42 protein-coding genes (1 of these 42 only partly in view) are annotated in these 54708 nt (G+C 28.8%); 40 read left to right on the top strand and 2 right to left on the bottom strand.

Going from position 1 to position 54708, the window contains the following annotated elements; all coding sequences use genetic code 11:
• Positions 1 to 27: 27 nt before the first annotated feature.
• Genes OC535_RS07080 through OC535_RS07045 form a run of 8 tightly spaced genes read left to right on the top strand, consistent with a single transcriptional unit; the run spans position 28 to position 7343 of the window.
• Positions 28 to 573, top strand: a complete 546-nt coding sequence (locus OC535_RS07080) for a Gp15 family bacteriophage protein (RefSeq protein ID WP_498823485.1) — start codon at positions 28 to 30, stop codon at positions 571 to 573.
• Complete coding sequence (locus tag OC535_RS07075; RefSeq protein ID WP_155855643.1) at positions 567 to 743, top strand: hypothetical protein; 177 nt, start codon at positions 567 to 569, stop codon at positions 741 to 743. Before OC535_RS07080 ends, OC535_RS07075 begins: the two co-directional genes overlap by 7 nt.
• A gap of 46 nt (positions 744 to 789) precedes the next feature.
• Positions 790 to 2637 carry a phage tail protein gene (locus tag OC535_RS07070; protein ID WP_498823484.1) on the top strand — a complete coding sequence of 616 codons (1848 nt, stop codon included), beginning with the start codon at positions 790 to 792 and terminating at the stop codon, positions 2635 to 2637.
• On the top strand, positions 2634 to 3080 hold the full coding sequence (locus OC535_RS07065; RefSeq protein WP_498823483.1) for a hypothetical protein: 447 nt from the start codon (positions 2634 to 2636) through the stop codon (positions 3078 to 3080). The genes OC535_RS07070 and OC535_RS07065 overlap by 4 nt, the downstream gene beginning before the upstream one ends.
• Positions 3077 to 4975 (top strand): phage tail protein, encoded by a 1899-nt coding sequence (locus OC535_RS07060; protein WP_498823482.1) that lies wholly within the window; start codon positions 3077 to 3079, stop codon positions 4973 to 4975. Before OC535_RS07065 ends, OC535_RS07060 begins: the two co-directional genes overlap by 4 nt.
• Complete coding sequence (locus tag OC535_RS07055) at positions 4972 to 6231, top strand: phage baseplate protein (RefSeq protein ID WP_024722462.1); 1260 nt, start codon at positions 4972 to 4974, stop codon at positions 6229 to 6231. The genes OC535_RS07060 and OC535_RS07055 overlap by 4 nt, the downstream gene beginning before the upstream one ends.
• A 16-nt stretch (positions 6232 to 6247) precedes the next feature.
• Positions 6248 to 6520 (top strand): phage holin, encoded by a 273-nt coding sequence (locus tag OC535_RS07050; protein WP_498823481.1) that lies wholly within the window; start codon positions 6248 to 6250, stop codon positions 6518 to 6520.
• Positions 6504 to 7343, top strand: a complete 840-nt coding sequence (locus OC535_RS07045; protein WP_498823480.1) for an N-acetylmuramoyl-L-alanine amidase — start codon at positions 6504 to 6506, stop codon at positions 7341 to 7343. The genes OC535_RS07050 and OC535_RS07045 overlap by 17 nt, the downstream gene beginning before the upstream one ends.
• A 330-nt stretch (positions 7344 to 7673) precedes the next feature.
• Here the strand turns inward: OC535_RS07045 and OC535_RS07040 are convergent, their stop codons facing one another.
• Complete coding sequence (locus OC535_RS07040; protein WP_024722465.1) at positions 7674 to 8150, bottom strand: phosphatase PAP2 family protein; 477 nt, start codon at positions 8148 to 8150, stop codon at positions 7674 to 7676.
• A gap of 165 nt (positions 8151 to 8315) precedes the next feature.
• Between OC535_RS07040 and OC535_RS07035 the strand changes: the two genes are divergently transcribed.
• From OC535_RS07035 to tnpA, 23 genes are all read left to right on the top strand, one after another.
• A complete protein-coding gene (locus OC535_RS07035; RefSeq protein ID WP_498823479.1) occupies positions 8316 to 11192 on the top strand; it encodes an Ig-like domain-containing protein in 2877 nt (958 codons plus the stop codon).
• Between the two features lie 130 nt (positions 11193 to 11322).
• Positions 11323 to 14955 (top strand): glucosaminidase domain-containing protein, encoded by a 3633-nt coding sequence (locus tag OC535_RS07030; RefSeq protein WP_498823478.1) that lies wholly within the window; start codon positions 11323 to 11325, stop codon positions 14953 to 14955.
• Positions 14956 to 15521: 566 nt separating this feature from the next.
• Complete coding sequence (locus OC535_RS07025; protein ID WP_498823477.1) at positions 15522 to 17642, top strand: L,D-transpeptidase family protein; 2121 nt, start codon at positions 15522 to 15524, stop codon at positions 17640 to 17642.
• A 331-nt stretch (positions 17643 to 17973) separates the two neighbouring features.
• Positions 17974 to 19338, top strand: a complete 1365-nt coding sequence (locus OC535_RS07020; protein WP_024721964.1) for an exopolysaccharide biosynthesis polyprenyl glycosylphosphotransferase — start codon at positions 17974 to 17976, stop codon at positions 19336 to 19338.
• A gap of 19 nt (positions 19339 to 19357) precedes the next feature.
• A complete protein-coding gene (locus OC535_RS07015; RefSeq protein WP_498823476.1) occupies positions 19358 to 22048 on the top strand; it encodes a glycosyltransferase in 2691 nt (896 codons plus the stop codon).
• 1248 nt (positions 22049 to 23296) lie between these two features.
• Positions 23297 to 24427: an ABC transporter ATP-binding protein gene (locus tag OC535_RS07010; RefSeq protein ID WP_024721967.1), complete on the top strand. Its 1131-nt coding sequence runs from the start codon at positions 23297 to 23299 to the stop codon at positions 24425 to 24427.
• A gap of 14 nt (positions 24428 to 24441) precedes the next feature.
• The gene (locus OC535_RS07005; RefSeq protein ID WP_227053220.1) at positions 24442 to 25215 is read left to right on the top strand and encodes an ABC transporter permease; all 774 of its coding nucleotides are present in this window, start codon (positions 24442 to 24444) and stop codon (positions 25213 to 25215) included.
• A 17-nt stretch (positions 25216 to 25232) separates the two neighbouring features.
• Positions 25233 to 27431, top strand: a complete 2199-nt coding sequence (locus OC535_RS07000; RefSeq protein WP_024721968.1) for a glycosyltransferase — start codon at positions 25233 to 25235, stop codon at positions 27429 to 27431.
• A gap of 11 nt (positions 27432 to 27442) precedes the next feature.
• Positions 27443 to 28324, top strand: a complete 882-nt coding sequence (locus OC535_RS06995) for a glycosyltransferase (RefSeq protein WP_024721969.1) — start codon at positions 27443 to 27445, stop codon at positions 28322 to 28324.
• Positions 28325 to 28442: 118 nt separating this feature from the next.
• The gene (locus OC535_RS06990; RefSeq protein ID WP_227053218.1) at positions 28443 to 30392 is read left to right on the top strand and encodes a DUF2142 domain-containing protein; all 1950 of its coding nucleotides are present in this window, start codon (positions 28443 to 28445) and stop codon (positions 30390 to 30392) included.
• Between the two features lie 512 nt (positions 30393 to 30904).
• Positions 30905 to 31633 (top strand): glycosyltransferase family 2 protein, encoded by a 729-nt coding sequence (locus OC535_RS06985; protein ID WP_024721973.1) that lies wholly within the window; start codon positions 30905 to 30907, stop codon positions 31631 to 31633.
• Positions 31623 to 31970, top strand: a complete 348-nt coding sequence (locus tag OC535_RS06980) for a DUF2304 domain-containing protein (protein WP_024721974.1) — start codon at positions 31623 to 31625, stop codon at positions 31968 to 31970. Before OC535_RS06985 ends, OC535_RS06980 begins: the two co-directional genes overlap by 11 nt.
• A complete protein-coding gene (locus OC535_RS06975; RefSeq protein ID WP_227053217.1) occupies positions 31960 to 33183 on the top strand; it encodes a lipopolysaccharide biosynthesis protein in 1224 nt (407 codons plus the stop codon). The genes OC535_RS06980 and OC535_RS06975 overlap by 11 nt, the downstream gene beginning before the upstream one ends.
• An 82-nt stretch (positions 33184 to 33265) precedes the next feature.
• Positions 33266 to 34246 (top strand): glycosyltransferase family 2 protein, encoded by a 981-nt coding sequence (locus OC535_RS06970; protein WP_024721975.1) that lies wholly within the window; start codon positions 33266 to 33268, stop codon positions 34244 to 34246.
• 16 nt (positions 34247 to 34262) lie between these two features.
• Complete coding sequence (locus tag OC535_RS06965; protein WP_034595668.1) at positions 34263 to 35045, top strand: glycosyltransferase; 783 nt, start codon at positions 34263 to 34265, stop codon at positions 35043 to 35045.
• A 65-nt stretch (positions 35046 to 35110) separates the two neighbouring features.
• Complete coding sequence (rfbD, locus tag OC535_RS06960; RefSeq protein ID WP_024721976.1) at positions 35111 to 35953, top strand: dTDP-4-dehydrorhamnose reductase; 843 nt, start codon at positions 35111 to 35113, stop codon at positions 35951 to 35953.
• 53 nt (positions 35954 to 36006) lie between these two features.
• Positions 36007 to 37638 (top strand): DUF2142 domain-containing protein, encoded by a 1632-nt coding sequence (locus OC535_RS06955; protein ID WP_498823475.1) that lies wholly within the window; start codon positions 36007 to 36009, stop codon positions 37636 to 37638.
• 88 nt (positions 37639 to 37726) lie between these two features.
• On the top strand, positions 37727 to 39223 hold the full coding sequence (locus OC535_RS06950) for an LTA synthase family protein (protein WP_498823474.1): 1497 nt from the start codon (positions 37727 to 37729) through the stop codon (positions 39221 to 39223).
• Positions 39224 to 39236: 13 nt separating this feature from the next.
• The gene (pssD, locus tag OC535_RS06945) at positions 39237 to 41699 is read left to right on the top strand and encodes a PssD/Cps14F family polysaccharide biosynthesis glycosyltransferase (RefSeq protein ID WP_498823473.1); all 2463 of its coding nucleotides are present in this window, start codon (positions 39237 to 39239) and stop codon (positions 41697 to 41699) included.
• Positions 41699 to 42175 carry a PssE/Cps14G family polysaccharide biosynthesis glycosyltransferase gene (pssE, locus tag OC535_RS06940; RefSeq protein WP_498823472.1) on the top strand — a complete coding sequence of 159 codons (477 nt, stop codon included), beginning with the start codon at positions 41699 to 41701 and terminating at the stop codon, positions 42173 to 42175. Before pssD ends, pssE begins: the two co-directional genes overlap by 1 nt.
• Before the next feature lie 10 nt (positions 42176 to 42185).
• Complete coding sequence (locus OC535_RS06935; RefSeq protein WP_024721979.1) at positions 42186 to 42968, top strand: glycosyltransferase family 2 protein; 783 nt, start codon at positions 42186 to 42188, stop codon at positions 42966 to 42968.
• 93 nt (positions 42969 to 43061) lie between these two features.
• A complete protein-coding gene (locus OC535_RS06930) occupies positions 43062 to 43772 on the top strand; it encodes a hypothetical protein (protein ID WP_227053211.1) in 711 nt (236 codons plus the stop codon).
• A gap of 221 nt (positions 43773 to 43993) precedes the next feature.
• A complete protein-coding gene (gene tnpA, locus OC535_RS06925) occupies positions 43994 to 44506 on the top strand; it encodes an IS200/IS605 family transposase (RefSeq protein WP_024722880.1) in 513 nt (170 codons plus the stop codon).
• 135 nt (positions 44507 to 44641) lie between these two features.
• Here the strand turns inward: tnpA and OC535_RS06920 are convergent, their stop codons facing one another.
• On the bottom strand, positions 44642 to 45076 hold the full coding sequence (locus OC535_RS06920) for a hypothetical protein (RefSeq protein WP_024721981.1): 435 nt from the start codon (positions 45074 to 45076) through the stop codon (positions 44642 to 44644).
• Positions 45077 to 45416: 340 nt separating this feature from the next.
• Here OC535_RS06920 and OC535_RS06915 point away from each other — a divergent pair, with 340 nt between their 5' ends.
• The 9 genes from OC535_RS06915 to rpiB all read left to right on the top strand — a co-directional run.
• Positions 45417 to 46769, top strand: a complete 1353-nt coding sequence (locus OC535_RS06915; RefSeq protein WP_498823471.1) for a PTS mannitol transporter subunit IIBC — start codon at positions 45417 to 45419, stop codon at positions 46767 to 46769.
• A gap of 12 nt (positions 46770 to 46781) precedes the next feature.
• Complete coding sequence (locus tag OC535_RS06910; RefSeq protein ID WP_227053210.1) at positions 46782 to 48815, top strand: BglG family transcription antiterminator; 2034 nt, start codon at positions 46782 to 46784, stop codon at positions 48813 to 48815.
• Positions 48816 to 48818: 3 nt separating this feature from the next.
• Positions 48819 to 49526: a PTS mannitol transporter subunit IIA gene (locus OC535_RS06905; protein ID WP_051409487.1), complete on the top strand. Its 708-nt coding sequence runs from the start codon at positions 48819 to 48821 to the stop codon at positions 49524 to 49526.
• Between the two features lie 2 nt (positions 49527 to 49528).
• Positions 49529 to 50458 carry a 1-phosphofructokinase gene (gene pfkB / locus OC535_RS06900; RefSeq protein ID WP_498823470.1) on the top strand — a complete coding sequence of 310 codons (930 nt, stop codon included), beginning with the start codon at positions 49529 to 49531 and terminating at the stop codon, positions 50456 to 50458.
• Positions 50459 to 50472: 14 nt separating this feature from the next.
• Positions 50473 to 51723 carry a zinc-binding dehydrogenase gene (locus OC535_RS06895; protein WP_024721985.1) on the top strand — a complete coding sequence of 417 codons (1251 nt, stop codon included), beginning with the start codon at positions 50473 to 50475 and terminating at the stop codon, positions 51721 to 51723.
• Between the two features lie 55 nt (positions 51724 to 51778).
• Positions 51779 to 53521, top strand: coding sequence for a fructose-bisphosphatase class III (locus OC535_RS06890; protein WP_024721986.1), 1743 nt, complete (start codon positions 51779 to 51781; stop codon positions 53519 to 53521).
• Positions 53522 to 53637: 116 nt separating this feature from the next.
• Positions 53638 to 53937, top strand: coding sequence for an MGMT family protein (locus OC535_RS06885; RefSeq protein ID WP_024721987.1), 300 nt, complete (start codon positions 53638 to 53640; stop codon positions 53935 to 53937).
• A gap of 88 nt (positions 53938 to 54025) precedes the next feature.
• Positions 54026 to 54631: an L-threonylcarbamoyladenylate synthase gene (locus tag OC535_RS06880; RefSeq protein WP_024721988.1), complete on the top strand. Its 606-nt coding sequence runs from the start codon at positions 54026 to 54028 to the stop codon at positions 54629 to 54631.
• A protein-coding gene (rpiB, locus tag OC535_RS06875) for a ribose 5-phosphate isomerase B (RefSeq protein ID WP_024721989.1) crosses the window boundary here: on the top strand, positions 54628 to 54708 show its 5' portion. Its footprint extends 363 nt past the window's final position; 81 of the gene's 444 nt are visible here — the first part of the coding sequence; the start codon lies at positions 54628 to 54630; the stop codon falls past the right edge of the window. The genes OC535_RS06880 and rpiB overlap by 4 nt, the downstream gene beginning before the upstream one ends.

Here is a 54708-nt window from a genome sequence, read left to right as displayed (position 1 = left end):
TACCAAAAAGGATGAAAGGCATTTAAAATGCACTATCACCCAGGTGGACAAAATTTATTTTGTCCCTTTTTTATTAATACTGATTTTAAATATTGGATAGAGTTGAGCGATGCTTTAAATAATCAAAATTGTGATAAAGAATATTTAACAAATGTAATTTTAAATCTTTTTGTTGATGAAATTCCTAAGCCGCTAGACACGGAAACCTTCTTAGCAATCAGACAATTTTTTGAAGGTAATGTTGAACAAAAAGATAGTAAAGAAAATAATATTGAATTAGATAAACAAGTAAGGATATATGATTTTAAAATAGATGGAGATTACTTTATTGCTGCATTTTTACAATATTATCAGATTGATTTATTAAAAAGTGATATGCACTGGTTTAAATTTTTAGCTTTATTTCATGGTTTAGGAGATTGTGAATTGAAACAAAGAATGTATTATCGAGGTATAAATATTTCAAGTATAGCTGATAAAAAAGAAAGATCTAGGATCAGAAAAATTCAAAATAAATTAAGACTTGAAAAAACTGCAATTAGTGATGAAATTATAGGACAAGCTTTATGGTAAAACGAATAATAAAAATACCAGCAATGCGAAAAGATTGGTTTACATGTAAAAAATGTCATAAAAAATTACTGTTATTTAATGATATTGCTAATTCTACTGGAATCTTTATTAAATGTAAAAAATGTGGATATGAAAATGAAATAAAAATAAAAGATGGAAAAGTAATTTAATAGAGCCAATGAGCCATTACATTTCCTTATTAAAGGAGATGGTTATATGGGTGATAAAAATGAATTAAAAGAAGTAGAAAACAGCTTAGAAAAAAGTGAAAAAAAAGCAAATAAACTTGATGAGATATTGACTAAAATGGTTTATCAAGTTGCAAAACTTATAAATAATGTAGCTAAAGGAATAGATATAGTAAGTCAAAAAGTTTCAAATGGTTTAAGTAAATCAATGCAAGGTATTGAATCAATAACCAGAAGTGTATTTTCAAAAGTTACAAGCTTTATTAAAAATTCAATTGATAATGCAGTACTAGATTCGAATAAATCAGTAGATCAACTAAGCACTAATGTAAATAAAGTAACATCTTCAATAGCTAAAAAAGATACTTTAAAAACAAAATTAAAATCAATTGGTGAAGGGGCATTAAGTGCTGGCAAAGCAATTGCTAGCCTGTCAAGTTCATTATTTGCAATGACAAAAAATGGAGTTGAGGCAGTTTTAAAAATGGGTGGCCCATTTGAACAGTTACCAGGTAAACTAACAACTATTGAAACAGGTGTAAAAACTTTGGGAGTAACAATGCTTTCTGGTTTACAGGAACCACTTAATGGAATTGCTGATTTTGGAATTCAGGCAGTAAATGAATTACAAGAATCCTTAGAAAAAGATGGATTAGAGGGGATGTTAGCTACAGGTTCTAATTTAATAGGACAAATGATGAATGGTATTAGTGAAGCGATGCCGGAAATTATTAAAACGATAGGCGATTTGTTAATATTGCTCTGTGAATCTATTGATGAACAGGCAGGGCAGTTGACCCAAAGTGGTTTTAGTATTTTATCGCAAATATTACTTGGTTTAATAGAAAATATACCAATGTTAGCACAAACGGCATTAACAGTAATCCTAGCATTAATTAACGGCTTTGCCCAGCAATTACCGATATTGATACCAGCTGCTTTTGATATGATCATGACCCTTGTTCAAGGTTTAATTGAAAATTTGCCGTTAGTTCTTGAAACGGGAATGAACTTATTAGATAGTTTGGTGACAGGAATTTTCGAAGCTCTGCCAAATTTGTTGGAGAGAGTTCCTGAAATTATTGCTCAGTTTATTGCGGTTTTAATAGAAAAAGGTCCCGAATTGTTAGAGAGTGGAAAACAAATTTTAGGAAAAATTGTCGAGGGAATTAGTAGTATTGTTGGGAATTTAATTAATACGGCTTTAGAGTTGATGGGAAATTTCATGATGACAATTAGTCAAATTGACTGGTATAAATTAGGGTATGATGTGATGATGTTTATTCTTAATGGTCTTAGTAGTTTATTAAATAATATTAAAGAAACAGCAAAAACAATTGCCTCAAAAATTATAGATACTATTAAAAATACTGATTGGCTTGAATTAGGTAAAAATATAATAAGTGGTATAGCTGACGGTTTTACAAAAGGGATAACAGGATTGATTAAAATAGTTAAAAAAGCGTGTACTGGAGTTTTTGATGCTATTACTGATTTCTTTGATATTTTCTCTCCTTCTCATAAAATGCGTGACGAAATTGGAAAATATTTACCTAGCGGGATTGCTGTTGGTTTTGAATTAGCAATGCCTTTAGCTACAAAAGATATGATCAATGCTGCTGATTCAGGATTTAGAAAACTTAAACAATCAGCTATGACATCTAATTCTTGGTTTACAGATGATTTATCTTTAGCTTTTAGTCGGGATAATAGCATTAATGAAGAAATAATTGATTATGATAAATTAGCAGCCAGCATGTCTAAAATTAAAATGGATGTGTATATGGATAAAACAGAAGTTGGTAAAATAATTACTCCAACGATAGACGTAGAATTAGCTAGAGAAACTAATAGAAAGGGGCGACATGGGGCATGATAGATTTGATCTTATATCAAAGTGATGAAATTGAAGAAAAGAAATATTCTTTAAAAGATGATTTTAAAATGCGAATCTTAAGTTATAACATTGGGACACCTGAAGTAATTACTAATATCATTGCTATTCCATATTCCAACAATTACATTGATTTAACAGAAGTGTATGGAAAGCCAACCTATCAGCAAAGAACGATTACTGTTAATGTTGATAGTATAGAAAAAACTGAGATATGGCATCAATATATTGATAAATTATATAATTTGTTTCATGGAAAAAGAGTAAAAGCAGTTATTACTAGTGATAGTGAATATTATTATGAGGGAAGAATGACAATTGAATTAGATAATAGAGATGATAATCTAGTTAATAAAATTACTATTAAAATTATTGCTAACCCGTTTAAAAAACATTATTTAAATGATGAGGATGAAAGATTATGATTGTTAAATTATTATGTGATGAATATGTAATTCATGATTCATCTAGTTATGATCATCGCTGTATTAAACTAGATTTAAAACAAAAAGTAAATACATCAAATACTTTAATTTTTACACTTCTTCCTACTCATCCACATTACAATAAAATTAACAAATTAGTCTCAGTATTGAAATTAATCGAAATAAATCAAGATGGCCAAGAATTAATGTTTAAAGGAAGAGTAATCGATAGTTCTGATACAATTGATGGAATAAGAACTTATACTTGTGAAGGAGTATTAGGTTATTTAAATGATACGATTCAACCATTGATGGTTTATGAAGATGTATCTGTTGAAACTTATTTAAAAAGCAGACTAGATAGACATAACCAGATGGTCGAGGAGAACAAACGAATTTATATCGGAAATATTATTGATAATAATATTCTTATCAATAATAAAGATAGTAAAAGAATGACAACAATGAATAGTATTCAAGATATTTTAATTGATCAGTATGGTGGATATTTGTCAATTAGAGAAGAAAATAATAAAAATTATCTTGATTATACATATAATTACAATTACTTAAATTCCCAAGAAATAAAATTCAAAAAAAATATTCTAGATTTAGAACAATATATTACATCAGTTGATTTAATAACGGCACTAATTCCATTAGGAAAAAAAGATCAAGAAACAGATTTACCAATTACTATAGAAAGTGTAAATAATGATAAAGATTATATTTTTGATGAAGATGCAGTATTAAAGTATGGCTGGATATATAGTACTAGAGAATATGAAAATATAAGTAGTCCGCAAGTCTTATTAGAAAAAGCTAAACAGGATTTATCACAACTTACCAAATTGTCATTGTCATTAACAATTACAGCAATTGATTTGTCGCTAGTAGAAGTTGATATTGAAAAAATTAGATTAGGAGATAATTTGAAATGTATTTCCAAAGAGCATAAACTAGATGATTATTTCTTATGCATAGTTTTAGAAAAAGATTATCTTGATTTATCGAATTCTAAAATAACTTTAGATAAAACAATTGCGACAAGCTCTGATATTGCAGTTACCACTAATCGTGATATATCACGAGTTAATAATAGTGTAAATTTAAATACACAGCTTTTTCAAGAAATGATCAATGAAAAAGTAGAGTCAATTAATGGGAATAATGGTGGCTTTGTATATACTAAAACAGATAGTTTTGGGAAACCACGAGCTACATATTATATGGATAATGATGATATAAGTGAAGCAAAAAATATTTTGAGAATTGATAATAAGGGCATAGCTTTTAGTAATCAGGGAAAAGATGGACCATTTGATATTGCCTGGGGAATAGATACGAAATTAGATGCTTCATTTATTAAAAAAGGAATTCTAAAAGATATTGTTATTGAGTGCATTGATGGAACTATTGGTGGCTGGGAGGTTACAAATAAGGGATTACAATGTATTAGTAATTATCAAATGAATGCAAAATCAGGAAGTTTAAAATTTAATTTGAATAGTAATTCTTCTAAAATATTAGACTGGTCTATTACAACAGATGATAATAATTATCAAAACGGATATTTAAAACCAGATATTTTGAGTATAGAAAACATTGAAACTAAGAAGATCGTTACTAATAAAATTTATCAAAGTGAATTACAAGAAAAACAAAATATAGATTTATTTAATAAAGGTTTAGAAGAAGTAATCAAAACTGACATATATACTTATACCCAAGATAATGAACAACAAATAGGATTTCTAATTGGTGATGATTATAGATTATCAAATAAATTAGTTACTTTTGATGGTAATAGTATAAATATTATTAATGCACTTGCTGTTGCTTATAAAGCAATCCAAGAACTAAATGAAAAAATAGAAGGAGGAATGAGCCAATGATCGTTTCAACAATTACACAGCAGGGATATGATCTTACATGTGATATTAATGATATTCCAGCTCAGTTTAGCGGGAATATTGAATTTAAGTTTATAAAAGATAGTAAATATGAAAGTTATGTTGCCATACCCCATTATAAATATTTAAGTAATCGTTTTTTAGAAAATAATCGTGATACAAAAACATTTCAGTTAAAAATCACTGATGGAATATTTAAATTACCACCACAAGCATTTGAACTTGATGGTTATGTAGCGATTGCATTTTCGTTATCTAATGGAGATGAAACAATTCAGACAAATCCAATTGTATATAAAATTTGTGCAACAGCAGGTAGTGGCAATATTTTACCTGAAGAAAATACATGGCAGGATATGGTAATAAAAGTAACAAGTGATTATATTGATTTAAATGTAAAAAATACTGTCAATGAGTTAATTTCTACATCAACTAGCCATCAAGAACAAGTAACTAATCTAGTTGAACAAGCTACACTCCAACAGGATGAAATATCTTCAGCATTGACAAATTCAATAAATGCTACAAATGAGGCTAAAAAAGCTACAGTTACTGCTCTAAGTGTAACAAATGAAGCACGAACAGCAGTAACTAATGCTACTCAAGCGACACAAAGTGCTAATGAAGCAGCTAATAGTGTTGTAATTATTAGAAATGGAACTACAACGCCTACATCTTCATTAGGAAAAAGTGGAGACTATTATATCAATACTACTAATGGTGATTTTTATTTAAAAAACACCTCATCATGGAATAAACAATTTAATATGATTGCTTTAGATCAAATAACTGAAATAAAAGATGCATTTAATTCTATCACCTCATTAACAAAACAATTATTTTTACTAATGCATCCTGTAGGTTGTATTTATATAAGTACGTCATCAACATCTCCACAAACAACATTTGGCGGTACGTGGGTTAGATGGGGTAATGGACGTGTCCCAGTTGGTGTTGACACAACAGATACTGATTTTGATACAGTAGAAAAAATGGCAGGTGCTAAAGATGCAGATTTAAGAGCGTTAATTGGTGCAACAGGAAATAATGGTAATAGATTAGGATATTATGCTCAAAATCCTGTACCAGGCTATACTACCTATTCAATAAATATACAAGCAAATACAGTTTCTAATGCCAATGTAAATCATAGTACGCTTGTAGTAGAATCAAATGGAAACATCCCAACTCGACTTCAACCTTATATAACATGTTATATGTGGAAAAGAACTGCATAGTAAAGGATGTGTCATTTTGAAAAGAATAAACTTATTAATTAGATTTAAAAACCCAATTTTTATCATTCAATTAATATTAGCAGTATTAACACCTATATTGGCTTATGCTGGATTAAAAGCGGAGGATCTAACTACTTGGGATACATTATTAAAAGTTTTGATAGATGCTCTAGGTAATCCTTATGTTTTAAGTTTAGTTTTTGTTAGTGTATGGAATGCAATCAATGATCCGACAACACCAGGGATAACTGATAATAGAGGCAGAAGCGTAGATGAAAATAGCGATTAATTGTGGGCACACATTAAATGGACCAGGCTCAGGGACTATTGGCTTCATTAATGAAAGTTTAGAAACGAGAAATGTTGGAAAGATATTAGTGGAATTATTAAAGAATAGTGGTAATGAAGTTATTGACTGTACAGTAGATAAAGCAGATACACAAAATGCGTATCTTAGTGAATGTGTGAGATTATCAAATCAACAAGATTTAGATTATTTTATTTCAATTCATTTTAATGCTGGTGGTGGAAAAGGAACTGAAATATATACATATAAATGTAATGAATACCCAGAAGCATTAAATATATGCAAAAATATTTCAACATTAGGATTTAATAATCGTGGTATCAAAGATGGATCTAATTTGTATGTAATAAGAAAAACAAAAGCCAAAAGCATGTTAATTGAAGTATGTTTTGTTGATAGTGACGATGCTGATAGATATTTAGATATAGGGGTCACTAAGATTGCAAAGGCAATTTATGATGGTATTATTTGTAATAATCAAACTAAAACAGAGTATGATGGATGGATTGCAAGATTGCAAAAAGAGTTAAATAATCAATTTCATTATAATATGGCTGAAAACGGTTTAAATAGTTCTATGCTTTTAGATCTGTGTCCAACTATCAAAATTAATGCGCGTGGTAATATTACAAAGTTGATTCAGGAGAGATTGAATAGTGTAGGCTTTAATTTGGAAGAAGATGGTATTTTTGGACAAAAGACTAAAAGAGCAATCATAGTGTTTCAACAAAATAGAAATTTACAGCAAGATGGAATAGTTGGTAAAAATACATGGTATTATTTATTAAGTGGAAAGAAATATTAAATTGAGCTATAATAAAATAAATTAAAAGACAATGAGTCAGTTTAATATGGCTGAAAACATTGTCTTTTTTAACACAATTAGACTAAGAAAACAATCAATCTAATTAAGCAGCTTATTATAATGCATTTAAGTGTCTTTGTATAATTATTGATTTTTTATTGAAAAACTGTTTTAAATATATTAAAAACAAATGAAGCACTAATGAATGTTGGAATAATTTGTAATAAAAAAAGAGATTTCAAAAACTACGATAATTTATTAGTAATATAAGAAATCTCTTTTTACATTTATCCTAGAGTAAAAAAAGAAATTATATTGGTGTAGGCTATTCTAAATTAGATTTATAGCTAATGCAATAGCAATACTTGCAACAATATCACTAATATAATGAACTCCAGAAAGAATTCTTGCAATAGTAATAGCAATTGATAAAGCTGATAATAATAATCCCATATTTGGTCCATATCTTAGTACTGCTAAAGCAATTGACACAGAGGCAGCAACATGGATACTAGGAAAAGAATGTCCTGTTTTTCTACTACCGTCAATTGGTTTAAAATCGTATTTTTCAGTAGGTCTTTTACGATCAATAATAACTCTAAGAATTAATGTGATACAAACAACACATATTGGTTCAGCAGCTAATATCAGTAAATTATTTGGGCGATTTAGATACATTTTAAGTAAAAATAATAAGTAAAAAATGACCATCATATATGGGCAAAATCTTGATGCAAAGTGAGTACAAGATTTTATAAATGAATGTTGCCACATAAATCTATTTATACCTGTGTAAAAATTTTTCATAGTTTACCTCCAATGAAGATATATAACTATTATACTCTATTTGTTAGTTTAAACAATTGTGGAATTAAATATTAATTGAAAAATTATAATATCATTGATGGTTTTAAAGATAAAATTATGATATTATTTAAGAATAAGATAATTATAAAAAGGAGGAGGAATTAAATGTATCGAAAATTAAATTTAGGAATAATATTACTAATAGTTAATTTTTTAGTAATAGGAAGTTTTGCATTAATGCCAGTTAATGCTCAAGACGAAGAATTAGATACTTCTTTATTAGAAGATCATGAAGGAGGATTAGTTGACTATACTGAAATGTATGGTTTAGAAAGAGATGAACAAGATTCAATTACATATAATAGTAGTTTAAGATCTAGTACTATTCAAGAAAATAATTATATTGCTATACTAGTGGAATTTCCAGATATGACAAGTACAGATTTGGACGATGCTTCGACTTTAAATAAAGCAAATGCATTGATGAATACAGGTAACGCAAGTATGCAAATTCCAATAGGACAAGTACCGGTAATTTCAATGAAAGAATATGTTGAAAAATATACATATAATAAAATGACTACAACAACTCATTTTTTTCCTCAAAATACTAATGGAAAAGTAGTGTCTGTAATGCTTTCAAATAATAGAGGTTATTATATGAAAAAGAGTACTAGTAATCCTAATGGATATACAGCTAGTCAGGCAGCCCAAAGGGAGAGGGAATTGGTAAATGAGATTCTTACTAAATCAAAAGAAAGTATAGAAAGAGTACTTTCCGCAAGTGACATTGATAAAAATAATGATGGGTGTGTTGATGCAATTTCATTTTTCTTAGAAGGAAATAAGGTAACTGAAGATAAAGTAGAGTGGTCAGATTTATTATGGTCGCATAAAATTAGTGGAATGAACCTTAGTGTTAAATTACATAATAAAACGGTCGATACATATAATTTAATTAATACATATGATAGTAATTCTGAATGTGGTGTCTTCTCATTAAATCAAGGAACTTATGGTACTATAATTCATGAATATATGCATATTTTGGGTCTACCTGATTTATATCGTTATAACGATAGTGGTGTCCCTGTAGGTTTTTATGATCTTATGGCGACTACAACAAGTTATAGTCCACAAGGAATGTTAGCATACATGACAAGTGAGTATAATAATTTAGGATGGAACAATGAATTACAAACGATAACCAATTCTACCACAGTTACTTTAAATCGGCCACAATATACGAATCCGAGTGAAAAAAGAGCTGTTAAAGTATACTCTCCTTATAATGATAAAGAATTTTTTGTTATAGAATATTATGAAAAACAAAATAATGTTTACCCAGAGGTGACAACTAATAGTGATGGTTTAGTTGTCTACCGTATAAATACAGGAGTAAATGAAGCGGATGGAAATGTTTCAGGAACAAGTACGGGGCTAAAAGACTATTTATATGTTTTTAGACCTGGAGAAACAGGATTGGGTAAAGGTGGCGGCGACTTAAATAATGCAGTACTAACAAAAAATAGTCGTAGTACTTTTGGAAAAGCTATTGGGACAACTAGCGGCTGGGATAATAATACATTGTTTTATAGTGATGGAAGTAATAGTGGAATTGTGATCAATGTTACCGGAAGTGATAGTAATAGCATTACATTTAACGTTACCGTTCCTGGTTCAACTGTTCCAATAACAGGAGTTTCATTAAACAAAACAGCAGTGACGTTAGCACCAAATCAAACAGAAACATTACAGGCAACGATTCTGCCAACAAATACAACGGAAAGTAAAACATTGACATGGACAACAAGTAACAGTAGTGTAGCAACAGTAAGTGCAGGAAGAGTTACAGCAAAAAGTGCTGGAACAGCAACAATTACTGTAAGAACAAGTAATGGAAAAACAGCAAGTTGTAGAGTAACAGTTTCTAATGATATTCCAATAACGAGTGTATCTTTAAATAAAACAACAGTGACGTCGATTCCAAATCAAACAGAAACATTACAGGCAACGATTCTGCCATCAAACACAACAGAAAGTAAAACACTAACATGGACAACGAGTAACAGCAGTGTGGCAACAGTAAGTGCAGGAAGAGTTACAGCAAAAAGTGCAGGAACGGCAACAATTACTGTAAGAACAAGCAATGGAAAAACAGCAAGCTGTAGAGTAACGGTTTCTAAACCATCTGTAACATATCAAACTCATATTGAAGATATTGGCTGGCAGGATCTGCGAAGTAATGGTACGACTTCAGGAACAACAATGCAGTCAAAGAGATTAGAAGCAATTAGAATAAATATTACTAATAATATTGAAGGTATTCAATATCGAAGTCATATTCAGGATATCGGCTGGCAGAGCTGGCAAAGTAATGGAGCAATCTCAGGAACAAGTGGACAATCAAAAAGAATGGAAGCTATTGAGATAAAGTTAACCGGTCAAATGGCTAATTACTATGATATATATTATCGAGTACATGCCCAGGAATTTGGCTGGTTAGATTGGGCCAAAAATGGTGAATCAGCAGGAACAGCAGGATATAGTTATCGTCTAGAAGCAATCCAGATTGTACTGGTAGAAAAAGGAGGAGAAGCACCAGGAGCAACAACAAGACCATTTGTACAGCATTATGTAAGTTATAGTACACATGTACAAGATATTGGTTGGCAAGAAGCAAAATATGATGGAGAAGTTTCAGGAACAAGCGGACAGTCAAAAAGAATAGAAGGAATAACAATAGCATTAGAAAATCCGCTTTATTCAGGTTCAATACAATATCGAAGTCATGTTCAAGATATCGGATGGCAGAGCTGGCAAAGTAATGGAGCAATATCAGGAACAGTAGGACAATCAAAGAGATTGGAAGCAATACAAATAAGATTGACTGGAGAAATGGCAAATAAATATGATATTTATTATCGAGCACATGTAGAAGACTATGGATGGCTAGGCTGGGCTAAAAACGGTGCTAGTGCAGGAACAATAGGATTGTCAAAACGTTTAGAGGCAATTGAGATAAAATTAGTGGAAAAATAGTATTTTTAAGGGAGTCATTTAGACTTCCTTATTTTAAATTTTTTCCCATACTATGTTAATCATATAGTTTAACTAGTAATTTTGAGTCAATATGCTATAATTTTACTGGGATAATAAGAGGAGGTTGATGATGAACAGAAAATTAAAAAGATTATTTATCTCATTAGTTGTTTTAACTATGAGTTTTTCTATTAGGATGCCATTAAATAATGTATCAGCTGAAGAAAGCACAAAAGATGAAGAATTTGTTGCTGGTGATACATTAAGAGATGATGAAGTTGTAACTACAATGGATGAGAATGGTAATGTATATTTGCTAGATGATGTTGAAGAAAATATGCCTAAGAGTAATAACTCTAAAAAAGTTCAAAGTCGTAGTATTGAAAGAATTACTAACTCATCTACAGCTGTAGTTAATTTTAGAATTTATAGCTCTGCTAGTACTAATACTTCATATTATGAAGATGGAACAAACAGAGAAGGCTATACAAATGGCTATTATGCTGCTGATGGAGCCTTTTTGGGATATGATAATGAAACAAATCCTACAAAAGTTAAATTTATGCAGGCAGGTGTAATTGGCTGGGTTGATGTTAATAAAGTAGAGGTATTAAATTATACTGATTCTAAAGTTAATACATTAAGTAAGTATTATGTAAAAAATGGTAAATTATATCACGGAATTTCTACAAATTTATCAAATAGTGGCTATAGCTCGTCATTGGATGCAGGAACTGCACCATCGTATTTAAAAGAGGGCTATGATTATTATAGTTATGATGGTCATTATTTTTATGAAGGCAGTACAGCAGCAAGCTATGCTAAAATGTTAGATGATTATCGAAATAACAGAAGAACAAATGCGGTTAATAGTTCTTCACCATATTATAATTATTATCAATATTTATCCCACCGTAGTATAACTACATATAGTGCAGATGAATTGAATAAGGCTATATCAGCATTAGTTGGTGCATCTGAAAATTCATATGGAAGAACTTCGAAATTAAGAAATTTAGGAGAATGTTTTATTTCGAATCAAAATGAATATGGAACAAATGCATTATTAATGTTGGCGGTAGCTGCAAATGAAAGTGCATGGGGTTGTAGTAATATTGCAGATCAAAAGAATAATTTATTTGGTCACGCTGCATATGACAGTGATCCAAACGGAAGTGCAAATGGCTATTCTTCTGTTGAATATAGTGTATATTATCATTCCGCAATGTTTATATCTAAAGGTTATTTAGATCCTGTAACTGATAGCCGTTATTATGGAGCTAATTTAGGTGATAAAGCAAGTGGTTTAAATGTTAAATATGCTTCAGATCCATATTGGGGAGAAAAAGGAGCTGCTATTTGTTGGCGAATTGATGAGTATTTAGGATCAAAAGATGCATCAAAATATACGATTGCAATAAAAGATACATTAAATAATAATCATTCTATTATTAACATAAAAAGTGATGCAAGCAGTGGTTCAAAAACATTATACTCTACATATCCTGTAAGTTCTAAAAGCACATATAGTAGTTATGCTCCTTCAAATTATCCATTTATTGTTTTAAAAAATGGAGATAAAAATAACTATTACAAAATTCAATCTGATGGAGCAGTTAATAGTGATCGTACAGGAATAATTCAAAATCCAAGTCAATCAGAATATGATTTTGATAAAGATTATGGATATATTCCAAAATCAAGTGTAACAATAGTATGTACAGGTAGTGATTCATCAAGCAATGTAACAAATACTGAAAATACCACAGGACAACCAACAGGTAAAGGCGATAATGAACCAACTTTATATTATTCAGCTAATAGTCAAAGTGTTGGCTGGTTAGATGAGGTAAATGAACCTAATACAGCAGGGACTACAGGACGTTCATTAGACTTATATCAAATCAAGATGAATTTAAAGAATGTAGTTAAGTCAGCAGTATTATCAGGGCAAGTATATAGCAATGGTTCATGGCTGAATTATGATAAGATCACTTCTTCTACTGTTATTGGAAATGCAAATTCAGCATTACAATTAGTTAATTTTAATTTGAATAATCAAGCAGGTTATAAATTACAATATCGAGTTCATAGTGCGGATATTGGCTGGCAGGCATGGACTGATCAAGGAAATAATGCTGGAACAGTTGGAAAGAATATTCAAGCAATTGATTTTAGATTGGTAAAAGATAGTTCTATTGTTTATAGTCCATCAATTTATTATCAAGCACATGTTAGTGAAAAAGGCTGGCTGGACTATGTTGGAGATAGTCAGATTGCAGGAATGATCGGAGAATCGTTATCATTAGAAGCGTTTAAAATCGGAATTGATAATTTAGGTGATTATCAATTAACTATAAAAACCTATGATAAAGTAAATGGCTGGGTGACGAGAAATGATGTTAATGATGAAACAATCAATGGAACAGAAGGAGAATCATTACCATTACAAGCAATTAATGTCGTTTTAACAGATAATAATTCAGGATATATTTTACAATATCGTACTTATTTATCTAATCTTGGTTGGACAGAATGGACTAATCAAGGAGAAAATAGTGGTGATACTTCAGGTAATGAACAAATAGAAGCAGTTATGTTTAGACTTGTTCAAAGCAATGAACCAGTAAGCGTATCACTTAATAAAACGAGTTTAAATCTTTATGTTAGTAGTAGTGAAAATCTTATAGCCACTATTACTCCTGAAAATGTTACAAATAAAACATTAACATGGACAACAAGTAACAGCAGTGTGGCAACAGTAAGTGCAGGAAGAGTTACAGCAAAAAGTGCTGGAACGGCAACAATTACTGTAAGAACAAGCAATGGAAAAACAGCAAGCTGTAGAGTAACGGTTTCTAAACCATCTGTAACATATCAAACTCATATTGAAGATATTGGCTGGCAGGATCTGCGAAGTAATGGTACGACTTCAGGAACAACAATGCAGTCAAAGAGATTAGAAGCAATTAGAATAAATATTACTAATAATATTGAAGGTATTCAATATCGAAGTCATATTCAGGATATCGGCTGGCAGAGCTGGCAAAGTAATGGAGCAATCTCAGGAACAAGTGGACAATCAAAAAGAATGGAAGCTATTGAGATAAAGTTAACCGGTCAAATGGCTAATTACTATGATATATATTATCGAGTACATGCCCAGGAATTTGGCTGGTTAGATTGGGCCAAAAATGGTGAATCAGCAGGAACAGCAGGATATAGTTATCGTCTAGAAGCGATCCAGATTGTACTGGTAGAAAAAGGTGGAGAAGCACCAGGAGCAACAACAAGACCATTTGTACAGCACTATGTAAGTTATAGTACACATGTACAGGATATCGGCTGGCAAGAAGCAAAATATGATGGAGAAGTATCAGGAACAAGCGGGCAGTCAAAAAGAATAGAAGGAATAACAATAGCATTAGAAAATCCTAATTATTCAGGATCGATTCAATATCGAAGTCATGTACAAGATATTGGCTGGCAGAGCTGGCAAAGTAATGGAGCAATCTCAGGAACAGTAGGACAATCAAAGAGATTGGAAGCAATACAAATAAGATTGACTGGAGAAATGGCAAATAAATATGATATTTATTATCGAGCACATGTAGAAGACTATGGATGGCTAGGCTGGGCTAAAAACGGTGCTAGTGCAGGAACAGAAGGTCTATTAAAACGATTAGAAGCAATTCAAATTGTATTAGTGGAAAAAGGTGGCAAAGCTCCAGGAAGTACAGAAAATAGTTTTATAATAAAATAAAAGTAAGATGACAAGTAGTCGACTTGTCATCTTTTTATGTATTATATATCTAGGGTGAAATGTAATTGTTAATGGTTAATAATAACTGTAAGTTTCATGCAGTAATAAATTAATAAAATTTAAAGTAGGATAGTGATTATAACGAAGAATCGAATAATTGGAAAATGAGAAAAATAAATATTTTTGATAAACACATAAATATATTAAACATAAAAGTTAATATGATCAAAGTATACAAATTAAAGTAAGTAAATTAAAATATTAAGATATTGAAAAAGGTTACAAAAGGAAGATAAATAAACAAAGTATATTAAAATTTATCAAGGTTTTCTAAAAATTGAAAATACTATAAACAAGGGAAAATTATTGTTAATTTATAGTAACTAAAAGAATTAGTATAAAGAATAACTAGTAGAGGATAAATTAATTATCTGAGTTATTATTGTAAATACATGGTGATGTAAAAGGATAGAAGATTAGTTTTTTGCATTATTTAATTTATAAAAATACAATATTAAATATTTTTCATATATAGTATATGATAAAATGATAATAGGAGGTGAAAAATGAAAAAGTTATTGAGTATAGTTATAACACTTGTATTAATTTTTACTACCATAGTTAGTAATATTTATGCTCTTGAATCAGATTCAAAAGATAATGACAGTGTTGTAACAGAAGAGCAGGAAACTGAGTCGAAAATGGGACAAGATAATAATACAGAGTCACAAGATACGAATGAAAATGTTGAAAAAACGAATGAGCAGGATATCGTACTACCAAAGATCACATATTCAACACATGTACAGGATATAGGTTGGCAATCATATGTTGAAGCCGGAAAGGCAGCAGGAACAAGTGGAAAGTCTAAAAGATTAGAGGCTATTAAAATAAAATTAGATTCAGGTAGTTTATCAGGTGGAATTAGTTATTCAACACATATTCAAAACATTGGTTGGAGTAACTATGTAAGTAATGATGTAACTAGTGGAACAATAGGAAAAAGTCTTCGACTTGAAGCAATTAAAATTAAACTGACTGGTGAAATAAGTAATTATTATGATATTTATTATCGAGTTCATATTCAAAATTATGGCTGGTTAGATTGGGCATGTAATGGTAAAGCAGCTGGCAGCCAAGCATATGCTTATCGTATGGAAGCAATTGAAATACAACTTGTTAAAAAGGGCGATACACCACCGGGATCAACAAATATCTCGTTTAGATCACCAGGTAATATTTATTACTCAACACATGTAGAGGATTTAGGTTGGTTGAAAAATGTTGGTGATGGAGCCACTTCAGGAACTGTTGGAAAATCAAAAAGAGTAGAGGGTATAAGAATAAATATATCTGATTTACCATATGAGGTAAACGTTGAGTATAGTAGTCACATCCAAAATATTGGGTGGCAAGATTATAGAAGCAATGAAACTTTAAGTGGTACAGTTGGCCAAAAGTTAAGATTAGAAGCCATTAAAATAAGACTAGTTGGTGGAGTGTCTAATTATTATGACGTATATTATCGCGTTCATGTTCAAGAATTAGGTTGGTTAGATTGGGCTAAAAATGATGAAAAAGCAGGAACTGAAACATTTAGCTATAGAATAGAGGCAATAGAAATAAAGCTGATAGAAAAAAATAATCCTGCTCCAGGTAATACTAGTCGTCCATTTGTTGGAATGGGAAATGTCAATTATGTTTCTTATGTGCAGGGATATGGTTGGATGGATTTAAAAACAAATGGAAATACGAGTGGTACAATTAATCAAAAAAGAAGAATAGAAGCTTTAAAAATTAGTCTAGGCGAAAATAATTATAGTGGTAATATTGAATATAGTGGTCATATTCAGGATTATGGCTGGTTAGACTATGTTTCTGATGGAGAAATTTGTGGAATTGCAGGAAGTTCAAAAAGAGTAGAAGCAATAAAAATCAAATTAACAGGAGAAATTTCTAACTATTATGATATATATTATCGAGTTCATGTCCAAGAGTTGGGTTGGTTGGACTGGGCTAAAAATGATCAAGTTGCTGGTACTGTTGGTGGAAGTTTTAGGATAGAAGCAATCGAAGTTAAATTATGTCCTAAGGGTGTCAGTATTTTAAATAATGGGATGAGAAGATCTGTTTCATTTATAGAAAAAAACGGATATAAAATATGTTATGATGCAAATGGAAGATTATATGAAGATGCAGAAGGTTTATTGGGTGTGCGTTCTTCCTATGTGTTAAGAGTTAATAAAGGAAGTAATGTTGTGACAGTATTAACTCAAGATGGTACTGGTGAATATACTATAGCATTTAAAAGATTTGTGTGTTCTGTTGGTAATGATACTCCTATAGGAACATTTTATACGCCGGCAAAATATCGTTGGAGAGAGTTGATGGGACCAAGTTATGGACAATATTCAACAAGGATTGTAGGCGGTATATTGTTTCATTCAGTACCATATAATAAGATGAACATATATACTTTGTCACCTAGAATGTATAATCAACTTGGAACAACGTGTTCACATGGTTGTGTAAGATTAACATGTGGAGATGCTAAATGGATTTATGATAACTGTGCTCTTGGTACAAGAGTTGATATTGTTATAGGTGGAAATGATCCATTGAGTAAACCTAGTGCTCAAAAATTACCACTTAATCAGACTTGGGATCCTACAGATCCAAATATCTAAAATTATAATTGTTTATGATGAATTAGACAATTGCATTTTAAACCAAGTTTAATAGCAATAAAAATATTGAACAAGTAAAGGAGTTATTAATATTTTACTTGTTCTTTATTTATATAAAGAATAAAATTGATAGATAAAAATTTATCTTTTATGCCTTGGGTAATAAAAAAGTATTTCTAATTTGAAAACTACATTCTGTTATTTATAAAATTGAGTTGGAATTTAGATTTATATTTATGGTTTAATGTCAAATAGATGTAACCAAGCGATAAAAGATAGAAATAATTAAGATAATAGGGTATAATTGTTCTATGAATGTCGAGGTGAGATTATGAATAGAAAAATAATGCCATTTATGTTATTTGCAATAGAAATAGTGATGTATTATTTTATCTGTTTATATTTTAATATGGACAACGATTTGATTTTAGGTTCAGGAACATTATATTTTTTATTCTTATTTATTTATGGGCACTATTCTTTAAATACTTGTTTGATATGGAATGAGATCAAACAGTTAGTAAAATCAAGTTTTTGTTTTTTTATTGCACTATTAGTACTTGTACCTAAATCAACAGGATACGAAAGAAGAATTCATTTAACTTTAATGGTTGTTTCAATGTTCTTGATTAGTTTATTAGCTTCGAGATTTTTAAGAATAGCATTTAGAGAACAATTTGCACGGAGAACATTAGTTATTGGCACAGGATATGAAGCAGCTAGATTGGGTAAAATTTCTAATAATAATCGTTTTGCTTTAACAGATGTTAAAGGATATGTAGATGTAAATAAAACTAATGAATTATATGGCTTTAAACAAGATAATATTATTAAGCATAGCCATGTTTATGACTATAGTAAAATAGATGAAGCTATTAATAATTTAAAAATAGAGCAGATAATTATTGCTTTACCAGAAGCAAATCAACAAGTATTGGATAAAGTGATGAGTGATATCTACGGTAAAGTAGAAGCTGTTAAATACTTGCCAAATGTAAACGGAACAATGACTTTTTCATCAGAAGTACAAGATTTTGATGGGCAATTATTAATTGCCACATCAAATGATAAAATGTCTTTATTGGATCGAATGTTTAAACGCTTTATTGATATTATAGTAGGAATAGTTGGTGTTACTACGTTGGTACCACTGGTAATGTTTGTTAAATATAAATACATAAAAAGTGGAGATAATGATAATATAATATTTTCACAAGAGAGAATTGGTAAAAATGGTAAATTAATAAAAATATATAAATTTAGATCAATGGTTCCAAATGCTGAAGATGCGTTGGAAAAAATGATGGCAGAAGATCCAAAGATCAAAGAAGAGTATTTGACTAATAAGAAATTAAAAAACGATCCTAGAATTACTGAAGTAGGGCATTTTTTAAGAAAAACATCTTTAGATGAATGGCCACAATTTATAAATGTATTAAAAGGTGAAATGAGTTTTATAGGGCCTAGACCATATCTTCCTCGTGAAAAAGATGATATGGGGCAATACTATGATTCAATTATTCAACTTAAACCAGGTATTACGGGAATGTGGCAGGCTAATGGTAGAAGTGATGTGGAATTTAGTTATAGATGTAAGTTAGACGATTATTATTATCATAATTGGTCTATTTGGTTAGATTTTACAATTATGTATAAAACTGTTAAAAGTGTAGTATATGGAAAAGGATCGTTGTAAAAGGAGAAATAATTAAGATATGATAGAAACAAAGGTTTTAGTGAAAAATGGCGAATTTATTAGTAGTGAAAATATTATAGAAAATGGTGATTTTTGGGAATTTACTAATAATGATCCTCAAATATACATAAGATTAAATGAATCTATTAAAGGAATTAGATTAAACTTTAGAGGTATGGATGCAGTTGAAGATTTTTTTGATGCAATAGTATATTATAGAAATTTTAATGAAATATTCAAAGAAGAAAATAAAGTGCATTTTAAGTTAAATACTAAGATAGATAGTATTCATGAAATCCATTTTTTTAATGAAATTAATGAAATAAGACTTGACATACACGACCTAAATGCAAAGATGAAAATTGATACAATAAATATTGAACCTTTAACTAATCAAGATACTATACTAACATGTTTAAAGAAAAATATAAATGAAAATACTACAGATGATAAGATAGTGATATTGACTCACAACTTAACCGGTACAGGGGCACCTATATTAGCATATAATATTGCTAAAAAAATGAAGAATATAGGTAAAGAGGTTGTTGTTTTAGCAGGGCATCATAATGTTAGTTTTTTAACAAAAAAATATGCGGAAGCTAAAATACCTATAATTTACTTAGATAATAATAATTATAATTATTCTAATATATATGAATGTTTAAATTATAATGGAATAAAGTATCTGACAGGAATCGAATATGTACAAGCAATATTAGAGATGTTAAGAAATGATGGTTATTCAAAAGTCATTACTAATACTGTTGTTGGTGGGGAATATGTAAGAGTATTAAAAGATTATGATTTTAAAATTATATCTTTAATTCATGAAATGAAAACTACAATAGAATTATATAATTTTTATAATTATGGAAAAGAAGTATCAAGATATTCAGATTATATTGTATTTCCTGACGAAATAGTTGCTGATGATTTTAAAAAATTATTTCTTGAAATTGTTGGAAAATGTTTGATTAGACCACAAGGCGTATATCTGGAAAGTGATATAAAAATGCAAGAAAATGATTTTAGTAAGTATGGATTTACTATAAATGATTATATTATTATGAATTCAGGAACATGTGAGTTAAGAAAGGGAATTGATTTATTTATTTCAGCAGCATCTATTTTAAAAAAAATATGTTCAAAAGAAATTCATTTTGTTTGGACAGGAAATTTTGGTAATAACTGGGAACTTGAAGGGTGGATGTACAATCAGATAGAAAGAGCTGGATTAACAGAATGTATGCATATTATCCCATTTATAGAGAATCAAGATAAATATAAGAGTCTTTTATCTAATATAAATATTTTTTGGTCTACCTCTAGAGAAGATCCCTTTCCATCTGTTGTATTAGAAGCATTAAATTATAATATTCCTGTTGTTGGTTTTAAAAATGCAGGTGGAATTAACACAATGCTTGCAGATAATCGGGGATATTTAATAGAAAATTTTAATGTTTTTGAGATGGCTGAAATATCAAAAAATATTATTGAAAATAAATTATGTATTAATGATGAAGAAAGAAGGAATGAATTTCTAAAATATTTAGAATTTAATAAATATATAGATTTTTTAGTTGAATTAACAACACACCCTGGATTAATAAAACCTGATTATGATTTTTATAAATGGAAAAAATGCGAAACAAAACATTATTACGAGTTACAGTTACCAAATAAGAGTTATAATGAAAAATGCATTGAATTAGATAACGCAATTAAAAAGAAAAAGTGGAAACGTTTATCATTAAATAAAGAGGTGGTTTTATTAGATACAGGTATTGGGTCTGATAATGTTGGTGATGAAATAATAATGTCGTATTGTCAAAATATCTGTGAAGATGTTTTAAAAAAATCAAATTTCTTACATATACCAACTCATATTTATGATAAAAAATCAGAACATATAGAAGATGATTTAAAAATTTTATGCGGAACAAATTTAATATATAAAAGAATGGAAGATTCGAGACAGCTCGCTTTTCCAAGTGATATTAAAGTAATGAATAATATATGTTTGTTGGGTGTTGGTATGCAAAGTATAGATTTAGAACATGACATGAGTGAATATAGTAAAAAATTATTAAAATATATGTTAAATCCTAAAATTATTCATTCTGTGCGTGATGATGAAACAAAAAAAGCGTTAGAGAATATTGGTATAAAGAACGTTATAAATACTAGTTGTCCAACAATGTGGGCATTGACTCCTGAACATTGTAAGAAAATATCATCAAAAAAATCAGACATAGTAGTTACCACAGTGACTGATTACATGAAAGATCCTGATAAAGATGTTAAAATGCTTGAAATATTAAAAAATAATTATGCTGAAGTATATATATGGATACAAGGACAATATGATTACGAATATTTGGAATCAATTGTTGATTTAAGGGAGTTTAAAATAATTCCACCATCTTTAGTTGAGTTGGATAAAGTACTAAAAAAAGACAATGTGGAATACATTGGGACAAGATTGCATGCTGGAATTAGAAGTTTAAATTATTTAAATAGGAGCTTGATTATTTCTATAGATAATCGTGCAAGAGCGATATCTAAAGATACAAATTTACCAGTAATTGAAAGAAATGATATTGAAAATATCTTAGAACAATGGATAAATAGTGAACATGAGACAAGTATTTCTTTACCGGAAGAAAATATTAAGTCATGGAAAAAACAATTCAAAAAATTATTCTGAATTGCAAGTAGAAGTGGAAATAAGATATAAAACTCTAATCTCTATAGAAAATAGTATTTTTAGTTATACAAATTTCAGCTAATTTTTTTAAGAATGGCTGTTCAGCAGGAAGATATTTCAAGTATCTTCCTTTTATTTGCTATTGTATTGATATCAATTGAAATGTCTTATAAAATCATTATGGTTTTTATTTGATGTTCTATCACATGAATAATAATGTCTTCAAAAATAAACTTTTGTATGGTTTTTCTTTGATTCAAGCTTTTTCTCCACATCCCTCCATCTGACAAATCACTTTCATTATCAAATGAAATGAATCTGAATATTTTCTAAAAACCATTGCCATAGAACTTATAAATTTTGTAGATTTGCATATAAACTTTTTTAGAAGATTTGGAACTATAATAAAATCTTATTTTTCTTTCAATCAGGGTCGAATAAGTGTCATTCTAGCATCTTTTGTATCAACCACTCTAAGGTTTTTCAGTAACGGAAGTTTCCCTCTGTCTTTTGGAAATATAGGTTCTTTTTAGTTTTTCTTCTCAGCATTTTAGACAGATTGATAGGCTTTATCGATACTCTTCCTTCGTATATGTAATTATAGAAAATCTGAGTAGAAATAATTTCCATATTCTTAATTCTGTCCCTTTTCATGAAGATAAAGTAATTAATGGTTTCATCGACAGAAGAAAGTCTGTTTGATTTTATACCATCTTTAACAAGTTCAGAATGTTAGGAATTTTATGATTTTTAGATCTTTTTTCAAAGGCAGCCTAAAGTATATTCATTAATATGAGTATTTCTAACAGTATAGTAGCATATCGAATAGACATTAGAGATAGAAGTACCAACAGAATTAGCCAAATGTCTAATGAATTGAGTTTGCCAGTGTTATCCTTAAGATCTTTATATTTGGCATTGACTGATTAAGACTATTGATGATAAATTTATAGTGAAAAAATTGAAGATGTTTATTTTCATATTTTTGTGATATAATATAGATGTTCATAGAGATCTCCTTTATAAAGTGTAGTAACGATATAATACGATTTCTATGAACGTTTTTCATGTAAAAATTTAAAAGAAGATAAGGGGTAAAAACAAAAGTAAATATTGACTAGCCAAGCTTTACTTTGTCTTAATTCCAGTTTCATTTTACAACTTGCGATAAAAAAATAGTGTTGATATTAAGAAGATAATTATATCAAAAATAATATATTTATGATATAGTACTTGAGAGGTGTTAAAATGGAAAATAAAGATAATGCTATTGAAGTAAGAAATTTATATAAACGTTTTAAAGTTCAGTATGATAAACCATTTACTTTAAAAGAAAATTTAATCAATATATTTAGAAAAAAAGAAATTGAATACCATCAAGTATTAAAAAATATAAATATAGATATAAAAAAAGGAGAAACTGTTGCGTTAATTGGTACTAATGGAAGCGGGAAGTCAACATTATTAAAATTAATGACACAAATTCTTTATCCTGAGCAAGGAACTCTAAAAACAAATGGGAAATTAACCTCATTGCTTGAATTGGGAGCAGGATTTCATCCTGATTTTACAGGACGAGAAAATATATATTTTAATGCATCTATTTTTGGTTTGAGTAGAAAAGAGATAGAAAGAAGGATAGATGATATTATTGAATTTTCAGAATTAGCAGATTTTATAGATAATCCAGTTAGAACATATTCATCTGGAATGTATATGAGGTTAGCTTTTTCAATTGCAATTAATGTTGATGCAGAAATTTTACTAATTGATGAAATACTTGCGGTTGGAGATCAACATTTTCAAGAAAAATGTTTTGAGAAATTAAAAGAACTTCGTGATACAGAAAAAACAATTGTTATTGTTTCACATAGCTTAGATACTGTTAAAGAATTATGTACAAGAGCAATTTGGTTATATAAAGGAGAATTTAGGTTAGATGGTGATCCTACCTATGTAATCAACGAGTATTTAAAACAACAAAGAGAGGCTTATAAAAAGGGTGAAATTAATAAAGCCGATTTAGATATTCAAACTAAAGCTGTTATGTTTATTGAAAAACCAAAATCATTTGAAAAAATAGATTCTACTACTAATCAAATCAGAGTAGAGGGATGGGAAATAAGTGAGCATCCTAATACAAAATTAAAATTGTTTATTGATAAAGTTGAGCAAAAAGGTATTTTTAGAAAACCAAGAAATGATGTGTATGAGGCTTACAAAAGTGAATTTATAGATTTAAATAAAGATAAAATAGGATGGGCTATAGATATTGATTGTAATAGTATTTCTATTGGAGAACATGTAATAAAAGTGATTTTAACAGATTCGGATGGAATTGATGTTCTTGAAAAAGAAATAAAATTTTCTAAGGGATAATAGGAGAGTATGATATGAAATTATTTAAAGATTTATATAATTATCGCGAATTATTGAAATCAAATGTAAAAAAAGAAATACGTGGAAAATATAAAGGATCTTTTTTAGGGGTGCTATGGTCATTTATAAATCCTTTATTACAAACAATTGTATATACGATCGTTTTTTCAATAATTATGAAAAATGATATGGATAATTATTTGATTTTTGTTGTTACAGGTATTATACCTTGGAATTTCTTTTTAACAACGATGGTACAAGGAATGACAACAATAAAAGCTAATGCAGGGATTATAAAAAAAGTTTATTTTCCTAGAGAAATATTGCCTATTTCTGTTGTATTGAGTGGTCTTGTGAATTTTTTTATTTCATGTTTAATAATTATTGTATTCTGTATTTTTGGCGGTGTAGGAATTTCTTGGCATATAGTACTAGTTCCGCTGATAGCAGTAATTCAATTTTTATTTACATTAGGGTTGGTTTTTATATTGAGTGCAATTAATATCTATATTCAAGATACAGAATATATTGTAACTTTTATTTTAAATATGATTTTTTATGCTACACCTATTCTTTATACATCTAGTCAATTACCAGCAAAATTTGCATTTTTATTAAACCTAAATCCTCTAACGCATATTCTAACAGCGTATAGAAATACATTTATGTATCATATATTACCAGGGGTAAAATCAATTTTAGTATTAATCATTATATCTATACTAGTATGTGTGATTGGGTATAAAATCTTTAAAAAATTAGAACGAGGTTTCGCAGAACAAGTATAAAAATAAGGAGAATATAAATGAAGCGTTGTGACATAATTATTCCAATATATAATGCATTAGACTGTTTAAAGGAATGTATCGATAGTATTATTAGAAATACTGATTTAAATAATAATGGACTTATTCTTATCGATGATAAAAGTCCTGATGAAAGAGTAAGAGAATATTTAAGAGAAATAGAAAATAAGTATAATGATATTAATATAGATGTGTTGTATAATGAAAAGAATTTAGGATTTGTTGGTACTGTTAATAGAGGAATGAAGTATTCTCAAAATGATGTATTACTATTAAATAGTGATACAGAAGTACCTAGTTTATGGTTGGAGCGTATTCAGAAATGTGCATATTCAGATAAAACAATTGCAACAGTAACAGCATTATCGAATAATGCTACGCTAGTATCTGTACCAGTAGGCTTACAGCCAAATGATATTCCTAAAAATTATACATTTGAAGAATATGCAAATATCGTAGCTGAAGCATCATATTTAGAATATCCTGATTTACCAACAACACATGGTTTTTGTATGTTTATTAAAAGAGAGGTTTTAAATTTAGTTGGATATTTTGATGAAGAAAAATTTGGTCGCGGGTATGGAGAAGAAAATGATTTTTCATTTAGATGTCTTGATTATGGGTATCGAAATGTTGCATGTGATGAGGTTATTGTTTTGCATAAAGAGAGTCAATCTTTTTTAGATGATAAAACACAGTTATTAAAGCATAATTTGGAAGTTTTGCATGATCGTTATCCAGCATATTCTCAAAAAATAGATTTATGGTGCCGTCAGTTTCCGCTAAATAATATATGTACTAATATTTTATATAACATTCAATTGCGACAACGACAAAATATTTTATTTTTAATTCATGATTTTGAAAATCCGAGAAATAATCTTGGTGGAACGACTATTCATTGTATGGATATTATTACAGAATTAAGATCAAAGTATAACTTTCATGTTCTTTTTCCTAGTAATGGAATTTATAAAGTTCATTCATTTTTTGAAGATGATGAACAGGAACTTGTTTTTGATGGTGTAAGTGCGTATAGCCAGTATAGCTATTTTAATAAAGATTATTATAAATTAGCAGAAAAAATAATAAAAGGGTTACAAATTGATGTTTTACATATACATCATATGATAGGGCACTATTTTGATATTTTAGATGTAGCTAAAGAAAACAATATAAAGACGATTATTACATTACATGATTTTTATTGCTTATGTCCTTCAATTAACATGTTATATAATATGGAAAAATATTGTTTATCACTTGATCAAAAGGAGAAGAATTGTAAAGAGTGTTTGTATAATAAAATGCGCTTGGCAAATGATATAATACCAATTTGGCAAAAAAGATGGTATGAATTTTTAAAAGGATTTAATTTGATTATTACACCTTCAGAGTCTACAAAGATGATAGTAGAGAATGTATATAATGATTTAGATTGTACAGTAATAGAACATGGAATTCGTGCAGATAAACAAAAAAGTAATTTAAAGATCGAGGAAAATGAATTTAATATTGCTTTTGTTGGAGTTATGGCTAAGCATAAAGGTGCTAAAGTAATTGAATATTTAGTAAAAAATACAAAAGATAAAACTATTAAGTATCATTTATTTGGAACTTCAGAGTTTGATTCTTTAGAAAGAAATACTGATAATTATACTTATCATGGTCGCTATAATAGGACAGAATTACAAAAACTACTAAAGAAGAATAATATTCACATGGTATGTAATTTGTCGATTTGGCCAGAAACATATTCATATACTTTAACAGAAACAATTTCTGGTGGTGTTCCAGTTTTTGCATTAGATATTGGTGCTGTAGGAGAGAGAATAAATAAATATGGTTTTGGCTGGACAATAAACATGAGTGCTTCTAATGAGCAGATTTTAGAACAGGTTATTCATATTAAAAATAATAAAGAAGAGTATCAGACTAAAATTAATAATTTAAATAAATATCAAGTAAAAGAAGTTGTTGAAATGAATAAAGAGTATATGAAACATTATACATATAAATCAAATGAGTCATTCAATAGTCAAGCGTTACGTGATTTAATTTTATTTTGCAAGAGTGAAAAACAAGCTAGTTATAACCCACAGTTAGATGAAATATTAAATTCAAGAAGATGGAAATTAGTATCTAGAATTCAATTGCCAGAGGCATTGAAAAAAATTTCAAGAAAGCTTATTAAATAGAGGTATGTTAAATGTATTCAGGAGTAGTAGTTGCATATAATCCCAATAAAGAAGAAATATTATTTAATATTAGAACTTATTTACCAGAATTAAAAAAATTATATGTTGTAGATAATTCTAATGAAGATAATTCAAAAATGTTTGAAGGAATAGAAAAAATTGAATATATTCCCAATATGGATAATTTAGGAATTTCAGCAGCTTTAAATATTGGTGCAAAAAGAGCAATAGAAGATGGCTGTTCTTGGCTTTTAACGATGGATCAAGATAGTTATTTTAAAAAAAATTCATTACATGAAATGAAAGAATATATAAAATCAGTTGAAGGAAATGATAAAAAAATAGGTATCGTTTCACCGTTCCATCTAACTAAAAGAACTGAGGGTATTCATTTAGAAGGGATAGATCATCCAATTTTAGTTATGACATCTGGAAATTTAGTTAATTTAAAAGCTTATCAGGAAGTTGAGGGCTATCCAGAATGGTATTTTATTGATTGTGTTGATTTTTATTTTTGTTTAGCATTAAGAAAGAAAGGGTATGAGATCGTTCAGGTAAATAAAGCTGTATTACAGCACGAACTTGGTGATACTGTAAAAAGAAATATAGGAAAGAAAATATTTTATCTTGATAACCATAATTATATAAGAAGATATTATATCGTTCGCAATCGTCACTATTTTTATGATAAATATGTGAATGATTTTCCCGAATATTGTGAACTTGAAAAAAAATGTACTAGAAAAGAAGCATTAAAAGTATTATTTTTTGAAAAAGATAAATTTCGAAAATTGTCATATATGTATAAGGGGTATAGAGATTATAAGGCAGGACTTGTTGGGAGAATAGATAGATTAGAAAAAAATAAGATTTATAAGAAAGATTCTAAATAATATTAGCTTTGTATTAATAGCATAAAATAGTAGATGATGAAATGAAAAAGTATTACTATAATGATGTTTAAAATAATTACCAATAAATAATGTATAGCAAATCTGAGGAGTAGAAATGATGGATAAATTGAAAGGGAAGGTATGTTGTAATAAAAAAAATGTTTTTTTGTTGGTGTCAACTATTATAATTGTACTTTCAATTGTAATAGGATTTGTATATATAAATCCTAAAATGAACAGAGATGTGTTGTTTGATAAAAATAATATATTAAAAGATAGATGGGTTCCTTTGCAAGAAGGACAAATAATTGATAATAAATATAGTTTTAAAAGTAGTGATTCAAAATTGTCATCGGTAGTTTTGACAGTTCAAAACCTTAACTCACAAACAGAAGGTAAAATAAGGGCTATAGTTGAAAATATAGATGGTGAAATTTTAAATTCATTAGAAGAAATAGTATTACCAAACACTGCATCCCAGGAAATAAAAGTTGAAATTACTAATAAAAAAAGTAGCGAAGATATAGTTATAAAATTAGAAGAAATTAATAATAGTGAAGGTGTTCAGACTAGAGTTTGTGATAGTGAAGATACAGATGTAGAGGCACACTTGGCATATAAAATATATAGTACAATGCCTGATTTTGTTACTCCGCTATCAATAATTATTTTTATTTTAGTGGATTTAATATTAATAATAAGTTTTTATTTTATTTTTATAAAAAAAGAATCATTAGAAAAAATTTTTATTGTTACAGTTTTATTATGCGGAATATGTTATATGATTTTGTTTACACCAGGGAATATACCTGATGATACAACACATATAAGAAATACATTAGGTTTTTCTTCGGTATTAATGTCCAAAGGTTCAAGAGAAGATATTGTTATTAGGGAGAGTGAAAATTTTATTGGAGATACACAACCATCGATTAAAACTTTAAATAGTTATAGAAAGATGATTAATTTATACGATAATGATAATAACTATGTAAATACAGGAATTAATCTGTCGGTGGATTTTAATGTTATATCGTATTTGCCAGGAATTTTATTAGTAACATTATGTAGAATTTTATCAATAGATGGTATACTTACAATATATATCGCAAGATTTGGAAATCTTATTATATATGCTGTAGCTTCGTATTATGCTATTAAAAAAATACCAATATTTAAAACCACAATTTTTACGATCGGGCTTTTACCAATGGTTATTCATCAATGTTCATCGTTATCTTATGATACGATTATTTTATCAAGTGCTTGGTTAGTAATAGGATATGGCTTTTATTTTGTTTATGGAAAAAATAAAATAAAAAAAGTTGATATGTTAATTTACATTATTGCCTCATGTGTATTAGTGACACAAAAAAGTGGTATTTACTTTTTATTGAATTTAATTCCAATATTAATAAATAAAACAAGAATTTCTGATACCAAAGAAAGAATATTAACTAAAATAACATTAATCTGTCCATGGATTATAACAATGGTAGGATTACCTTTATTAACAAATAATAATCTTGCTGCTAGATCGGTATCAAAAGCAAATGTTGTTACATGGGCGAATCAAGAAGGCTATAGTTTTACATATTTTATATCACACATTAAAGAAACAGTTATGCTTTTTGTAAGAACTGTAGTGAAAAAATTTGATCATTATGTTTTTACAACTTTAGGACAATATCTTGGGTCATTAAATTTAATACTATCTAGAAATATATTTATAATCTGGTTAGTTGCATTATTTACTTCTGGATTTAAAAATAAGAACGATACAGCTGATATATCAATATTGCATAAGATAATATATTTATTAACTTTTTTTGCAGTATGTGGAGCTTCAATGTTAGCAATGGCGTTTGCGTTTACTCCTGTTGGTTGGCCAACAATTGAAGGAGTACAAGGAAGATATTTTTTACCAGTGATAGTGTTTTTAGTAATATTTATTAGAAACAAGAAAATTATTATCAAAAATAATTTGAACAGATATTTTATAATGTTTATAATTATCCTTCAAACAATTACAGTTATTAATATTTTAGGGGCATTAATTATTGTCTAAAATAAAAATAATATTTAAAAATTTAATCGTGATTTGAAGCGCTATACTTTATGGCGCTTCTTTGATAAGATAAATATATGTTATAAAAAAGAAAATGATATATTAAATAAATTTATTTTAAGAGAAATCTTGATTTAACCTTTTGGGTTTAATTATGAAAGAATATTAAATTTTTTGATTGTAATAAGTAAAGTGGTTTATATAAAATTAATTTTAATAAAAATCAGAAATTTTGATAAATTATTTTTTGATTTTTAAATTGCACATTTTTATGATACAGATATATAAATAATATTGTTAATACTAAAAAGTATCAATTTAATATATATTAAAAATTTTATTCTTAATATTTCATCATAAAATTATGTTAAATAAGATATTGAATATTTTTAATCAGTATAATTTATGAAACTTTATTTATGCAATTCTATATGTTATAATCTTCGAAGATAGAAAATTTAAATAATATTATAAATAAGCAAAGCTAATAGGTAAGAAAGAATGGAGAAATTATGGAAAAAAAAGTATTGATTATAATACCGGCGTATAATGAAGAAGCGAATATTTTAAAAGCGTATAATAAAATAATTAAATATAATAAGGATAACAATACTAGCTATGATGTGATCGTTATAAATGATTGTTCAACAGATAACACTTTGAAAATATGTATAGAAAACAATATTCCCGTAATTCCTTTAGTTCATAATCTAGGTATTGGAGGCGCAGTTCAAACAGGTTATAAGTATGCTCTAGAGAATGATTATGATGTGGCAATTCAATATGATGGTGATGGACAGCATGATGTTAGTTATGTTGATAATATTATTAGACCAATTTTACAAGGAGAAGCTGATTTAACTATAGGTTCGAGATTTATTGATGAATCAACTAGTGAATTTAAATCTTCTACTGCTAGGCAAATTGGTATTAAAATTATTTCCTTTTTTATTAAACTAGTTACAGGAAAAAAAGTATATGATGTTACTTCGGGATTTAGAGCCTCTGGCCGTTTGGTTATTGAAGATTTTGCTAAATCATATCCAATCGATTACCCAGAGCCGATTACTAATACTGAACTTTTAAAAAAGAATTATATCATTAAAGAAGTAGCAGTTTCAATGAATGAACGAGAGGGTGGGGTTTCTTCGATTAACTCTTGGAAAACTGTATATTTTATGATCAATGTGATTTTGTCTATTTTAGTAGTTGGGATAAGGAGGTTTAAACATGTCAGATAATCTAGTAAGAGGCTTATTAGGAGTTGGTATTTTTTTAATAGTTATAGTAACGATAATTTTGAAAAAAGGAAGAATTCCAATGAAATTTGCTTTAGTTTGGTATGTTCCTTCATTTGCAATTGTTTTATTAGCCTTATTTCCTTCTTTATTTGAATTTGTAGCAGGAATTTTAGGCTTCCAAACAATATCTAATCTTGTTGCCGGTTTTTTATTTGTGGTACTATTTTTAATTATAATTGCACTTACTGTTATAATAGCAGGACAAACGACAAAAATTAATTTATTAATACAAGAAATATCTATGTTAAAGAAAAAGGTAAATGATAATGAAAAATAATTTAAAAAAAAATGTAATTTGGAACACATTAGGATTAACATTTAATTCGTTTAATTCACTTTTCTTTTTAATTATAATTAATCGAATTAATGGAATAGATGATGGTGGAATATTTAGTTTTGCCTTTTCATTAGCTTGTTTATTATTTGTAGTCGGAATTTATGCTGGTAGAACATATCAAGTTTCTGATGTGAAGGGTGAATTGAATGATACAGAGTATTTAGTACATAAAATTATAACATGCGCTATAATGATGCTGATCTGCTTTGGGTATATTTTTATAAAGAATTATTCTATAGAAAAGAATATAGTTATAATTACGTTAACTTTGTACAAATGTTTAGAGGCTTTTAGTGATACGTTATATGGCTATATGCAAAAAAATAATAATTTATATCTATGTGGCATGTCACAGTTTTTTAAGTCAATAATATCAATCATTCTCTTTCTTTTGATAGATTTAACAACAAAAAATTTAATATTTTCTTGTTATGGATTAATTATAGTTAATTTATTAGTGATTATTTTATTTGATTTTCCAGTAGTAAAAAAGATAACTCAGCGTCAAGAAGTGAAATTTAAAAGAGTTATCAATTTATTTAAAGCTGGTTTTACTGTATTTGCATTTTCTTTTTTAGCAATTTATATCGTTAATGTACCTAAGTATACAATTGATGGAATAATGGATGATTCCTTTCAGACAATATTTAATATAATTGTCATGCCTGCTACAGTAATAAGTTTATGTGGTCAATATATTATGGGACCAATATTGACGGAATTAGTAGAGGCATATAATGGTAAAGATTATTCAAAATTTAAATCTTTAGTATATAAAATTGTTAAACTTATCATATTATTTGGAATTGTAATAGAGGTGGCTGCTTATTTATTGGGAATACCAGTATTAAGTTTAGTATATGCAATAGATTTATCTGCTTATAAATACGATTTATTAATAATCATTATGGGGGCAATTTTATATGCTTTAGCTAATGTATTTTCTACCGGTTTAATTACAATGAGAAAAAATAATTTACAACTTGTAATTTATATTAGTAGTGCTATTATAGGATGGATACTATCAAATTTATTTATAACAAAATTTGGTATTCATGGTGCGACATATGCATATTTTGGAACGATGATGTGGCATGGATTGTTATATACTATTTATTTTAAATATGAATATAAAAAATTAATAACAGAATAAATTTATAGTATTTAAATAGTCTTGTGATTTATTGATTTTAATATATCTTTTGAATACAGTCGGAAAGGAATGGCAGGTTATAATGGAAAAAAAAGTATCAATAGTTTTACCAGTTTATAACGCACAAGAATATCTTAAAAGATGTTTAGATAGTATTTTTGAGCAAAATTATAATAATTTTGAATTGATAGCAATCGATGATGGATCAAGAGATAATTCATGGGAAATATTAACAGATTATCAAAATAAATTTTCTGATAAAATGAAAACCATTAAGCAAGAAAATATGGGAGTTTCTAAAACCAGAAATAAAGGGATCGATTTAGCAACAGGAAAATACTTGTTATTTGTTGATAATGATGATTATTTTGATAGTAACTACATAGGTACTTTTGTTTCTGAGATTGAAAAAGGTGATTTAGATGTTGTAATTGGAGGATATAAAAGACCTAATAGTAATAACAAGATCGTCGATCAGGTTATATTAGAAGATTGCGAATATTCAAAGTTTAAAATTGTTGCTGCTTGGGCAAAAATTTATAGAACATCATATATCAAAGATAATGCGATAAAATTTTTAGACTCTAATATTGGAGAAGATATAAATTTTACGATTCAGGCGGTTACCCTTACTAAAAAAATAAAAATTATTAATTATGTAGGATATAACTGGTTTTATAATGAAGCAAGTGTGTCTAATACAGCACATAAAAGTTTATCAAATGGTTTACAGTTTGATTATTTATTAAATTCAATATATTGTAAACTAATAGATAACAATATTGTTATTGATGATTTAATAGAATATTATTTTATTAAGTTAAATGTATGGTATATGTTATATGCTACAAGACATACTCCTTATGAATTGGTAAGAAATACATTGAATGAAAATATAATTTGGTTAAAAGAAAGATTTCCAAATTTTAATAAGAACAAATATTTAGGAATTATTAAAATAAAAGGAGAAAGTATTAATTATCAGTTGATCGTATGGCTTTTTGTAAGGATGATTGATTTTAAAGTGATTAATTTATTTTTAAGAATTTATTGTACAATATAGTTAGGGAGTATAATATATGAGCTATAAAATAGAAGATTTTTATGTAATTTTGGTAATATATAATAAGAATTATCATGATTCAAAAACTATTCAAGATTTAAGAAAGATAAAAGATATTAATGTAATTGTTGTTGATAATAGTACAAAAAATTTTAATAATGAAGATATTGTAAAAGATTATAATTATCAGTATATAAGTATGGGTGGGAATAAAGGGTTACCTAAAGCCTATAACCAAGGATTACAACAGATTGGTAAAAACTCAAAATTAATATGTATATTTGATGATGATACAACTGTTAGGAAGCAATATTTTGAAAAAGCATTAAAATATATTAATAATAAACCTGGTGATATATATTTACCTGTGGTGGAAGATCAATTGGGGTTGTTGTCACCGTCAATTATGAAGAATTTATATTGTCATCGTGCAAAAAATATTGATATGCTTAATAATGAAAATATGTCGGCTATTAATAGTGGAATGATAATTAAAAGTGAAATTTTTAGGGATTATCAATATGATGAAAATATGTTTTTAGATTTTGTTGATCATGATTTTATGAGAACGATGAAAAATAGAAATAAGAAATTTGTAATTATGAAAGATAATATTTTAATTCAAGATTTTTCATTAGTAAGTGATTCTAGTAAAAAAGCAAAAATACGTTTTAAAATATTAAAACGTGATTTAAAGTATTTTTATCGAGGTCATTTGATGTATTATTATTATATTATTATTAGACGAAAACTAGGAATGTGTTATTATCAAAAAAGCATTAAGCCATTAATATGGTAGAAATATTAATAGTAAACATAGATAGATTTTAAAATTTAAAAATTATTATTGTAAGGAGAAATCAAATGAAATTATTAGTAACTGGTGTTAAGGGACAATTAGGACATGATATTGTCAATGAATGTAAAAAAAGAAATATTGAAGCAGTAGGTGTAGATGTTGAAGAAATGGATATCACTGACGCCAAAAAAGTTGAAGAAGTAATAAAAGAAGGAAATTATGACGCAGTTGTACACTGTGCAGCATGGACAGCTGTAGATAAAGCTGAAGATGAAGTAGAAGCTTGTACAAAAGTAAACGTAGAAGGAACTAAAAATATTGCTAATGTATGTAAAGAATTAGATATTCCAATGATGTATTTTTCAACTGATTATGTATTTGATGGTCAAGGTGAAACACCATGGAACGAGTATGATAAAAGACATCCATTAAATGTTTATGGTCAAACTAAATATGAAGGAGAATTAGCAGTAGAAGCATTAGATAAATTTTTCATTGTCAGAATTGCTTGGGTGTTTGGGGTTAATGGTAATAATTTTATTAAAACAATGCTTCGTTTAGGTAAAGAACGTGGTGCTGTTAGCGTTGTAAATGACCAAATAGGATCACCAACTTATACATATGATTTATCAAAATTAGTTGTTGATATGATTCAAACAGATAAATACGGAATCTATCATGCAACAAATGAAGGATTATGTTCATGGTATGAATTTGCATGTGAAATTTTTAAACAAGCGGGGATGAGTGTTGAGGTAACTCCTGTTGATTCTGATGCGTTTCCTGCTAAAGCAAAAAGACCAAACAATAGTAGAATGTCTAAAGATATGCTAGATAAAAACGGATTTGATCGTTTACCTACCTGGCAAGATGCTTTAAATAGATATTTAAAAGAAATTGATTATTAATAGTAGAAATGCTAGTATTATAAAAAATACTAGCATTTTTAGGAGTTGGTTTAATGAGACACGCAAAAACAGAAAATAATATATATTTTGAAGAAAATGAGTTAGACGATAACTTAAGTGAAGATTATGTGGTTGAAGATAAAGAAAATGAGCATAAAAATTATCATAAAGTTATAGCTATTATGATTGTAATTATAATGATGGTATATCTGTTTAGTAAATACCGCCCAATAGATAAACCATTTAGTTTTACAATTATCTATACAATCGTTTCGATATATATTTGTGTATTTCTTTTTTTAGGTATTAATAAAATACTAGAAGGTAAATATAAATTAGAAAAAGTATTTATAACTTGTGCAATTCCTTTAGGCTTGATTTATACTTTATTAATTCCTCCAGGAATTGTACCTGATGAATGGGTGCATATGCAAAACACGTTTTCTTTATCAAGTCAAATAATTGGAAAAGAAGAAAATAATAAAATAACTATGAAAAATAGTGAACTTGAATTATATAATCAGCAAATAACAGTTGGTAATAATGATTATTATAATTATATATATAATAATATTTTTAGTATTAGCAAAGATAATAATTATTCAAATATAGATGTTGAATCCCCAGGATTAGGACAATTATTTGGCTATTTTCCAGCTGTTTTAGGAACAACAGTATCAAGAGTACTTCATTTAGGGGCTGTTACTACTGTATATGTAGCTAGATTATGCAATTTTATTTTTTATTTAGCTCTTACTTATTTAGCTCTTAAAAAAATTCCTTTTGGAAAAGTACTATTATTTGCAATTACGATGCTGCCAATGGCAAGCCATCAGATGTTTTCATTATCTTATGATACAATCATTAATTCAGCATCATTTTTTTGCATTGCTTATGGAATGTTTTTTGTTTATCAATCTAGTGAAGTAGAATTAAAAGATGTGATAGTATATGGTTTATCAGGGATACTTTTGCTTGCAAATAAAGGTTCTGCATATGCATTTATTTTAGTAATTCCTATACTTGCTAAATATTTTAATCCCAATGGGGAACCATATGCTAAAAAAACTAAAATTATTATTTTTTTAATAGTAATAATTTGTATCATTCTTTTAAATTATCGCTCCTTTTTAAGCAATGATCAAACAAGTTCGATCGGGACAGTATCAGGAGAAAGTGTAGTTCCTTGGGCAGGGGTACCTTCGTATACCTTATCAGGAATGTTAAGCAATATACCAGGTACAATTCAGTTATTTTTAAATACATTTGTGCAAAAAGGAAGTTATTATATTAATACAGCAGTTGGTTCATTAATGGGATGGTTGATGATTCCAATCCCTACATGGGTAATCAATAGCTGGATTGGTATCTTAATTGTTAGTGCTTTTGTTGAAAAGTCAGATCGTGATGTTTTTACTCATGAGCATAAGCTATTATATTTTTTAATTTCATTAGGTGTAATCTTAGTGGTTATGCTGGCAATGGCTCTAGCATGGACACCTAGTGGCTATGCAGTGATTGAAGGTGTACAAGGACGATATTATATTCCAATCATCTTTCTGTTGTTGATTCCACTACAAAATAGTAAGTTGTATTTAAATCAAAAATTAATAAGTTTTTTATTAGTAATCATTCCAATAATGTCCGCAATAACAGTTATTAATTTGATTCCATTAGTACTATAGTGAAACATAGTTTCACTTTTTTCTTTTATTTATTAATTGTTGTTAATATGATAGAATATTAAAGAAATAAATTTAAAGAGGAATAGCAATGAAAAATAAATTAAAAAAAATAAATAAAAAAACAATACTAGGTTCTTTATTAGTATTTATAAGTTCATTGATTGTTACTTCAATTATTTGGGGAAATAGAACTTTCTCAGTAAAAACCCTTAATCAAATTATATTTCATTTAAAAGTACCAATGGAAGGAACAGATAATGGCATATTTTTAGACTGGTTTATTTTTAGTGTGCCAATTAGTATTATGATAGTGACATTACAAAATATTATTATGTTTAATTTTCATCGAGTAATAAAAAAATATGGACATAGAGTATATCGTTTTATAAGAAAATATTTTATTAAATGGGGAATAATATGTTTAATTAGCTCTTTAATTTTTACAATTCATAATTATGATATATACGGTTATATTGTTAATGCTTTTCAAAAAACTGATATATATGAAGCTTATTATATTGATCCAGGTGAAACGGATATTACTTTCACTAAAGGAAAAAGAAACCTTATTCATTTATACTTAGAATCTGTTGAAAATACTTATGCTAATCTTGATCAAGGTGGAGCCGAAGAAATAAACTATATACCCGAATTGAGTAATCTTGCCAAAGAAAATACAAATTTTTCTAATAATGATAATATTGGTGGTAGTCTAACAGTTGATGGAACCCAATGGACGATTGCCGCACAAGTGTCGATGAATATGGGAGTTCCTTTAACGCTATCTTTTAAGGATAAAAAATATGATCAGGATAGCAAGTTTTTATCAGGGGGTTATGCAATTGGCGAAGTCCTTGAAGAAAATGGGTATGTTAATGAATTTATTTGTGGTTCTGATGCTGATTTTGGTGGTACATCTAATTTTTATAAACAACATGGAAATTATAAAATTGTTGATTATGATTATTTTAAAGAAAATGGTAAAATACCTGATGATTATTTTGTTTTTTGGGGAATTGAAGATGCCAAATTATTTGAATTTGCTAAAGAAGATATTACGGAATTGGCTAGTGGTGATAAGCCATTTAACGTAGAAATTACAACTATCGATACCCATACGCCAGATGGATATTTATGTGATTTATGCGATAATAAGTATGATAATCAATATGCAAATGTTATTGAATGTCAATCTAAACAAGTAAATGATTTTATTAACTGGTGTAAAACACAGTCATGGTATGAAAATACAACGATTGTTATTACTGGAGATCATAACAGTATGTCTGAGAAATTTTTTACAAATGTTGATAAAAATTATATAAGAACACCGTATAACTGCATTATTAATAGTGTTGTAGAAGCTAAGAATAATAAAAATAGAAAATTTAGTACCATGGATATGTATCCAACGATTTTAGCTGCAATGGGAGCAAAAATTGATGGTGATCGCTTAGGATTAGGAACAAACTTATTTTCTGACAAACAGACACTGATGGAAGAGATAGGTTTTGAGGCATTAAACAAGGAAGTTCAAAAAACATCAGATTTTTATAATACTACAATTGTACGTATGGAAAATTAAGGTGGTGAAGATAGTGAAAACTGGTATAGTTGTTTTAAATTATAATGATGCAGAGGAAACAGTTAAGTTTGTAAATGATATTAATAGTTATGATGTAGTTAATCAAATTGTAGTAGTTGATAATGGATCAACAGATGATTCTTTAAGCCAATTAGAGAAAATAGAAAATATTAAATTAATTGCTTTAGAAAATAATTTAGGGTATGCAGCTGGTAACAATGCTGGATTGAGATATTTGTATGAACATAATTATGATAACTATATAATTGCCAATCCTGATATTATCGTCGATAAACGTAATTTAATTGATTTTATAGCATATATGAATTCATTAAATGAGTATCAAATTTTTGGACCAACGATCAGTGAACACGGTGAAATTAATCGTGGCTGGAAACAAAGAACGGTTAATTATGATATTTATGATAATTATCCTGTAATAAATAGGTTATTTAAAAATGTAATCAAGTATTCTAAAAGACATTATATAGGTGTAAGTTCACCAGTTGATTGTGTTTCAGGCTGTTTTTTTGGAATGAAAAAAGAGGTAATTGATAAAATTGGTTTTTTTGATGAAGGAACATTTCTATATTATGAAGAAGATATTTTATGTGCTACAGCAAAAAAAGCGGGGTTAAAAGTATGTGTATTAAATAATGTTAACATTATTCATAATCATGCAGTAACGATTGATAAAAATATTAATCGTTATCGTAAAATGAGAATTTTAAAAGATTCGCAAATATATTATCATCAAGTATGTTTTAAACATTCTAAACATAAATTAAAACGATTAAAAAGAACTGCAAACTGGGCTTGTAATTTTGCTTATTTAAGAACTAATAAAAAAATTGTTAATAAACACAATCGTGCTAAACAAAAAGTAACAATTTTATCATTACATTTAAAAGTAGGTGGGATTGAAAAAGCTATTTGCTCTCTTGCAAATATGCTTGTAGATGACTATGATGTCGAAATCGTTAATGTCTATGAATTGTGTAAACCTTCTTTCTATATTGATGAAAGAGTAAAAGTTACATATCTTTCTAACGATTTAAAACCGAATAAAGAAGAATTAAAATCTGCATTTAAAAATAAGAGTATTAAAAAAATTATTACAGAAGGTTTTAAGGCTTTAAAAGTGGTATTGAAAAAAAGAAATTTAATAAAACAGGCAGCTAAAGATAATGATGGTGATATTATCGTTTCAACAACGCTTGCTTTTAATAAAGCTTTTTCAAAATATCAAAAAAATAAATTGTTGATTGCTTGGGAACATTGTCATCCCGATAGAAGTCCCAATTACGCCAAGAAAGTATATAAAGCAGTTAAAAAATTTGATCTATTTATACCACCTTCAAAATCAATCTATGAATTTTATAAGGAATACTTAACCGGACCACAATGTCTATACTTATCACCATGTATTGATGAAATTGCCGACGAAAAAGCATCTTTAAATACAAAACAAGTTACTGTGATGGGTAGACTTTCTAAAGAAAAAGGATACGATGATATGCTAAGGGTCTTTGAAAAAATACTAAAAAAAGTCCCTGAAGCAAAACTTAATATTTTAGGTGATGGTGAAGAAAGAGATAATTTAGTTGCTTTAGCAGATCAATTGAAAATAAGTAAAGCAGTAACTTTTTTTGGTAATACCATAGGAGAAGAGAAAAAGAAAGTATTGAAAGATACTAATGTGTTTGTTACTACGTCTCATTATGAAAGTTTTGGTTTGGTATTATTAGAGGCTATGAGTTATGGGATACCATGTGTGTCATTTGATAGTGCGAAAGGATCGCTGGATATAATTGATAATGAAAAAGATGGATTTATTATCAAAGATAGAAATATTGATGACATGGCTAATAAGATAGTCGCTATATTGAATCAATTGCCAAAAGAAATATCTGAAAATGCAATAAAAAAAGCTCAGCAGTTTTCATATCAAAATGTTAGAGCTCAATGGGTAGAGGCATTTAAAAATTTTAATATCCATGATTTAAAAACACGAGTTATTTTTACATCTTCAGCAGGAGGTCATTTTAGTGAGCTATGTGAGTTAAAAGAATTGATGGAGCGCTATAATTCATTTTTAATTACAGAAGATCATGAAATGATGCAAGATTATAAGAAGACAAATAAATCGAGATCCTGGTATATGCCTGCCGGAACTAAAGAACATTTATTTAAATTTTTATGTAATTTTCCAATTAATATTTTTAAGAGTTTTAAAGCTTATTTAAAAGTTAAACCAGATTTAGTAATAGCTACTGGTGCCCACACAACAGTACCAATTTGTTATATTGCAAAAATGTTTGGTAAGAAAGTGATTTTTATTGAAACTTTTGCTAATATTACAACGAAAACGTTATCAGGTAAGTTAGTATATCCAATAGCAGATTTATTTTTAGTACAGTGGGAAGACATGTTGAAATTATACCCAAAAGCTAAATATCGAGGAGGTTTAAAATAATGAGAATTTTTGTTATGTTTGGAACCCAGGATAAACGCTTTGATCGTTTATTAAATGCAATTTTGGAATCAAAATTTGTTAAAGAAAACGATGTATATGTTCAATTAGGGTATACAAAAGGTACATATCAAGGAATCAATTGTCAAGAATACTACAGTGAAGAGGAATTAAATCATCAAATTAAAATTGCGGATTTAGTTATAACTCATGCTGGGGTTGGAGCAATTGTTTCATCACTAAAACAAAAAAAACGGACAATCGTTGTACCTAGATTAGGTAAATATAAAGAACAAAATAATGATCATCAGGTACAGATCATGGAGCGTTTTAATAAACAAGGTTATATTATCCCTTGTGATGATTTAAGTAAACTTGACGAAGTAGTTAATCAAGCTCATACTTTTGAACCAAAAGAGTATAAAACAGAAAAACAGGGAATTATTGATGAAATTGTAACTTTCATCAATAATATTTAGGAGGGAAAACATGCATACATTTGTTGTATTAGCATATAAAGAATCAGAATATTTAGAAGATTGTATTAAATCAGTATTAAATCAAAAATATTCTAGTAAAGTTGTTATAGCTACATCTACGCCTAATGATTTTATTAAAAACATTGCTAATAAATATTCTTTAAAGATATTAGTAAATCCAAATCCTGGTCAAGGAATTGGCTATGATTTTGATTTTGCAATTTCTTGTGGTAAAACAAAATTAACAACAGTTGCTCACCAGGATGATATTTATGATTATGAATATTCAGATGAAATTGTTAAAGCTTATCAAAAGAATCAAGATTCTTTAATCGTATTTAGTGATTATTATGAAATTAGAACAGAGGGTAAAGTGTATACAAATACAAATTTGAAAATTAAAAGAATACTTTTATCACCTCTTAAAAGCAGAAAATTAGCTTCAACTAAGTTTGGAAAACGATTATCGCTTCGCTTCGGTAATGCTATTAGTTGTCCAGCAGTTACTTTTATAAAAGATAATATTAAAACAGAAGATATTTTTAAATGTGATTTTGTTTGTAATGTTGATTGGTCTGCCTGGGAAAAACTTTCTTTAAAAAAGGGTAAATTTACTTTTGTTAATAAACCATTAATGGGACATCGCGTTCATGAAGAATCAACGACAACGGAAATTATTAATGAAAGAATTAGAACAAAGGAAGACTTAGTAATGTTCCAAAGATTTTGGCCTAAAGCTATATCAAAACTAATTAATAGATTTTATGTAAAGGCAGAAGATAGTAATAATTAATAAATTTTTGAATATTTTTTGTAAAAATAGTAGATAAAATCGGAAAAAGAATCTATAATACTTTTGTATATGAAAAAAATAAGGAGATAATCTATGCTAAAGAAAGTATTAAGTGTGAGTTTAGCACTAATTATGATGTTTGGTTTGACATCTTGTAGTGAGGATGATTCAAATGTAGGTACTGATGATAATCAAACAAATACTACTGACAACAAGGTTACCAAAGAAGAAAGACCGTTTACTGAATCAAATGGATTAATCAAGTATTTTACTATTGAGGAAGAAAATGTATGTTTGCCAGAGACTGTTGGTGAATATGTTAGATATTTAGAAAAAATAGGAACAAAAGTAGAATTAGGTGATACAGGTAAAACAGTTGATGAAGCCCCTGATTTAAATGCTGGTGGTGTATCATCGATGGTTGCTTTCTTAAAAGTTTATTTAGATGATTCTGAAGATGATTGGCAATGGTTTGGGATTCGTTATAAAAACGATACTGATGAGGACTTACCAGTTGCTGATTGTAAGGTGACACAAATAACTTTAGATTATGATACTATTACTGAAGAAGAAAATCATCATGGTATAGATTCTATTGTATTTATTACCAATGAGGATGAAGAATTAGCAATGGATGGTAAAACTACTAGTCATAAAAATATATTTAAAATGCTAGGGGATCCTGCTCAAAATACTGATGGTCATTTACATTATAGTGATGATCAAGGTTATAAATATGAAATGGTTACCGAGAATCAAAAAGGAGTTTTAACAAGAGTTGTTATTACTTATCCTGAAGATTAATTATAATTAAAAAAAGACCAGCAGGTCTTTTTTTATATGATTTTAATATTCATACTTGTATGAATATATAGACTTAAGTCAGTTGAGCATACGAAGTATGCGAAATAAAAAACCACCTGCTATGCGGGTGGAGCGATAAAAAAGTTATACAAATATTCACCTTTCCGATATATATTAAAGTTGTTCAAGCTATCATATATGAAAGGAAAGGTGATAGAAGTATGGCTCAAAAAGCAAATTCATTGGCACATACAAAGTGGATGTGTAAATATCACATCGTCTTCACACCCAAGTATAGACGAAAAGTGATTTATAATCAACTAAGAAAAGATATAGGTGAAATTTTAAGGACGCTATGCAGATATAAAGGAGTGGAAATAATCGAAGGGCACTTAATGTCTGATCATGTACATATGTTAGTAATGATTCCACCAAAGGAAAGTGTATCAAAGTTCATGGGATATTTGAAAGGAAAATCAGCATTAATGATTTTCGATAGACATGCGAATTTAAAATATAAATATGGGAATAGACATTTCTGGGCAGAAGGATATTATGTGAGTACAGTAGGATTGAATGATGCAACAGTCGCAAAGTATATAAGGGAACAGGAACGACATGATATTGCGATGGACAAATTGAGTGTGAAGGAATACCAAAATCCATTCGAGGATAAGGAAATAGAGGAAGAAAAGAAAAAACAAGAAGTTAAGAAGAAAAAAGTAAAAAAATGAAAATAATCCCTTTGAGGGATAGCGAGAGTCAAAAGCAATAGCTTGAGCGAAGTGAAAGCAGCGCCTTGAGACGCGAGCAAGTAACAAAGGCTTATAGCCTCAGAGAAAACCACGTCTTTTAGGCGTGGTTTTTATTTAATTTAGCGATTCACCTTTATCTTTATGGATATCTAAAAAGTACTTAGCTAAATCATCAATAGTTAAATCAAGCTTTTTTAATTTTTTTTCAGCAGCTTCTTTAACAGTGTCTGTTACTTCAGAATCACTATCTTCACTAGCATAGATAAAACCAATTATCATATCTTCATAATTTTCTGAATCTTCAGGTAGTTCAATATAAGCAATAGATGAAATTGCATCATCTTCAACATATCCAATATATTGACTTTTTTCTTTTCCGCCACTTGATTCACTTACTGTAACGGTGGTATACTCATCGCTATTATATTTAATAGTATATCCAGCTTCTTTTAATTCTTTAGTAATGTTTTCTGTACTTTTGCTATTAGAACATCCAACAACACTAAAGCATAATAATAATGTTAATAATAATTTCCCAAAATTTTTCATCCTATACTCCATCCTTTATACTTACTATAAAATATATTATATCTTAAAAGAGCAAAAAAGTAAATTAACTAAAATTTTTGTCAGATTTATGGCTAATAATTTAGGTGATTTTTGATTAAGTAAATAAAGTTGTTCTCAACTATTTGTAACTATCGTATAATAAAAGATAGCAAAAAAATGATATGAGCAAAAAAGTAAAAAATTGTCAAACAATAAGCCTACCAAGACTCTTAAATTTTGTCGTTTTATACAAGTGACAAACTTCATTTTCATTAAATTGAAAACGCTTTAATTGGCATGTATAGTAAGAGTTGTAAAGAGGAAAGGAAAGGAAAAAACGATGAAAGAAAAATTACAGAAATTCGGACGCGCCTTAAGTGCAATGGTTATGCCCAATATTGCTGTATTCATTGCATGGGGACTGATAACATCATTTTTTATGGAAGATGGTTGGTTACCTAATGAAACCCTAGCAACTCTAATTGAGCCAATGAATAAGTATTTATTACCTATCTTGATAGGATACACTGGTGGGCACAATGTCTATGGACAACGAGGGGCTACAGTTGGAGCAATCATGACGATTGGAGTTCTTGTAGGAGCACCAATTCCAATGTTTATTGGAGCAATGATTGCTGGACCACTTGGAGCTTGGTTAATTAAAAAATTAGATGAATTATTAAAGGATAGAACACCACAAGGATTTGAGATGTTAGTCAATAACTTCTCAGCAGGAATTTTAGGATTCTTTTTAGCGATTCTAGGATGTTTTGCAATTAATCCTGCATGTTTAGCATTAAACGATGGTTTAACTGCCGGAGTTAATTTCTTTGTTGAACATGGATTACTTCCTCTGGTATCAATTATTATTGAACCAGCAAAAGTGTTATTTTTGAACAATGCAATTAATCATGGTATTTTTTCACCAATAGGTATTCAAGATGTATTAGATACAGGAAAATCAGTTTTCTTCTTGATTGAAGCAAATCCAGGACCAGGATTAGGAATTTTATTAGCGTATTGCTTCTTTGGAAAAGGTAGTGCCAAATCATCAGCACCAGGAGCAGCAATAATTCATTTCTTTGGAGGTATCCATGAAATTTACTTCCCATATATCTTAATGAGTCCAGCTTTGATTTTAGCGGCTATTGCCGGTGGGGCAACAGGTGTCTTAGTTAATGTAATCTTTGATTCAGGATTAGTTTCTCCAGCTTCTCCAGGAAGTATCATCGCTATTTTAGGAATGTGTAAAGGAAGCAGTTATATCGGGGTAATTTTAAGTGTAATTGCAGCAACTGCCGTTTCTATGGTCATTGCATCAATTATTTTAAAAAGAAATAAAAACAATGATGCTGATTTAGAAACAACAAAAACTCAAGTTCAAGAAATGAAGGGAACAAAAAGTGAAATTGCATATAATCAATTACGCAAGATCGTCTTTGCCTGTGATGCTGGAATGGGATCAAGTGCAATGGGAGCTGCTTTACTTACAAAGAAATTAAAAGCAGCAGGTATTGATGTCGATGTGCCACATTATGCAATCAATGATATTCCCAAAGATACAGAAGTAGTTGTAACTCATGAATCGTTGGTCAGTCGGGTAAAAGGAGATTTACCAAACGTTGTAGTCTTCCCAATTACTAATTTTATGGGTGGCAGCGAATATGATGAAATAGTTAATAAATTAAAATAATTGGAGGTAAAGATGATGTATTCATCTCGTGAAGCAAAAATTTTATCAATATGTTTATTAAGAGATGATTACATCACTTATCAAGAAATATCAGATCAACTAAACATTAGTACTCGAACAATTATGCGAGAACTATCTCAATTAAAAAACTCTTTACAAAAAATGAATTTAAAAATCCTTTCAAAAAAGGGAAAAGGAATCTTAATATCAGGAACAGAAGAAGCAAAACAAAATCTAATAATGGATATTCAGGGATCAAAAATTGATTACATGGATAAAGAAGAACGCCAAGAGTTGCTTTGTTTGGAATTATTACATGCTAATGAAATCCAGAAACTTTATTACTATAGTAATAAGTTTCAAGTATCTGAAGCAACGATTTCTCATGATCTTGATGATTTAGAAAAATTCTTTGCTAAATATGATATAAAGATGATTCGAAGACCCGGATACGGAGTTGGTTTAGAAGCTGATGAGTCAGAGATTCGTAGAGCCATTTCAACAATTATCAACAATACGGTACAGCATCATATTATGAATGTTGACTTCGATCGCTATAACATCCAAGATGTAATCAATCAAATTTCAGTTACTAAAAATTCGAATATGAATAAACTATTAGATTATGATGTATTAAAAATTATATTAGAGGTCTTTAAAACGCATCATGAAGAACTCAATTTAGATAATATGGCAAAAAGCTCGTACATGGGCTTATTGATACACTTAATGATTGCCATCAACCGAATTAAACAAGGTGAAGCATTACAAGATAATCGGGCGATATTTAATTTAATTAATGATCGTAAAGCTTATCAAAATGCTCAAATAATGGTTGATTATTTAGCAAAAGCTTTTGATATTACCATTGAAGATACTGAATGTGCTTTTGTAGCTATTCATCTTCAAAGTGCTAAATCAGCAATTATTAAAGATGATGAAAATCAAGTTGAACAATATCATGATCTCATTATGGCAATGTTAAATGTTTTTAATGAGTATCAGATAAATTTATATAGTGATTATGAATTGTACCAAAGCCTTGCAGCTCATCTTGAGCCAGCAATGGTTCGCTTAGAATATAATTTACCAATTTATAATCCAATGTTAGAACAAATTAAAGAAAGTTATCAAGAAATATTCGAAATTACGCAAAAAGCTTGTAAAGTCTTTGAAGAAACATATAACTATACATTAAATGAAGATGAAATTGGCTACTTAGTCTTACACTTTGCTGCAGCAATCGAGCGCAACAAGTTAAATCAGGTAGAACGCCCGATTAATGTAGGGATCGTTTGCAGCAGTGGTATTGGTATTTCTGCTTTACTAGTAGCAAGATTAAAACGAATCGTTGATAAAAATGTCAATCTTGTCCCATTATCAATTAGTGAGATAAATAATAATAACTGTGAATTATTAATTTCAACTTTTGCAATTAAAGAAGCCATAATCGTTAGCCCTATACTTAATCAAAATGATGTTGCAAATGTAATTGAAGCTATTAAAAATAAACGGCAACAAAAACCCATAACCACTAATAAACAATACCCGTCAATCAATCTAATTGAAATATTAGATAATATCAAACACTTAATTGATAATCTGACAATTACCAGCATCCCCAATAACGCTAATAAAGAAAACGTAATTTTGACATTATGTCAACAAGTATCTAATGATCCAATCTTAGTGACGCAAATAAAAGAACGTGAAAGTAAGGGAAGTAATATTTATAACTCATTTGGCTTTGCCTTATTACACACAACAACAGATTTAATTAATCAATGTATAATAAAAATTTTAAAGCCTGATCAAAAAACTTTTGTAAATAAGGAATTAGATAATATCAGAGTAGTTTTATTAATGCTATTACCTAGCAAAGCTACACAAATTCAAAAAAGACTAATGTCACATGTTTCAGCGATGTTAATTGAAGATGATAACTTCTTGGATAATCTAGCAAAAAGTAACCAAGAAAATCTTGCTGATATATTTAATGATGTTCTACAAAAATTTATTATTAATGTAATTAAAGAGGAGGAATAACAGATGTCTAGAATTAACGTATATTTTGCCTGTGATGCCGGAATGGGATCTAGTGCATTGGGTGCCAGCCTACTAAAAAAATTTGTTTCCATTGACGTAAAAGTCTCTAACTGTGCAATATACGAAATTCCCTATGACTGTAATGTTGTAATCTCACAAAGAGCATTAATAAATTCTATAAAGAATCAATACCGATTTTTAAAAGTATATGCCATAGATAACTTCTTAGATGATCAAAGACTTCAACAAATAGCGAAGGAGATAAATGAAATGATGGACAACAATAGTATTTTAGCCAAAGAATCAATCGTTTTAGATTGTAAATCAACAACTAGTGATGAAGCAATTATTGCAGTAGGAAAACTGCTTAAGGATAAAGGATATATTGAAGAACCATATATCCAGGGAATGTTAAATCGTGATCATGACTTAACTACTTATATTGGTAACGATCTTGCTATTCCTCATGGTGAATATGATGTCAAAGACTATGTTAAAAATACTGGAATTGCAGTAATGATCTATCCAGATGGGATTAATTGGAATGGTAATAAAGCCCGAATTGTAATTGGAATTGCTGCTAAAGGTGATGATCACATGGAAATTCTTACAAATATTGCTTTAAAATTAAGTGATATGAGTACTGTTGATGAGTTAGTAGCATGTAAAGATATTGATCGTATATATGATGTTTTAACAAAAGGAGAATAATCATGATAATTACAGTAACTTTAAATCCTGCTATTGATAAAACAGCACATGTAGAAAAAATGATTCCTAATGGATTAAATCGTTTAAATAATATTATTCTTGATGTTGGTGGAAAAGGTATCAATGTTTCTAAAGCAATCAAAGAATTAGGCGGAAAATCTATTTGTACAGGTTTTGTTGCTGGTAGTAACGGAAAGTGGATTGAGGATAAATTAGATAGTTTAGGATTAGAATATAAATTCAGACATGTAGAAGGTAATACTAGAATCAACTTAAAGGTTCTAGATCGTGATATGAACTTAACCGAATTAAATGATACGGGAGATCAAATTAGTGAAAGTGATCTACGTTATTTAAAAGAAGATCTAATAGAAATGGTTAAGCCAAATGATATTGTTGTTTTAGCTGGAAGTGTGCCTAGTGGCGTACCAGTAACTATTTATCAAGAATTAATTACGATGATCAAAGCTAAAGGGGCGAAAGTTATTTTAGATGCCGATGGGGATCTATTTACCCAGGGAATAAAAGCTTCTCCGACTTTGATTAAACCAAATAAGTATGAATTATGTAAATACTTTGGAATATCTGAAGAAGTTAATGATGTTGAGTTAGTAAGTCATGCGAAAAAATTATTATATAAAGGAATAGAAACAGTTGTTATTTCATTAGGATCAAGAGGAGCAATCTTTATCACTAATGAAGAAACAGCATATGTAAAAGGTTTAAATATAATAGCCCATTCAGCTGTTGGGGCTGGAGATTCAATGGTTGGAGCTCTTGCATATGGAATTAGCGAAGATTTAGAATTAATTCCATTGATCAAATTAGCAGTTGCTACTTCAGCTGGAGCTGTAATGACTAAGGGAACAAAAGCACCAAGTCGCAGTGTTGTCGAGATGTTAATGAAAGAAGTCGAAATTGATTTTAGATAGAGGAGAGAGAGAAAATGAAAACAAAAGCGGTACGCTTATATGGTGTAGATGATGTACGATTAGAAGAATTTGAATTACCAGAAATTAAAGATGATGAAATTTTAGTAAAAGTAGTTTCAGATAGTATCTGTATGTCAACATATAAAACTATTAAACAAGGTGCTAATCATAAACGAGTACCTAATGATGTTTACGATAATCCAATTATTATTGGACATGAATTTGCTGGAGATATCGTAAAGGTTGGAAAAAAATGGCAAGATAAATTTAAACCAGGGCAAAAATTTGCACAACAGCCAGCAATTCCTGGTCAAATGGAATCACCAGGATATTCTTATCAATGGTGTGGAGGAGATACACAATACTGTATTTTCCCAAATGATATCATTGAAGCGGACTGTTTATGGACTTTTGAAGGCGATAGTTATTTTGCAGCATCTGTAGCTGAACCAATGTGCTGTGTCATTTCAGGATTCCATACTCATTATCATACGGTTCCTGGATGTTATGATCATGTAATGGGAACTAAAGAAGGCGGTAATATTTTAATTTTAGGTGGATGTGGACCAATGGGATTAGGTGCTGTAAGTTATGCTTTAACTTATGAAAATAAACCTAAACGTGTAGTTGTTACAGAAATTTCTGATGAAAGAATTGCTCGTGCTAAAGAAGTTATCTCAGTTGAAGAAGCTGCTGCACATGGTGTTGAATTACATTATGTCAATACCGCAAATATGGAAAATCAAAAAGAAGAATTATTAGCACTTACTGACGGAAAAGGTTATGATGATGTTTTCGTTTATATTCCTAATAAAGCAGTTTCTGAATTAGGAGATGAATTATTGGCTTATGACGGTAATTTAAACTTATTTGCTGGACCAACAGATCCTAATTTCTCAGCCAATATGAATTTATACAATTGCCATTATTCAAGACATCGTATTTTAGGAAGTACTGGGGGAACGATTGATGATATGAAAGAAGCTATTGATAAAGATGCCAAAGGATTGATCAATAGTGCCGTAATGATTACGCATATCGGTGGTTTAGATGCTGTTGCTGAAACTACTAAAAATCTACCAAATATTCCAGGGGGTAAAAAATTGATTTATACTCATATTGAAATGCCTTTAACAGCAATTGATGATTTTGAAGAATTGGGAAAAACAAATGATTTATTTAAACAATTAGCCCAGGCAACTAAGAAAACTAAAGGCTTATGGAACAGTGAAGCAGAAAAAATCTTATTAAACTATTATAAATAATCATACGCATAGGCTTATATCAAAGATATAAGCCTATTTAAATAAAGGAGATATTATGCTAAGTATCGATGAAAAATATTTGTCTTCTTTAGCTAAAGACTATCCAACGATTCAAGCTATTTGCAAAGAAATAATTAATCTTAAAGCAATACTGAACTTACCTAAAGGGACAGAACATTACATTTCTGATTTACATGGAGAATATAAATTATTTAAACATTTAATGAATAACTGTTCAGGCGTAATCAAAGAAAAAGTCAACTTGCTTTTTAGTCAGGAAATAACTTCACAGCAGATCAATGAACTATGTTATCTTGTTTATTATCCTCGAAAATTATTAGCTGCTAAAAATTTTGATCAACAATGGTATAAAGAATCTATTTTACGTTTAATTAGATTAGCACGTTATATTACATCTAAGTATACACGCAGTAAAGTTCGGCATAATATTAATAACGAGTATTCAGAAATTATTGATGAATTATTACACGCACAACTCGATGAAATGGATCAGCAGTATGTTTATCATCTCCATATTATTGATTCAATCATTGAGCTTGGTGAACAAGATTATTTTATTGAAAGTCTGACTAAAATTATTAAACATTTTGCAGTTGATCAGCTGCATATATTAGGGGATATTTTTGATCGTGGCAAAGAACCAGATAAAATTATCGATGATTTAATAAAGTATAAGCGAGTTGATATTCAATGGGGAAATCATGATATTTTGTGGATGGGGGCTTATCTAGGAAATTTAGCTTGTATTATGACGGTAGTTAAAAATTGTCTTAAATATCGAAATATTGACCTTTTAGAAAAAAGCTATGGGATTCCATTAAGAATTTTGATGATGCATGCCAGCCAGTGTTATCCAGATATTAATTATTTGGAGGCGATGGAAAAGTTAGTAATGAAAATATTAAATAAACTTGAAACTAGACTGATTAATAATTATCCCCAATGGCAAATGACTTATCGTGTTAGTCACCCAGATACTCAGCCATTAGACAAAATGGAATTATTTATTATTGATGATTTAAAAAAGAGCTTTGCTAGTAGCAAGCGTTTAAAAAAGCACATAAAATTTATTTATGAACATGGTTCATTATATTTAAAGACTAATCATAATCTCTTGCTTCATGGATGCGTACCATTAGATGAAAAGGGCGATTTTTATATTCATGATTGTTTTGGTCAAAAATTGGCAGGACGAAAATATTTCGATGAAGTTGATCATAAAATTCATCAAGCTTTCAATGATCCCCAACCAGAAATAATTGATTATTTTTGGTATTTGTGGTGTGGAAAGAAATCGCCACTATGTGGTCGAAAGATTGTTTTAGATGATCCTCAAGAAGAAGTTAAAGATCCATATTATCATTATATCAATGATGAAAAAATTTGTTTAAAGATTCTATCCGAATTTAATTTACATGATCCTGTAAGTATGATTATTAACGGACATACACCAGTTAAGGTCAAAGATGGTGAAAACCCATTGAAAGGAAATAATCATTGTGTAGTAATTGATGGTGGTTTTTGTTTACAGTATCAGGGAAAAACAGGTGTAGCTGGATATACTTTGATTTCAAATAGTCATGGAATGCGTTTAAAAACACATTTAATTAATCAAGAATATAGTTTTAATATTAATAATGATATGGAATATGATTCTCAAATCATCTATACACGCCAAATTCAGGAATTGATTAAAGATACTAAAAAAGGACTTGAAATAAGTGAACGGATCGAAGATTTAAATAAACTATTAAAAATTTATCGATGTAAAAATTAAATGACACTTTTAGAGTGTCATTTTAATTAAAAAATGATGAAATTTTGTAAAAAAAGGATTAAAATAGGTTATAAACTTTTTATAAAATGCAGTATTGAAGCAAAGAGGAGAAACAAATGAATGAAGATTTGATTTATCAAGTATTAGCGATCGTATCAGAAATTCCTAAAGGAAAAGTAGCTAGCTATAAACAAATAGCAACGTTGGCTGGTCGTGAACATAATGCTCGGTTAGTAGGAAAGATTCTAAGTTTTTCTTCACTGTATGGCAATTACCCATGTCATCGCGTAGTAAACAGTGCAGGACGTCTGGTACCAAACTGGCATGAGCAACGTTATTTGTTATTACAAGAAGGAGTTAAATTTAAAGCTAATGGTAATGTTGATATGAAAGAATGTCGATGGCAGGTAAAATAGAAGTTATAATTATGATACTTAAAATATCTATAAAATAACTACAAATTTATAAATATTTATTGTATAATGGGGCAAATGAGGTGATATCATGAATACAGTTTCGGTTAAAAAAGAAGACATAGAACAAATCGCTAAGTTAATTAGCGATAATCGAGTTGTCGCTTTTCCAACTGAAACTGTTTTTGGGTTGGGAGTCAAATTTGGCTCTCATCAGGCATTAGATGCATTATATGAATTAAAGCATCGAGATAAAGGCAAGGCGATTTCAATGATGATCGCTAAGCCAGAAGATATTGAAAAATATGCTTATGTTAATGAAGCAGCCAAAAAAATTATTGATGCTTTTATGCCAGGCATGATCACTATCATTTTAAAAAAACGCCCGTTTATTGATGATTATTTTACAGCATTCCTTGATACGATTGGAATTAGAATTCCTGATGATCCATTTGTTTTAGCTTTATTGAATCTAACGGGACCAATGTTAGTAACGAGCGCTAATCTGTCTGGTGAAGCTAGTCTTGTTGATGATAAAGCTGTAAAAAAAGTATTTGATGGTAAGATTCCAATGATCGTTGAAGGTGAATGTATCAGTAAAAAGGCCAGTACGATTGTTGATTTAAGTAAGGGTAAAATAGAGATATTGCGAATTGGTGATATTTCTGAGGAACAAATCACGGAGGTAGTTAAATGAAAATTGCGATGGCTTGTGACCATGGTGGATTAAGATTAAAAAATGTTTTAAAAAACTATTTAGAGACTAATGGTTAC

It is taken from the genome of Clostridium sp. Marseille-Q5894 (genome assembly GCF_946902305.1).
Classification (GTDB): Bacteria; Bacillota_I; Bacilli_A; order Erysipelotrichales; family Coprobacillaceae; genus Thomasclavelia.
The sequence above is the reverse complement of the archived record's forward strand: the minus strand, read 5'-3'. Positions and strand labels throughout refer to the sequence as shown.

Bases quoted from the DNA above. Each gene is read 5' to 3' on its own strand.
- OC535_RS07080 (WP_498823485.1), top strand. From the start codon at position 28: ATGCACTATCACCCAGGTGGACAAAATTTATTTTGTCCCTTTTTTATT.
- OC535_RS07075 (WP_155855643.1), top strand. From the start codon at position 567: ATGGTAAAACGAATAATAAAAATACCAGCAATGCGAAAAGATTGGTTT.
- OC535_RS07070 (WP_498823484.1), top strand. From the start codon at position 790: ATGGGTGATAAAAATGAATTAAAAGAAGTAGAAAACAGCTTAGAAAAA.
- OC535_RS07065 (WP_498823483.1), top strand. From the start codon at position 2,634: ATGATAGATTTGATCTTATATCAAAGTGATGAAATTGAAGAAAAGAAA.
- OC535_RS07060 (WP_498823482.1), top strand. From the start codon at position 3,077: ATGATTGTTAAATTATTATGTGATGAATATGTAATTCATGATTCATCT.
- OC535_RS07055 (WP_024722462.1), top strand. From the start codon at position 4,972: ATGATCGTTTCAACAATTACACAGCAGGGATATGATCTTACATGTGAT.
- OC535_RS07045 (WP_498823480.1), top strand. From the start codon at position 6,504: ATGAAAATAGCGATTAATTGTGGGCACACATTAAATGGACCAGGCTCA.
- OC535_RS07040 (WP_024722465.1), bottom strand. From the start codon at position 8,150: ATGAAAAATTTTTACACAGGTATAAATAGATTTATGTGGCAACATTCA.
- OC535_RS07035 (WP_498823479.1), top strand. From the start codon at position 8,316: ATGTATCGAAAATTAAATTTAGGAATAATATTACTAATAGTTAATTTT.
- OC535_RS07030 (WP_498823478.1), top strand. From the start codon at position 11,323: ATGAACAGAAAATTAAAAAGATTATTTATCTCATTAGTTGTTTTAACT.
- OC535_RS07025 (WP_498823477.1), top strand. From the start codon at position 15,522: ATGAAAAAGTTATTGAGTATAGTTATAACACTTGTATTAATTTTTACT.
- OC535_RS07020 (WP_024721964.1), top strand. From the start codon at position 17,974: ATGAATAGAAAAATAATGCCATTTATGTTATTTGCAATAGAAATAGTG.
- OC535_RS07015 (WP_498823476.1), top strand. From the start codon at position 19,358: ATGATAGAAACAAAGGTTTTAGTGAAAAATGGCGAATTTATTAGTAGT.
- OC535_RS07010 (WP_024721967.1), top strand. From the start codon at position 23,297: ATGGAAAATAAAGATAATGCTATTGAAGTAAGAAATTTATATAAACGT.
- OC535_RS07005 (WP_227053220.1), top strand. From the start codon at position 24,442: ATGAAATTATTTAAAGATTTATATAATTATCGCGAATTATTGAAATCA.
- OC535_RS07000 (WP_024721968.1), top strand. From the start codon at position 25,233: ATGAAGCGTTGTGACATAATTATTCCAATATATAATGCATTAGACTGT.
- OC535_RS06995 (WP_024721969.1), top strand. From the start codon at position 27,443: ATGTATTCAGGAGTAGTAGTTGCATATAATCCCAATAAAGAAGAAATA.
- OC535_RS06990 (WP_227053218.1), top strand. From the start codon at position 28,443: ATGGATAAATTGAAAGGGAAGGTATGTTGTAATAAAAAAAATGTTTTT.
- OC535_RS06985 (WP_024721973.1), top strand. From the start codon at position 30,905: ATGGAAAAAAAAGTATTGATTATAATACCGGCGTATAATGAAGAAGCG.
- OC535_RS06980 (WP_024721974.1), top strand. From the start codon at position 31,623: ATGTCAGATAATCTAGTAAGAGGCTTATTAGGAGTTGGTATTTTTTTA.
- OC535_RS06975 (WP_227053217.1), top strand. From the start codon at position 31,960: ATGAAAAATAATTTAAAAAAAAATGTAATTTGGAACACATTAGGATTA.
- OC535_RS06970 (WP_024721975.1), top strand. From the start codon at position 33,266: ATGGAAAAAAAAGTATCAATAGTTTTACCAGTTTATAACGCACAAGAA.
- OC535_RS06965 (WP_034595668.1), top strand. From the start codon at position 34,263: ATGAGCTATAAAATAGAAGATTTTTATGTAATTTTGGTAATATATAAT.
- rfbD (WP_024721976.1), top strand. From the start codon at position 35,111: ATGAAATTATTAGTAACTGGTGTTAAGGGACAATTAGGACATGATATT.
- OC535_RS06955 (WP_498823475.1), top strand. From the start codon at position 36,007: ATGAGACACGCAAAAACAGAAAATAATATATATTTTGAAGAAAATGAG.
- OC535_RS06950 (WP_498823474.1), top strand. From the start codon at position 37,727: ATGAAAAATAAATTAAAAAAAATAAATAAAAAAACAATACTAGGTTCT.
- pssE (WP_498823472.1), top strand. From the start codon at position 41,699: ATGAGAATTTTTGTTATGTTTGGAACCCAGGATAAACGCTTTGATCGT.
- OC535_RS06935 (WP_024721979.1), top strand. From the start codon at position 42,186: ATGCATACATTTGTTGTATTAGCATATAAAGAATCAGAATATTTAGAA.
- OC535_RS06930 (WP_227053211.1), top strand. From the start codon at position 43,062: ATGCTAAAGAAAGTATTAAGTGTGAGTTTAGCACTAATTATGATGTTT.
- tnpA (WP_024722880.1), top strand. From the start codon at position 43,994: ATGGCTCAAAAAGCAAATTCATTGGCACATACAAAGTGGATGTGTAAA.
- OC535_RS06920 (WP_024721981.1), bottom strand. From the start codon at position 45,076: ATGAAAAATTTTGGGAAATTATTATTAACATTATTATTATGCTTTAGT.
- OC535_RS06915 (WP_498823471.1), top strand. From the start codon at position 45,417: ATGAAAGAAAAATTACAGAAATTCGGACGCGCCTTAAGTGCAATGGTT.
- OC535_RS06910 (WP_227053210.1), top strand. From the start codon at position 46,782: ATGATGTATTCATCTCGTGAAGCAAAAATTTTATCAATATGTTTATTA.
- OC535_RS06905 (WP_051409487.1), top strand. From the start codon at position 48,819: ATGTCTAGAATTAACGTATATTTTGCCTGTGATGCCGGAATGGGATCT.
- pfkB (WP_498823470.1), top strand. From the start codon at position 49,529: ATGATAATTACAGTAACTTTAAATCCTGCTATTGATAAAACAGCACAT.
- OC535_RS06895 (WP_024721985.1), top strand. From the start codon at position 50,473: ATGAAAACAAAAGCGGTACGCTTATATGGTGTAGATGATGTACGATTA.
- OC535_RS06890 (WP_024721986.1), top strand. From the start codon at position 51,779: ATGCTAAGTATCGATGAAAAATATTTGTCTTCTTTAGCTAAAGACTAT.
- OC535_RS06885 (WP_024721987.1), top strand. From the start codon at position 53,638: ATGAATGAAGATTTGATTTATCAAGTATTAGCGATCGTATCAGAAATT.
- OC535_RS06880 (WP_024721988.1), top strand. From the start codon at position 54,026: ATGAATACAGTTTCGGTTAAAAAAGAAGACATAGAACAAATCGCTAAG.